This window comes from Flavobacterium macrobrachii (assembly GCF_014486675.1).
Taxonomy (GTDB): Bacteria; Bacteroidota; Bacteroidia; order Flavobacteriales; family Flavobacteriaceae; genus Flavobacterium; species Flavobacterium macrobrachii.
The window spans coordinates 1-54,605 of record NZ_JACTAC010000013.1; the positions used below are offsets into that span (position 1 = coordinate 1).

Here is a 54,605-nt window from a genome sequence, read left to right on the forward strand (position 1 = left end):
AAATATTTTATCTGTTTCTAATAAATCAAACTTTAATTGATTGATTTTTGTTGAACTTTTTTCCTGTAAAGCTTGTTTAATTTTGTTTCTATCTAATTCATTTTTTTCAAAAATTTCTTTTACTTCCTCCAAAATTGCAATTTGTGATTTGAATTTTTTTCGCTCAGAAATTAATTCTTTCTCTAGATTAACCTTATTTATTAACATTTTAATTTTTTTTTAAAGTGTTGACAGTTTGATTGTTATATTTTCAATTTACAAAATATTTTTAAATAAAAATCAAATATCTTCAATAGTTTTAGTGTTTACATTTGTTAAATTTTTCTCAAAAATAAGATATGAAAAAACCAATGAGTTGTTTACAGCGTAAATGATGTTATAACTTTTAAAAATAACTATTATGAAAACTAAAAATTTAATTTTTGCCTCCTTTTTTGCCCTTATGATTTCTGTAACTTCTTTTTCTCAGGAAAAAACAGTAAATGTTGGCGGTGCGCCAATGTATCCTTCAAAAAACATTGTTGAAAATGCTGTAAACTCAAAGGATCACACAACTTTAGTTGCCGCAGTAAAAGCAGCAGACTTAGTTGAAACATTAAAATCAAAAGGTCCATTTACGGTATTTGCTCCAACTAACAATGCTTTTGATAATTTACCAAAAGGAACGGTTGAAACATTATTGAAACCAGAAAATAAAAAATTACTTCAAACAGTTTTAACGTATCATGTATTAGCTGGTAAATTTAGTGCTGCTGATATTGCTCAAGCAATAAAGAAGGGAAATGGTAAAGCAACTTTTAAAACGGTAAGTGGCGGAACTTTGACTGCTTGGTCAAAAGGGAAAGATATTTACTTGACTGACGAAAATGGTAATAGTGCAAAAGTAACTATTGCAGATGTTAATCAATCAAATGGAGTTATTCATGTCATAGATGCAGTTGTTACTCCTAAATCTTAAATAGTCTTTTAAAAAAAAGTCCTGAATTTTCAGGACTTTTTTTTTATCTCAAACTTGCACCAAGTTCGTTTTCAAAATTCTTTTGTAGTTTATTCAAGATTTTATCAATTTGTTCATCGGTCAAAGTTTTTGAATTGTCTTGTAAAATGAAACTCACTGCGTATGATTTTTTTCCTTCTGGAAGATTTTTTCCTTGGTAAACATCAAATAGATTTACTTCTTTCAATAACGATTTCTCCGTTTGACGAGCAATGGTGTAAATAGCATCAAAAGCAACGTTTTCATCAACTAACAAGGCTAAATCGCGACGAACTTCAGGATATTTTGGAATATCAGTAAATTTAATTTTGGTTCCAATTAATTTTAAAACCACATTCCAATTGAAATCAGCATGGAAAACTTCTTGTTTAATATCAAAATGTTTCAGAATTGATTTTTTTACGGTTCCAAATTCAACCAAAGTATCATTTCCGTATGCTATAGCAATTCCTTCTGCAAAAACATCTGAACTAACAGGTTTGTTTTGAATTTTGGTAATTCCTAATCGTTCCAAAATGGCGTTTACATAACCTTTAAACAAAAAGAAATCAGATGGTTTTTGTGCATTTGTCCAACTTTCTTCGTTTCTGTTTCCCGAAACAAATAATGTTAAATGTTTTGGTTCATCATATCCTGATGACAATTTATGGTAAGTTTTTCCAAACTCGAATAATTTTAAATCTCCATTTCTACGATTAATATTGTATGAAACAGCTTCTAAACCTGAAAACAGCAACGATTGACGCATTGCCGATAAATCATTGCTCAACGGATTTAGCATCATTACATTGTATTCTTCTTTCAACATTTCAGATAAATTCACATAATCTGGAGTTGTTAATGAATTTGCCATCATTTCGTGGAAACCATTAGCATTTAGTTGTGAAGCAATAATGTTTTGCACTTTATAATCTTCCGTTCTAGCCGAATTGAAAACGGTTGCGTTCAATTTTTTGGTAAAATTAATATTGTTGTAACCATAAACACGAAGAATTTCTTCAATTACATCAACTTCACGTTGTACATCAACACGATACGACGGAATAATTAATCCAAGTCCAGCGTCAGAAACGGTTGTCACTTTAATATCTAGCGAAGCCAAAATTTTCTTGATGGTTTCTTTTGGTAATTCTTGACCGATGAGTTTTGCTGTTTTTTCAAAATTCAAGAAAACAGGGAAATCTTCAATCTTTTTTGGATAAATATCTATAATATCCGAAGTGATTTCGCCACCAGCAACTTCTTTTATCAAAAGAGCAGCACGTTTTAAAGCAAATTCAGTAATGGTTGGATCAATTCCTCTTTCAAAACGGAAAGAAGCATCGGTATTTAAACCATGACGTTTTGCTGATTTTCTTACGGAAACTGGGTTGAAATAAGCACTTTCTAAAAATATTGTAGTAGTAGTTTCGGAAACACTAGAGTTTTTTCCACCAAAAACACCAGCAATGCAAAGTGGGGTTTTTTCGTCACAAATCATCAAATCATCTTCATGTAATGTTCTTTCAACATCGTCAAGAGTTGTAAATTTTGTTCCAGCTTCTGCCGTTTTTACAATGATTTTTCCATTGATTTTTGATGCATCAAAAGCATGTAATGGTTGTCCTAAATCATGAAGAATATAATTTGTAATATCTACAATGTTGTTTTTTGGTGTTAAACCAATGGCTTTCAAACGGTTTTTTAACCATTCAGGCGATTCTTTTACCGTAATTCCAGAAATAGTTACGCCACAATATCTTGGTGCCAATTTACTGTCTTTTACATCAACATCAATTTTTAGAGTTCGTTTGTCAATTCTAAATGTACTAACTGATGGCGTGATTAATTCGACAGTACTATTTTTTTGAAGTAAACTCGCGCGCAAATCACGTGCAACACCATAATGCGACATGGCATCAGCACGATTTGGAGTTAAACCAATTTCAAAAACTTCGTCGTTTTCTATATTAAAAACTTTGGCACAAGGCGTTCCAGGTTTTAGTTTTTCGTCTAAAATCATGATGCCATCATGGCTTGTTCCAAGTCCAAGTTCGTCTTCGGCACAAATCATTCCGTGACTTTCCTGACCGCGAATTTTTCCTTTTTTGATTTCAAATTCGTTTCCGTCTTTATCAAATAATTTTGTACCAATGGTTGCAACTGGTACTTTTTGTCCTGCTGCAACATTGCTTGCGCCACAAACGATTTGAACTGGATTTCCATCGCCAAGATCAACTTTTGTAATACTTAATCGATCGGCATCAGGATGTTTTTCGCATGTTAATACATGACCAACAACTATACCTTCTAATCCACCACGAACGGATTGGTATTTTTCAACAACTTCAACCTCAAGTCCTAAATCGGTAAGGATTGTTGCTGTTTCTTCTGATTTTAAATCTATTTTAATAAATTGTCTAAGCCAATTGTAAGAAATCTTCATTTTGGTAATTTTAATAAGGTGGCAAAGATAGTTATAATAGGAAAATATACCAATCTGATTGCTTTAATTTCATCAATAAATTACAAAATTTCTTCTACGTGTTTTTTGATGTTTTCTGAGATTTTTTCGGTGGGTAAATCATTGGCATCATCGCCAAACGGATCTTCAATTTCTTCGGCAATCAATTCTAAACTTGCTAATACATAAAAAGTAAAAATTACCACAGGAATACTGTAATAACCTAAACTGAAAGCATATCCAAACGGCAATGTCATGATGTAAAAGAAAATAAATTTTTTGATAAATGCGCTGTAAGAATAAGGAATTGGCGTGTTTTTAATTCGTTCACATGCGCCACAAACATCAGTAAAGGTTTGTAGTTCGTTATTAATTGTAATCAGTTGATCACCAGTTATTTTTCCAGATTTGTATAATTCATTTATTTTATGAAAAATAGTTTTGGCAACTTGATTGGGTTTGTGCTTTTGATGGACAATTTCCAAATCGATGTTTTCAAAAAGCATTTTGCTCACTTCTTTATTTGAAAGATGTTTGGATAGAATGGAAACATACATTGGAATTACTTCACGCAAGAATTTTTTATCGCTTTCATCCGAAAGAATAACCGAAAGTTTCAATGCTAAATTCCGGCTGCTATTTACTAAACTTCCCCAAAGTTTTCGTCCTTCCCACCAGCGATCATAAGCAGTATTTGTTCGGTAAGAAAGTAGTAACGAAATTACAAAACCCAACATTCCGTGCATGATGGAAATGTTTTTTACATGACTTTTTTCAGAAAGTTTCCAGTGTTCAATTTCAAGAAAACAAACGCCATACGTATATAATCCAATAACAAACATCATTGGAATTAATTGACGAAACGTATCCGATTTGTGAAATATGAAGATGAAAGTAATCCAGTCTTTTGGGTTGTATTGTACCATTTTTGAGTTTATAAGTTTATCTGTTTAAAAAGTTTATTGAGGTTTAAATTGATTTTTTAACTAATATAATTCCAAATATTCTTTTTCTTGGTCAGTTCGATAAAAATTTGTCTTAACGTTTGATGTTCGGGCAATGACATCGAAGAGTCTTTTTTTAACAATTTTATAGCTTCATTTCGAGCAACGACTAATATGTCTTTGTCTTTTACCAAATCGGCTATTTGTAAATTTAAAACACCACTTTGTTGTTTTCCCATGATGTCACCTGGACCGCGAAGTTTTAAATCGACTTCGGCAATTTCAAAACCGTCATTGGTTTTACACATGGTTTCCAATCGGATTTTGCTTTCATTGGAAAGTTTGTGCGAAGTCATTAAAATACAATAACTCTGTTCAGCGCCACGACCAACGCGACCACGCAATTGATGCAATTGAGACAAACCAAATCGTTCCGCACTTTCAATAATCATCACACTCGCATTGGGAATATTTACACCAACTTCAATTACCGTCGTGGCAACCATGATACTGGTTTTTCCTTCGGCGAAGCGTTTCATTTCAGAATCTTTTTCGGCTGGTTTCATTTTCCCGTGAACTATGGAAATACTATAGTTTGGTAGTGGAAAATCTCTGGAAATGCTTTCATAACCATCCATTAAATCTTTATAATCCATCGTTTCACTTTCCTGAATTAACGGATAAACAATATAGATTTGTCTGCCTTTGGCAATTTCATCTTTTATAAATTTCCAAACTTTCAATCGGTTACTGTCATAGCGATGAACGGTTTGAATGGGTTTTCGTCCTGGTGGCAATTCATCAATAACTGAAACATCTAAATCACCATACAAACTCATGGCTAATGTCCGCGGAATAGGCGTTGCTGTCATGACAAGTACATGTGGAGGAATTTCATTCTTTTTCCAAAGTTTACTTCTTTGTTCTACACCAAAACGATGTTGCTCATCAATAATTGCTAATCCTAAATTTTGAAATTGCACTTTGTCTTCCAATAAAGCATGTGTTCCAATAAGAATGTGTAAACTGCCGTTTTCAAGTTCCTCGTGAATTATTTTCCGTTCTGAAGTTTTGGTTGAACCGGTTAGGATTTTGATGTTTATATTTAATGTACTTGCCAATTCGGTCAATCCGTTAAAATGTTGATTGGCTAAAATTTCGGTTGGCGCCATTAAGCAGCTTTGAAATCCGTTATCCAGAGCTATTAGCATTGCCATTAATGCCACAATAGTTTTTCCTGAACCAACATCGCCTTGAAGTAATCGGTTCATTTGTGCATTACTTCCTAAATCATTTCGAATTTCTTTCAATACTTTTTTCTGTGCATTGGTCAGTTCAAAAGGCAAATGATTTTTGTAGAAATTATTAAAATTTTCTCCAATTACGGTAAACGGATGACCTTTAATTTTATGTTTTCGGACTAAGTTTTTCGTTATCAATTGTAATTGAATGAAAAACAATTCTTCAAATTTCAATCGAAATTGCGCTTTCGCTAAAAGTTCCGGGCTTTTTGGAAAATGAATATTGAAAAGCGCTGCATTTTTCGGAATTAATTTTAATTCGTCCAAAAGATATTGTGGCAACGTTTCCGTGAATTTTGCTTGCGTTTCAAGGAATAATTGCTGCATCATTTTATTCACCACTCGATTGGAAATTCCTCGATTAGTCAAGGTTTCAGTCGATGGATAAACGGGTTGCAATGCCGAACGTAAACTTTGTTCATGTTCGCTAAGCAACTCCATTTCTGGATGTGCCATATTATATTGACCGTTGAACGACGTTACTTTTCCAAAAATAACATACGGAACATTGATTTTCAAACTTTCTCTAATCCATTTATGACCTTGAAACCAAACGAGTTCCATTTCGCCAGTTTCATCTACAAAAGTTGCCACCAAACGTTTTTTGGCTTTGCCAAATTCAACCGTTTTGATGTTGATGATTTTACCAATAATTTGAACTTCCGCAGGATTATTATTGAGTTCATTAATTTTATAATAACGAGTTCGATCAATATAGCGATTGGGATAAAAATTAATCAAATCTTCATAACGATGAATGCCTAATTCTTTGCGCAAAAGTTCGCCACGTTGCGGACCAACGCCTTTTAGGTATTCGATAGGTGTTTGAAGAAGTTGATATGACATTGCAAGAAATTGTTAAAGCGAAGATAAGTTTTTAATTTGAAAATTTTAAAATGATTATATTCGTAATCTATAAAATTTATCCAATGCGAATACTTTTTTTCCTTTTCCTTTCCTTCATTTCTTTTGCGCAACAAACTTCTAAAGTTGATTTTAAAACTGCCAAAGGAAATATTTCAATTAATGTTAATCAAAAGAAAGTTTTCGGAACAGTCAATTATGTTTTTGAAGTAAAAGAGAGTATCGATACGATTAAAATTGATGCTCAAAAAATGACTTTTTCTGATGTTAAAATCAATAAAAAAGCAGTTAAATTTTCCAATTCAGGAAAGACATTAAACTTGTTTGAAGGTTTCAAAAAAGGAAAAAATACCTTGACTTTTTACTACGAAGCCTTTCCAAAACAAACGATGTATTTTGTAGACAAGCGACAAGTTTGGACGCAAGGTCAAGGAAAATATACAAGTCATTGGTTTCCGAGTTTTGATGATGTAAATGAAAAAGTTATCTTTAATATGAACATCACTTTTGATGAAAAATATAATGTCATTGCAAATGGTTTTCTGAAAAATAGCTACGTAAAAGACAATCAAAAAAAATGGTATTATGAAATGAAAAAGCCAATGAGTTCCTATCTTTTTGCATTGGTTATTGGTGATTTTTATAATAAAATTATCGCTTCCAAATCGGGAATTCCGTTGCAGTTTTTTATTCAACCAAAAGATACATCGAAGTTTGAACCAACTTATCGTTATTCAAAACAAATATTCGATTATCTGGAGAAAGAAATTGGTTTTAACTATCCGTGGAAATTATACAAACAAGTTCCAGTGGAAGATTTTCTTTATGCTGGAATGGAAAATACAACTTGTACCATTTTTGCCCAAGATTTTGTAGTTGACGAAATTGGTTTTAATGATAGAAATTACATTAATGTCAATGCACACGAATTGGCACATCAATGGTTCGGCGATTTAGTTACAGCAAAATCTGGAAAACACCATTGGTTGCAAGAAGGTTTTGCGACATATTATGCTTTATTAGCAGAAAAAGAAATTTTTGGCGAGGATTATTTCAATCATCAATTGTATCGAAATTCATTGCAATTGCGAAATGCCGCCAAAACCGATACTATTCCGGTGATGAATGAAAAAGCGAGTTCATTGTCATTCTATCAAAAAGGTGCTTGGGCTTTGCATTTTATGAGAGAAAAAATAGGAGCGAAGCTGTTTCAAAAAGCGGTTCAGAATTATTTGAAAAAATACCAATTCAAAAACGTTGAAACCAGCGATTTTTTGTCAGAAGTTAAAAAAGTGGCACCTAATTTTGATACTGTTGCTTTTCAGAAAATGTGGCTTGAAGATTATCATTTTCCAACCGATGTTGCCAATGAAATCTTGCGAAAAAGTACGTTTATGCAAACGTTATTTGATGTACAACAATTGCGAAAAAAATCATTTGCTGAAAACAAAGATAAGTTTTCCGAATTGCTCAAGTCGGATTTGTTTTATCCAATAAAAACGGAAATTATCTATCAGTTAAAAGATGTCAATTTTGCAGATAAAAAAGAACTTTTAGAATTAGCAATGCAGACCAATGATGTAAAAGTTCGTCAATCGGTTGCTGAATTTATTGATGAAATTTCGTTGGAGTTTAAAACAAAATATGAAACTTTTTTAGATGATAAATCATATGAAACTAGAGAAATTGCGTTAATAAAATTATTCAATGCTTTTCCTGAAAGTCAAGCAATTTATTTGGAAAAAGCTAAAAATTGGTATGGAAATAATGATTTAGGATTGCGCACTACTTTTTTACTTTTAAGTCAAATGTCATCTACTTTTGATGAAAATCAGAAACAGAATTACTTTAATGAATTGGTTGATTATACATCGTCAAAGTATGAAAGTTCTATTAGACAAAACGCCTTCAGCTCCGCATTTCAAGCCAAACAACCTATCGATAATCAAGTTTTGAAAAATTTGGTCAATGCAACTTCGCATCACAAGTGGCAAATGACAAAATTTGCTCGTGATTACATTAGAAATTTATTGAAAACGCCTTTGTACAGAGAAAAATTTGAAATCTTACTTTCGGATTTGCCTGAAAATGATAAAAATCAATTGCAAAAACTGTTAAACGAAAAATGATGAGAGCTTTGGTAATTTCTGGTGGCGGAAGTAAAGGCGCATTTGCTGGAGGTGTTGCACAATATTTGATGCAAGAAAACGGTTGTAAATATGATATTCTAATTGGAAGTTCTACCGGAAGTTTACTCATTCCTCATTTGGCTTTGGGCGAAGTCAACAAGATTTACAACATTTATTCTAATGTGAATATGCGAAGTATTTTTGACATTAGTCCGTTTGTTGTAAAACATAAAAACACACCAAATGAAACTGTTACAATCAATCATATGAATGTTTTTAAACAGTTTTTAAAAGGCAAACGAACTTTTGGCGAAAGCCATAAATTATTAGAATATATTAGAGAAAATTTTACTTTAGCCGAATTTACTTTGCTCAAATCAACGGCTTGTGAAGTTGTCGTTACGGTTACTAATCTTACCACAAATAGCGTAGAATATAAATCGATAAAAGACTTTGACTATGATGATTTCTGCGAATGGATTTGGATTTCGTGTAATTATATTCCGTTTATGAGTTTGGTCACCAAAAATGGTTTTGAATATGGCGATGGCGGATTTTCAAGTTTGGTTCCTATTCGAGAAGCCATTAATCGTGGCGCAACCGAAGTTGATGTTATTATCCTTGAAACTGAAGTGCAAACCAAGCCCAGAAAAATTGGTAAAAATCCATTTTTGTTGATGATAGATTTGTTTCAAACATTGCTCACGCAAGTTGAAAAACATAATATTACCATTGGAAAATTGGCTGCCAAAAATAAAAATGTAAAGCTCAATTTATATTACACGCCAACACAATTAACGGACAATGCTTTGATTTTTAATCATGAAAAAATGAAAGATTGGTGGCACAAAGGTTATGAATATGCCAAAAACAAAAGTGAATTAATGAGTGATAATTTGCAGTAATTTGTAAAACTTTTGTTATTTTTAGCTTTCAAATATAAATGCCATGTTAGTAAAAGTTTTTGGAAGTGCAGTTTTTGGTGTTGAAGCAACAACAATAACCGTAGAAGTAAATATTGATAAAGGTGTTGGTTATCATTTAGTTGGATTGCCTGATAATGCTATTAAAGAAAGTAGCTATCGAATTGCGGCAGCTTTGAAAAATAACGGTTATTCACTTCCTGTAAAAAAGATTACCATAAATATGGCGCCAGCCGATTTACGGAAAGAAGGTTCGGCTTATGATTTAACACTTGCCATTGGAATTCTCGCAGCTTCAGGACAAATAAAAACAGATGAAGTTGATAAATATTTGATTATGGGCGAATTGTCGCTTGATGGAAGTTTACAACCTATAAAAGGTGCATTATCCATTGCAATCAAAGCTAAAGAAGAAGGTTTCAAAGGTTTTTTTCTCCCAATTCAGAATGTAAAAGAAGCAGCAATTGTTACTGGTTTGGACGTTTACGGTGTTGAAAATGTGCTTCAAGTGATTGACTTTTTTGATGGAAAAGGAACAATTGAACCAACAATAATCAATACACGAGATGAATTTTACAAGACATTAGATTTTCCTGAATTTGATTTTTCCGATGTAAAAGGTCAAGAAAGTATCAAACGATGTATGGAAATTGCCGCTGCTGGTGGTCATAACATTATTTTGATTGGTCCACCAGGTTCAGGAAAAACGATGTTAGCCAAACGATTGCCAAGTATTTTACCACCAATGACTTTGCACGAAGCACTAGAAACTACAAAAATTCACAGTGTAGCTGGAAAAATTAAAGATGCAGGATTGATGAATCAACGACCGTTTCGTTCACCACATCATACAGCTTCGAGTGTTTCATTAGTTGGTGGCGGAAGTTATCCACAACCTGGAGAAATTTCGTTGGCACATAATGGTGTTTTATTTTTGGACGAATTGCCAGAATTTAAACGAGAAGTTCTTGAAGTAATGCGTCAACCATTGGAAGATAGAGAAGTTACCATATCTAGAGCAAAATTTACAATTACTTATCCGTCGTCGTTTATGTTGGTTGCCAGTATGAATCCAAGTCCAGGTGGTTATTTTAACGACCCAGATGCGCCTGTAAGTTCGTCTCCAGCTGAAATGCAACGCTATATGAGCAAAATTTCTGGACCATTACTCGATAGGATTGATATTCATATTGAAGTTACTCCTGTTCCATTTGAAAAATTAACCGAAACTCGTCCAGCAGAAAGTAGCGTTTCGATTAGAGAAAGAGTTACTAAAGCTAGAGAGATTCAATCCATTCGATTTGAAAATTTTGAAGGTATTCATTACAATGCACAAATGGGAACAAAACAAATTCGAGAATTTTGCGCTTTGGACGAAACTTCGTTGCAGTTACTAAAAACAGCAATGGAACGATTGAATCTCTCCGCTCGTGCCTATGACCGAATTCTAAAAGTTTCCAGAACGATAGCTGATTTGGAACAATCAGAAAGTGTAAATTCTAATCACATTGCTGAAGCTATTCAATATCGAAGTTTGGATCGTGATGGTTGGTTGGGTTGATTTTAGTTTATAGTCGCAGTTAACAGTACTCAATCTGACAACTGATTACTGCGACTGATAACTATAATATCTAGCACCAACTAAAACTGGATTTTCTTTTTCAATTTTATCCAAATAGAATTCATTTTTTGGAGGAAAAACGGATTGTTTTAATTCTTTTTTGTGGAGTTTTTCATAGGTTGAAAAATCGATTGCTATTGTTTGTTCCAATGTTTCAAATAATTGAATTTTTTCAATTGCAGATTTCCAGTTTTCTTCTACAACCGCTTCAAAAACTTTTGATTTTGAACCACTTCCATAAGCGATAAATCCAAAAGTTGTATTGGTAAGATTAGTATCGTTTTTAAAATGATGGCAAAGTGTAGAAAGTAAGCCTAAAAAAATCGAACCGGTGTAAATATTACCAATTTGTCCCGAAGCTATTTCAGATGGTAAAATATATTGGTTTACTAAATCCAGATATTCAGGACTTTTAGCTAATGCTTTTAGTTTTTCTTTACTGTTTTCACCAATTTGATTTTCTACTAATTCAGGATTTTCATTGGCAAAAATTTCTATAAAAGTACGTCGACCTTGAAAACAATAAGGCAAATGCATCAAAATGGCTGACCATTTTTCGTAAAGTTTTCCTTTTTGATGACTTTCCTCTTTGTAATGTTCATAAGCTTCGGTAATTCTATTGATGTAACACTGATTAGAATATTGTCCGTCAAAAACGGGTTGTTCTTTGTAGATGTTGATTTCATTTTCTAAAACGCCATTCCATTCTGGATTGTTTTCAGTTTGAAAAATTTCTTCTTTGGAAAAATTTCTTCTAGGTTTGAAAAAATCAAAAACGCCTTCGGTTGCTACACCAACTTCTTTTGAAAAACTTAAAATTCTTGGATTAGCAGTAATCAGCATTGCAATTGAACCTGCGCCTTGAGTATATTCGCCAGAAGAATTTAAGTCATATTTGGCATTATCTGAGGCAATGACAATCGCTTTTTTGGTTGGATTTAATCGGATGTAATCTAAACAATTTTGCAATGCATCAACCGCACCAATGCAAGCAAATGTCAAATCGACTACATCACAGTTTTTAAAACTTCTTGCTCCGAAAATTTGTTCCAAGTTCGATAAAACATACGAACCAACTGGCTTTGAACTGTCGACACCACTTTCGGTTCCGATGTAAATTCGACTGATTTCATTTGGATTTAGATTTTCTTGTTGAATGAGTTTCAAAGCTGCATTAGAAGCTAAAGTCACCACATCTTGATGCACATCTAGAAAACTCATTTTGTGCAAACCTAAGCCTTTAATAAGTTTATCAGCTTCAATATTTCTTTTTTCGGCTAATGTTGTTATTGGAAGATAAATTTTGGGAATTTCAAAGGCTATACTATCGATACCAACTTTCATTTGATTGATTTTTTGAGAAAGACAAAATTAAAAAAGGTAACTTCAATTTTACTTGAAATTACCTTTAAAATTGAGCATTTAAACACGATTTATGATTTATGCAACAAATCTGTTTTTTATTTTTTGAATTGTGATTTTTGTTTAATTTTTCTAAGAATTTTAATTGATTAATGCAGAAAAAGTATCACCTTGTTTAATGTCGCCTGTTTTGTAACCTTTCATAAACCACTCCATTCGCTGTTCAGAAGTTCCATGGGTAAATGATTCTTGATTAACATGACCTTGCATTTTACTTTGAATAGCATCATCTCCAACAGCGTTGGCAGCACTCAGCGCTTCTTCAATATCACCTTCTACTAAAAGATTTTTGTTATAGTGTGCCCAAACTCCTGCGTAAAAATCAGCTTGAAGTTCTAAACAAACCGAGAGTTTATTGGCTTCGGCTTCGTTTTTATTGGCTTGAAGTTGACGGACTTTTCTCGATGTTCCAAGAATAGTTTGAAGATGATGTCCCATTTCGTGAGCAATTACATAAGCAATAGCAAAATCGCCTCCTTTGGCTCCAAAACGAGTTTTTAGTTCTTCAAAAAAGCGTAAATCCATATATACTTTTTTGTCGCCAGGACAATAAAACGGTCCAGAAGCTGAGGTTGCGCTTCCACATGCCGTATTCACACCATCATAAAAAATGACCATTCCTGGTTTTTCATAGTGCATTCCGTTTTCGCTAAAAACTTTTTCCCAAGTTTCGTTATTATATTCAAAACATGATTTTGAAAATTCGCCTAATTCTATTTCTTCTGCGGTAAGTTCACGCGTTTGGGTTTGTTCCGTTTGTTGTTGACCTTGCGTTTGTTGGAGTATATTTCCAATGGTTTGTCCTGTTTCACCTCCAAACATATTCAATAGAAGAATGATAATTCCTATTGCGCTACCACCAAGTATTGCTTTTCCTCCTCCAGACATTCCGCGTCTATCTTCAAAGGTGTCGCTCTTTTTTCTTTCCCATTTCATGTTTTTTTTATTGATATAAGGTTAATTAACTATGTTTTTGCTATCCATTTAGAAATAATTTTTTTTAAATTTTCTTTTTCTATTGGTTTTGGTATATAATCATTCATTCCTGCTTGTAGACATTTTTCCTTTTCACCAACAATCGTTCCAGCCGTTAATGCAATAATTGGAGTATCTTTTTGATTGTCTATTTTTCTAATTTCTTCGGTTGCTTCATATCCATTCATTTCTGGCATTTGTATGTCCATTAAAATTAAATCAGGTTTAATTTCAGAAGATATGAAAACTACTTCTTTACCATTTTCAAATTCATGAATTATTGAGTTTGGTAGTATTTGTAAAATTAGAGTTTTAGCCAATAACATATTTATTTTATTGTCTTCAACTATAAAAATCGTTAAATTATTGTTTGAAATTACATTTTCTGATGGTTTTTGTATTTCAGTTTTATTCTTTCTTTGTTCATATTTTTTAGTTTCATTTGAATATTTTACATCCAAATAAAATAAAAATTCACTACCAATTCCTATCTTGCTTTCTAACTCTAATTTACTGTTCATAAGAGATAAAAGCTGATTCGATATTGAAAGACCTAAACCAGTTCCGCCAAAACGTTTTGTTGTAGATGCATCTTCTTGTGAAAAAGCTTCAAATATTTTTGCTTGATTTTTTGCTTTTATTCCTATTCCTGTATCTTTTACTGAAAATTTAAGTTTTGCATTTTTCAAGTTTTTTGTTTCTTCATTTGTAATTTCTAAAGTTATATTTCCTTTTTCTGTAAATTTAACAGCATTACTAAGCAAGTTAATAAGTACTTGTTTTAATCTAATGTAATCTACCCAAATATAGATAGGAACATTATTATCAATTATCAAATTAACGTTTAGATTTTTTCTTTTAGCTTCGTGTTGGATAAGAGAAATTACTTGATTGGCTAAATCTGATGTATTATTTTTTTCAATAATTAATTCGATTTTTCCTGACTCAATTTTGGAGAAATCTAAAATATTATTGATAACTTCCATTAAAGAATTTGCAGATTGATTTACTGTGTCCATATATTTTTTTTGAATACTTTCTAATTCTGTATTCATCAAAAGTTCTGTAAATCCAATAATTCCATTTAGAGGAGTTCTAATTTCATGACTCATGTTAGCTAAAAATTCTGATTTAGCTCTATTAGCTGCTTCTGCATATTCTTTGTCTTTTATTGCGTTTTCAGCTAGTTTTCTTTCAGTAACATCAATGAATATTCCTTCTATCGAAGTTATTTCTCCATCTTTGTGTATTGCGTCTCCAAATTCCTCTATCCATGCTACTTCACCATTTTTTTTAATAATTCTATAGATAAAATGAAATGGTTTTCCTTGTTTAATAAACGCTCTTTGATTGACAACTATATTGTTTATTTCATCTGGATGTACTAAATCCAAGAAGGATTTTTTTCCATCAATAAAATCTGATTTTGGATATCCAGTTAGTTTTTCAATTTGGTCGTTTAAATAAATTTTTGAAAAAGTTTCGTCGTTGTTTGATAGGTAAACAACACCAGGAATATTATCTGCAAGCAACCTAAATTTTTCTTCACTTTCTTGAATTATGGTTTCATTAATATTCCTTTCTAGTGCAAATGAAATATTTTTGGATAAAATCTCAAGGGAAGAAATCTCATCAAAAGTCCATTCACGTTCTTTTGAAGTATCATCGAATATTAAAATTCCATAAAAAGTTTCCTTTATAAAAATAGGTGTAAATAGTATTGATTTTGAACCCAATCCTTCAAGTAATTTTCTAGTTTCAGTGTTTGGAATTTTTCTAACTATTGAATTGAATGAAATATTTTCTACCAATTTATCTCCAATTATGCCAAGAGATTTAAGAGGTAAATTTTGAAGGAATGGATTTGGTGATTGTATAGAATTGGTTTCAGATAACCATCTAATTTTTTGAGAGATAGAAATTTCTTTGCTGTCAAATTCAAAATAAGAAACTCTTGAGGCATTAATCACATTTCCAATTGTACTTACAATTCCTAGTAAGATTTCGTCTTGATTTTTTGAGAGTAAAAACTTTTCAGTATTTTTATTAATTTCAAATAAAATATCACTCTTGTATGTCAATTTTTTCTCGGCTTCATTTCTCATTTGGGCTTCAATAGCAATTGCGATTAAATCTGCAATTGAGCGAGCAAAATTGATATCTTCATTATCCCATTCTCTTTTAGTATCGACAGCTTCAAAACACAATATACCGACAATTTTTTTATTGATAAAAATTGGAGTATCTAGTAGCGATTTTATATTATGCTTAGGGAAATAGTTGTAGCAAAGTTCTTCAGTACCTTTATTTATGTATACATCTGAAGCTACAATTTGTTGACCTGTTTCAAGTGCTTTGAAATATATTGGATGTTGATTTATATCAACAAAGAAATGTTTTTCAAATCGATTACTATTTAGATAATATATACTTTCACATTTTAAACCTTCAGGAATGTAACTCCAATAGCTGGTTCTGTTTATGTTACAATTTGTAGCTACCTTTTGAAGGATGTTTTTTAATACACTTTTAAATCCTTCTTTGTTTGAATAACTTTTTGAGGTTAAATCTTTTATTACTTGATTGTGAATTTTTATTTTTGATGCTCTTTCAAAATGCTCGATTTCAAGATTTTTTATTAAAGTGATATCTCTTGCAATTACAGAAAAACCAGTTTTTTTATTAAATTTATCTCTCTTGATTGTCACTTTTTGTGTTACCCAAATTGTATCACCATTTTTCTTAATCATCGGGAATACTAAATCAGGATAATCTCCGTTATCCTCTGGAATGTATTCATAGAATTCTTTAACTACATCTATGTAGTCTGTTCTTATAAATGTGGTATAGTGATTACTAAATATTTCTTCTTTTGAATATCCAAGTGCTTTTTCAGTAAATGGATTTACATAAATTATTTTACCTTCAAAATTAATTTCAGTGATTAAATCATTAGCCGATTCAATTAAATCGCGATATTGATTTTGAATTTTTATTTGTTCAGTAACATCTTGACCAATTCCAATAAGAATGTCTTCTGAATATCTTTTGTCTTTCCACTGAATGTATTTATAATCTCCATTTTTACATTTTAATTTTCGTATATATAACCTATCATCAACATAATCTTCGTGATACGCTTCACCAATAAATTCAGGATCTTCTGTTAATCGCCAATATTCAAGACCAAGTACTTCACTTGCACTGTAACCTAAAATAGATTCAATAGATTCGCTACAAAATGATACTTCACCTTTTTTATTAGTTGTTAAAATCAAATAATTTCCTTTGTTGACAACAATATTTGTAAAAAGAAATTTGTTTTTTGTTTCTATGAGTGCTAAATGTCTAGATATGTGTATAGTAATAATTAAAACAAATGAGCATATCAAAATAATTGTTTGGTTCTTAGGAATTAATTCCAAATCATAAGTGAATATCAATAGTAGAATTACTGTTATTACAAATAACCAAAAGTGTAAAATATTTTTTAAAACAAAATAAGAAAGGAAAAGACAAACGATAAGGCTAATAAATGAAATTAACTCAAATTCTTTAAAAAAAACATTATGTATTATATATCCTAAGTACAAGTAGTAACATAAAAGAAAAATGCTACTTACATTTCTTTTAAAAAAACTAACTCTCGTACTTAAAAAATATAGTATTAATAATGTTCCACCAATGCTTAAGTTAATAAAAAAAAGACTTTCAGACCTTATTTTAAATATCTCCAATATTGTTTCTACTAATGGAATTGCTACACCAAAAAAAAGGAAGTACAACGTATATTGTTGCTCTCTTGATTCAAATTGATCAGCATTTGATAAATTTAATTTTTGACTAATAGTTTCTTTTGTAGCGAAATAAAAATAATAAAGAAAAAATAATAATAGTACTATTATTATTAAACTGTTTGTGTTTAAAAAAAATAAAATTGTTCTCAATTTTTGTTTTGGTTAGTTAGGTGTTGTTATTTGTAGTTTTTCAAAAATAGTTATAATCTAATGTAAACTCTTCAAGAAAAATTTGATTTTTTTTAATTTATCATTGTATGGTGCATATCGTATGGGAATATCTAACCATGTTGCCCTTTTAACAACTGATTTGTGATGAGAAAAAGTATCAAAACTTCCTTTGCCATGATAACTACCAATACCACTTTGACCAACACCTCCAAATGGTAAACGATGATTTATAAATTGAATCATTGTATCATTAATGCATCCTCCGCCAAATGAATATTTTAGGATCTGTTTTTTTGCAAATTTTTTATTTTCAGAAAAAACATAAAATCCAAGCGGTTTTTCATAATTGGAAATAATTTTTTCTAATTCATTTTCAGTATTATAGCCAATGATAGGAACTATTGGTCCAAATATTTCGCCAGCCATTATTTTACTATCCAATGAGGGTTCATCTACTAATGTTGGTTCAATATAAAAATCGTTTGGATTATTTTTCCCACCAAAAATAATTTTCTCGCCATCAAGTAAATCTAATAATCTTTTCCAGTTTTTTTCATTTATAATTCTTGGATAATCTTTTGAATTTTCTATTTTTTCACTGTAGGCTAAATGGATTTCTTCTTTAAGATAATCTATGAATTTTGATTTAATATTTTGTTGAACTAACAAATAATCTGGAGCAATACAAGTTTGTCCAGCATTTACAAATTTTCCCCAAACGATTCGTTTTGCAGCTAATTTTAAGTTGGCAGTTTCATCAATAATGCACGGATTTTTTCCTCCGAGTTCTAACGTTATTGGTGTTAAATTTTCTGCGGCAGCTTTGGCAATAATTTTACCAACAGAAACACTTCCAGTAAAAAAGATATAATCCCAGCGTTGTTGCCCAAGTAATAATTCTGTTTCTAAAATTCCACCTTCTACAACTTTTACATGATCTTCATCAAATGTTTCAGAAATAATTTTTGCAATAATCTTTGAGGTATTTTCAGTAAGTTCGGATGGTTTAATTGTAACTTGATTTCCAGCTGAAATTGCTGCTATTGCTGGGTTAAGGGCTAATTGAAAAGGGTAATTCCATGGAGAAATTATTAAAACTTTCCCAAACGGTTCTTTGTAGATATAATCGGTTGATGGAAAATTTAGAAAAGAAGGCAAAACCAATTTTGGTTTTGCCCATTTATGAATATTTTTTATGTTAAGTTTTAATTCAGAAATGACAAAATGGATCTCAGTTAAATACGTTTCAAACTCAGATTTTTTAAAATCATCATGTAAGGCTTTTACAATTTCTGTTTCATTGTTTTGAATACAAGCAAGAAGTTGTATAAGTTTTTGCTTTCTAAATTGAATGTTGTTTTTATAATCCATAACGTGAAATATTGTCTATGAAATATATGATTTTAATATAAATGTTCCAATTATATTTTTCTACAAAAATCCCCAACGGAAACCTAAGTAAATATCACCTTGTTTGCTATCAGCTAGTAAAGCAGTTACCATAGAACTTGAACCAAGGTAAAAACCTCCTAAACGAAATCCAAATCCAACATTGGTTCCTGAAATTTCATGAAAAGTTACAGGAATATAGGTTTCAAAATAGCGTAAACTTATTCTTGGTGTGATACTAAAAATGTTTGGAGCCGTAACTTGGTCATTGGCTGAATCGTCATTTAATTTTTGTTGTAAATAGGCTGTAACATATAATTTGTGAATTACTTTTAAATCAACATAAGTTGAAAAAACAGTTGGTAATTTAACTTTAAAATCTTTTTCGCCTTGTTCAACAGTTAAATAACCATTGCTTGATAAAATATCTTCAACATCACTTAAGCTATCTACATCTTCAAATAAACTTAAATCCAAAGGATCAGAATTAGGAATATTTAATGAGTAATTTGTAGAAGCATTATTATTATCTTTAAACGTCATGCTACCAATATTTCTGATAGATAATCCAGCATTTAATTTGTATTTTTTATCATCACCAAGCCATTGATAATTTGCTCCAACATCACCCGCAAAACCATTCAACCCACCAAAAATTGATTTGCTATAATCATCAAAATTAGTAAAGCTGTCAGCAAGATTTCCTGAATAAGCAATGTTTAGTGTAGCAGGAGAATTAGTAGTCAAAAATGCATCTCCACCAACTTCAGTTATCGTTCCATTTAGATTACTTAAACCAAAGTTAGAATACGAACCAGGAAATAATAACTTTAATGTCACACCTGCGCTAAATTTATGCTTTTCGGTTTCATATAAATTTCTAGCAAGAGACAAGCCAATTTCACCATACGAAGTACCATTCATACGTTGGTTTTTCTTATTGTCTAAAAGAGTTGTGTTTAAACCTATGTTATTATTAGTGATGGCATTTCCAATAGTTGGATCAATGTCGACTAAGTCAAATTTGGCGTAGGCTTTTGACGTAATTGCCAATCCCCATTTTTTCCAACGCATTGCAAATCCCAAACCATTAATTTCTGCATCAACACGAGCATTTACAGGACTTGTTCCACTAAAAAGCAGTTCTTCAAAATCTGTATCAGAATTAAAATCACTAAAAGCAAGCTTGTCATTAGCTACATTAACACTCAGTCCAAAAATATTAACTTCAAATTTTTTAGAAAGATTTGTTAATTCGGCAGGATTGATATTTACGTTTAAAATCCCAACACGATTGGACGTACTAATGCCCGAAAAATGTTCCTGAGCAAAAGTAAAATGACAGAAAAGCGATAGAGCAACAACGAAGATTTTTTTCATGGCAGTAGTATTTTATATAGTTAAAGTGGTAAAAAAAATATATGACTGTGGTAAATATATGAAATTTTACTTATAAAGCATTCCAAATCACATCATTTGGTGTAGCAGCAACTATTTCCATGTTTTCTTTAGAAACCGGATGAATAAAAACCAATTTTCGCGCATGAAGATGAATGCCACCATCAGGATTACTTCGGTCAAAACCATATTTTAAATCGCCTTTTATTGGACAACCAATCGCTTGAAGTTGCGCTCTAATTTGATGATGTCTTCCAGTATGAAGATTAATTTCCAAGGCAAAATAATTATTCAATTCTTTGATTATGGTATAATCTAAACTTGCTTTTTTGCTCTCGGGAACTTCTTTTAAATGTGCTTTTGAAGTATTATTTTTTTCGTTTCTTTTCAGAAAATGAACAAGCGTATCCGACGTTTTTGGTGGTTTATTTTTTACAACTGCCCAATACGTTTTCTGTGTTTCTCGGTTGCTGAACATCGCGTTTAGTCGTTCCAAAGCTTTGCTTGTTCGTGCAAAAACCACAATACCTGTTGTTGGTCTGTCCAATCGATGAACTACACCAAGAAAAACTTCTCCAGGTTTGTTGTATTTTGCTTTAATATATTCTTTTACAACTTCCGAAAGCGGTTTGTCACCCGTTTTATCACCTTGAACAATATCACCAACACGTTTATTGACCACTATAATGTGATTGTCTTCGTGAAGGATTTGGAGATTATCTTTGGTAGAAACTATTTTCATTTTAATTCGAACCATTAAGAAACTAAGAAAAATTAAGTCATTAAATAAATTGAAAAAATGCTTAATGAACCTTAATTTCTTAATGGTTTAATTTTTCGTTACTAATACTGTTCGCTAGAATTCGGAAAATCTTTCGATTTCACATCAGCAACATAATTTCCAATCGCTTTCGTCATTTGTTCATACAAATCTAAATAGCGACGCAAAAATCGTGGACTAAACTCATTATTCATTCCAAGCATATCGTGGATAACCAAAACTTGTCCGTCAACACCACCGCCAGCACCAATTCCAATAACAGGAATAGAAATAGTTTTCGCTACTTTTTCGGCCAAAGCCGCAGGGATTTTTTCTAAAACCAACGCAAAACAACCCAATTTTTCAAGCAATTTTGCATCTTCAATCAACTGTTCTGCTTCCGCATCTTCTTTAGCACGAACCGTGTAGGTTCCAAATTTATAAATCGATTGTGGAGTTAAACCCAAATGTCCCATTACCGGAATTCCAGCATTCAAAATACGCTTAATACTTTCTTTAATTTCGCTTCCGCCTTCCAGTTTTACAGCATGTCCGCCGCTTTCTTTCATAATTCTAATTGCCGAACGCAACGCTTCCTTTGGATCACTTTGATAACTTCCAAAAGGCAAATCCACCACAACCAAAGCTCGTTCAATAGCTCGAACCACACCCGAAGCGTGATAAATCATTTGATCCAACGTTATTGGCAACGTTGTTTCGTGTCCAGCCATAACATTACTCGCCGAATCACCAACCAAAATCACATCAACACCAGCCGAATCAACAATTTTAGCCATCGTAAAATCATACGCCGTAAGCATTGAAATCTTCTCGCCATTCACCTTCATGTCAATCAATGACTTGGTCGTAATCCTTTTATAATCTTTTTTTGCAGTAGACATAACATTTCGTTTATAAGTCGTAAAAGTATAAAATCTATTTTTGATGCAACAAAAATCAACCCAATAATGTGAATTTATACTACTTTTGTCAAAACTGATTAGGAGCGAATCGTTTGAGCTATTTAAAAGCCATTTTCCTGCTTTTCGCGCTACACGGTAGCTAGCTTCAATCAGGGCTAAAACCAAAACCATTTGAATTTCAGTGAACTTTGCGAATTAGCTTTGCGAACTTTGCGGTTAAAAATAAAAATATGCCAAAAATATTAATCATCGAAGACGAAGCAGCCATCAGAAGAGTTCTAACCAGAATCCTTTCTGAAGAAAGCAGCACATATCAAGTAGAAGAAGCCGAAGATGGCGTTCAAGCTTTAGAAAAGATAAAAAACAGCGACTACGATTTAGTGTTATGCGACATCAAAATGCCCAAAATGGATGGTGTCGAACTACTAGAAGAAGTCAAAAAAATAAAACCTGAAATCCCAATGGTGATGATTTCTGGTCACGGCGACATGGAAACCGCCATCCAAACCATGAGACTTGGTGCTTTTGATTACATTTCAAAACCACCCGATTTAAACCGATTGTTAAATACGGTTCGCAATGCGTTAGACAAAAAACAACTCGTAGTGGAAAACAAAATTCTAAAGAAAAAAGTTTCCAAAAACTACGAAATCATTGGCGAAAGCGAACCCATCAATCAAATTAAATTAATGATTGAAAAAGTAGCCCAAACCGATGCACGAGTTTTAATTACTGGACCAAACGGAACAGGAAAAGAATTAGTTGCCCATCAATTACATCAAAAAAGCGAACGAGCAAATTCGCCAATTGTTGAGGTAAACTGTGCTGCCATTCCATCAGAATTGATAGAAAGCGAACTGTTTGGTCACGTAAAAGGCGCATTTACATCAGCTGTAAAAGATAGAGCTGGAAAATTTGAAGCTGCTGATGGTGGAACTATTTTTTTAGACGAAATTGGCGATATGAGTTTAGCAGCGCAAGCTAAGGTTTTGCGTGCGTTACAAGAAAGTTTAATCCAACGTGTTGGAGCAGACAAAGACATTAAAGTGGATGTTCGTGTTATTGCGGCAACCAACAAAGATTTGAAAAAAGAAATCGCCGAAGGTCGTTTCCGTGAAGATTTATACCATCGTTTAGCAGTAATTTTAATTAAAGTTCCAGCGTTGAACGATAGACGTGATGATATTCCGTTATTGGTAGAACATTTTGCTGTAAAAATAGCCGAAGAACAAGGAAATGCCCAAAAATCATTCTCAAAGCAAGCTATTAAATTGTTACAAGAATACGATTGGACAGGAAACATCCGCGAGTTACGAAATGTAGTGGAACGATTGATAATTCTTGGTGGAAACGAAATTTCAGAAACCGACGTGAAGTTATTTGCATCAAAATAATTGGCGTTATGCATTAAGCTGTAAGCAATAAGCATTTTTGTTTTTTGCCTAAAGCTTAGTGCTTATTGCCTAAAGCTAAGAAAAAATGAATTTAAAAAAAATAAATCCAAACCTCCAAAAAGCACTCATTGAAAACGGATTAACCGAAGCCAATGAAATGCAACAAGAAACGTTTTCTACCATAAAAAGTGGTTCCGATGTTGTAATTCAATCACTTGAAGGAACAGGAAAAACGACAACGATAGTTATAAATGTTCTTCAAAAACTTGAGAAAACATTAGGCGAAAGCACCAGAGCTTTAATTATTGTTGAAAACAAAGAAAAAGTACTTGAAATGGAAGAACTTTTCTTAAAATATGGAACATATACTGATTTGAGTATTCTTGGTGTCTACGACAAAGGTGACATCGATTATGATAAAAACGTTATTTCCATGGGATTGGACGTGTTGATTGGAACACCAACTAGAATTAATGCCATGTTTTCTTCGGCAGGTTTTAATATCAATACCATAAAAATGCTAATTGTTGACGATGCTGATGTGTTATTCAGAAATCGAATGGATGCCGTTATACTACGTTTATCAAGCAGTGTTGAAAAAACACAACGTTTGTTCTTTTGTTCACAAATCACAGAAAGAGTGGAAGTGTTAGCCGAAAAAATAATGATTGAACCGCTTTTCTTCGAAATGGAAGAGGAATAGTTTTCAGTCGCAGTCTCAGTTTTCAGTTTGTCACACTTGTTTATGCTGAGCGAAGACGAAGTACAGTCGAAATGCTAATACAACAATACAATTTACAACAATACATAAAACAAAAAAATGGGATTAATAAAAATATTTTCAGGAAGCGAAATTTTAGCTTTAGGATTAAAACAAAAATTAGAAGCAATCGATTTGAATGTGGTTGTAAAAGACAACATTCAATCCGCTCGATTAGGCGGTTTTGGCAATGCCGATTTAGCCGTAGAATTGTTTATTCAAGAAAGAGATTATGGGAAAGCACATCCTATACTTGAGGAATTTAGGATGAGTTTGTGATAATAGAACATAAAAGCAAAAATCCCAAAAAAATAGTTTTTGGGATTTTTTATGAACTATTTTCTAATTACTAAAAACCTTCAATCTACTAACTAATATCGAAATAAACACTCCAAAAATCCCAATAAAAGCAAACGAATATTGAAGGCTTGTCATTTCGGCAATGAAACCAATTATTGGCGGACCAATTAAAAATCCTAGGAAACTAATACTAGTTACAATAGTTAAAGCAATTCCTGGTGGTACATTTTTGATGTTTCCGGCGGCGTTAAAAATAATCGGAACTACATTAGAAACGCCAAACCCAACCATCATAAAAGCAATCGTACACGGAATCAAATAAGGAAGAACTACTGCTAAATATAATCCACTTGAAATGACAATTCCACTGATGATTAAAACTTTTTTGGCACCATATTTATGTACAAGAATATCACTTAAAAATCGTCCTGATGCCATACTAACCATAAAAGTTGTATAACCTAAAACAACTAATCCGCCTGGAGCTTTTACAATTTCTTTAAAATAAACGCCACTCCAGTCAAACATAATTCCTTCGCTTGCCATACAGCAAAAACAGATTACACCAAGCCAAATCAAATTCATATTTGGATTTTTGAAAAAAGAATAGCTAGTTTGTTCTTCCAATTCTTTTGTTTTTGCTTTAATTAGAAAGGAATAATTTGCTAAAACCAATAGACAAACCATTGCGAAAGCAATGATAAAATGGTTAAAAACGCTAAGTTCTAATGATACCATAATCAATCCAACCAAAGCACCACAAAATCCAGCTAAACTCCAAGAACCGTGAAACGAACCCATAATTGGCTTTTCAAATAATTGTTGCGTATAAACACCTTGTGTATTGACAGCGATGTTGCAAAAGTTTCCAAAAAAACCAAAAAGTAATAACGCTAAACCCAATTCTACTTTACTCGTTGCTAATCCTAAAAGTGGCATACAAGCAGAGTAAAGTAGAAGTCCAAAGATGGTAATTTGTTTGCTACCATATTTTGTGACTATTTTTCCCGAAAATGGCATCGCAATTAATTGACCAACAGGCAAAGCAAATAAAAGCCCACCTAAATCGGCTTCGCTTAAATGTAACATCGATTTAATATCCGGAATTCTGCTTGCCCAAGTAGCAAAGCTAAAACCCATTCCGAAGAAAAATAATGCCGTTGCCCAACGAATTTTCATAAGATACGATTGCTTGGCTTTTCTGTATCCTTTTTTGATTTTTGCTTTAGGCAAAATTTTATTTAAAAAGCTGTAATTTATTAGAGGCATTATTATAGGATACTTATTAGAAAGTATAAAAATAAGTATTCCTTTGTAAACAGAAATTTAAGGAACAAAAAAAGTTTACTAAAACGTTTTTTCAAACTAAAATTAAAAAACACATTTAAGAAATATTCAGTAAAATACTATATTTTAAAATGGCTTTATGTATAGTTTTAAAATATGTTTTTTTTTTTTGAATTACATTCTATCCTGCAACGCTTTAATCTCATCACGATATTTTGCCGCTTGCATAAAGTCTAAATCTTTGGCAGCTTTTTCCATTGCTTTTCTGGCATCGCGAATTTTCTTTTCAATTTCGGGTTTTGATAAGTATTCGCTTTCGGGTTCTGCAGCTTTTAAAACTTGGTTTTCATAATATTGCGTTGAAACCGAATTTCCTGCTAATGCACTTCCCAAACTCTTGTTCAAGGCTTTTGGTTCAAAACCGTGTTTCGTATTATAATTGATTTGTTTTTCACGACGATAATTCGTTTCATCAATCGTTTTTTGCATCGAAGCTGTAATTTTATCACCATACATAATGGCTTTTCCGTTTACGTTTCTAGCGGCTCGACCAACTGTTTGTGTCAACGAACGATGACTTCGTAGAAATCCTTCTTTGTCAGCATCTAAAATAGCAACTAATGAAACTTCGGGTAAATCCAAACCTTCACGGAGTAAGTTCACGCCAATCAACACATCAAACAAACCTTTACGCAAATCTTGCATGATTTCTACACGTTCCAAAGTATCAACATCGGAATGAATGTATCGACAACGAATGGAAACTTTCGTCAAATATTTGGTCAGTTCTTCTGCCATTCTTTTGGTTAAAGTCGTGACCAAAACACGTTCGTCCACTTCACAACGTTGTTGAATTTCTTCAATTAAATCGTCAATTTGGTTTAAACTTGGTCGAACTTCTATAATTGGATCGAGCAATCCTGTTGGACGAATAACTTGCTCGACATAAATTCCTTCTGATTTTTGCAATTCATAATCGGCTGGCGTTGCTGAAACATAAATTACTTGGTTTTGCATCGATTCAAATTCTTCAAACTTTAACGGACGATTGTCCATCGCTGCAGGAAGTCGGAAACCATATTCCACCAAATTCTCTTTTCGACTTCTATCGCCGCCATACATGGCATGAACTTGGGAAATGGTAACGTGACTTTCATCCACTACCATCAAGAAATCATCTGGAAAATAATCGAGTAAACAGAAAGGTCGTGTTCCCGGCAAACGTCGGTCTAGGTAACGAGAATAATTCTCAATTCCTGAGCAATAACCAAGTTCGCGTATCATTTCTAAATCGAAATTGGTGCGTTCTTCCAATCGTTTTGCTTCTAAATGTTTCCCGATTTCCTTAAAATAATCGACTTGTTTTACCAAATCTTGTTGAATGTCCCAAATGGCAGCTTGTAAAACATCGGGTGAAGTCACAAACATATTCGCCGGATAAATAGTCAGTTTTTCGTATTTTTCTAAAACTTTCGAACTTCTTGCATCAAAGGCTTCAATATCTTCAATTTCATCACCAAAAAAGTGAATTCGGAACGGTTCATCTCCATAACTTGGAAATATATCAACGGTATCACCTTTAATTCTAAATGTTCCTGGAGTGAATTCGGCTTCGGTTCGTGAATATAAACTTTGAACCAATCGATGTAATAATTTTGTTCTGGAAATTACTTGATTTTTCTCAACTGAAACCACATTTTTCTGAAATTCAACCGGATTTCCAATACCGTAAAGACAAGAAACAGAAGAAATCACAATAATATCACGACGACCAGAAAGTAGGGCAGAAGTTGTACTTAGACGAAGTTTTTCAAGTTCTTCATTAATAGATAAATCTTTTTCAATATACGTTCCCGTTACAGGAATAAACGCTTCTGGTTGGTAATAATCGTAGTAAGAAACGAAATATTGCACCGAATTATTTGGAAAAAATTGCTTGAATTCGGAGTATAATTGAGCAGCTAATGTTTTGTTGTGTGCTAAAACTAGCGTCGGTTTTTCTACATTCTGAATTACATTGGCAACGGTAAATGTCTTTCCTGAACCTGTAACTCCTAAGAGTGTTTGGTATTTTTCGCCATTGAGAATGCCGTTTGAAAGTTTTTCAATGGCTTGTGGCTGATCGCCTGTAGGTTTGTAATCGGATACGACTTGGAATTTCATTTGAATTTTTTGCGAATTACAAAGTTACATAATTTTATATGCCACAAATTGCACAAATTTTCACAAATTGATATAAAATTTTCTTGTTTAATCAATCGAAAACTTCCATTCTTTCTGTTGGTTTTCGCTTAAGAAAGTCCATGCAACAAAACGGCTTATTTTCTGTCCTTGAGCCATCTCAATTGTTTTAATTTCTACAGCGCCAACTTTATTTAATGTTTTGTAAATGCTTCGTAAATTATCTTTTTTGGAGACTAAAGTGGTAAACCAAAACACTTGCAACGGATATTTTACGCTTTCGTAAATCATTTGAGTTATGAAACCAATTTCGCCACCAGTACACCAAAGTTCGGCATTTTGACCACCAAAATTTAGAATTGGTTTAGAAGATTTAACGTCTTCCAAATTGTTTACTTTTCTCAAAGCTGCCTTAGTTGCTTCGTCTTGCGATGAGTGAAATGGTGGATTGCAAATGGTGAAAGCAAATTTATCTTCGGGTAAAATGATATTTTTGAAAATAAATCGGGGTTCCACTTGCAATTGCAGACTAATGGCTTCTATCAAATGCGGATTTTTAGCAATAATTTTTTTGCAGTTTTGAAGTGCATTTTCATCAATATCAGTTCCAACAAAACTCCATTGGTATTCGTGATTTCCTATAATCGGATAGACACAATTAGCACCAATACCGACATCTAGACCGATTACATTTTCACCTTCGGGAATAGTTCCGTTATTAGAATTGGCTAATAAATCGGCTAAATGGTGAATATAATCAGCTCTTCCGGGAATTGGCGGACACAAATAGTTTTTAGGAATATCCCAATATTCAATGCCATAATTAGAAATTAAAATAGCTTTGTTTAAAGCTTTTACGGCTTCTGGATTGGCAAAATCAATAGTTTGCTTCGCCTGTTCGCTTTTGCTCATGTCAACATCGAGTTCATTGACGAAAATATAATTTTTTAAAATAGGATAATTGTAAATTAATTTTTCAAAATCGTATCTAAAACTATGAGGATTTCTAGGATGTAGAGTTGTTTTTTCGGGAATTATTTTGTTCTTCATTTTGTCATTTCTCAATACCAAATATAAGAAAAGAGAATGGTTTGGACAAAATAAAAAGCCATTGCGATTTTGAATGTCGCAATGACTTATAATGAATTAAAATAATTTGTTAACTATTTGAACTGCAAGGCTAAAGTGATAATATGAGAATTCAAACCGTTATTTCTGGTATAATAACCATAACGTAAATCTATGCTATGAATTCGTTTTATGTGAAAAATACCTTTGTCACTATCCGTAAGATGATAACCCAAACCAATCATGTGACTAGTAAATTTTGACAAATCATAATCGCTGGTGTAATATTCATCGCCAATCAAGTGTTGATTAATAGCTTTGAAATATTTTGCCTCACTTTGCTGATAAAAACGATATGGCAAAGACAAAGCGGAAAATGCCGTTAATTTATAGGTTGGTTCAAAACTTACAGTATGCGAATTAATTCCCCAATTATCAAAGTAATAACGATAAAAACTGCGTAAAACAATTTTATCACCAAGGAAATAATTGGCTCGAACTCCAACAGGAATTTTAAATCGCGTATTCGGCAATTTTTCAGAAACAGCATTAGACGAACCCAGAAAATAAACACGATTGAATTTTGTTGCCAATACCCCTTCTTGATAACCAATATCAGCCAAAAATGCCACTTGGAAATTTTTATTGACGACTTGCGAAAAAGTTAATCCCAAATTATAGGAATTTCGAGGTTTAGAATCATTGTGTTTGGCATCATTATCCGATGGATTATCTCTCAGCTCGATGGGTAAAATGACTTTCCATGTATCGAAAAATACCATTCCTTTAACTGAAAATTCTCGATTATTGTCTTTGGAAGTTTTAGTATAACCAACATTGGCTCCAATTGAAAAGTAATCATATTCAGCCGAAAAAGAAAGTCCTCCGTTTAACACGGTTTTGGTTTCTTCGTTGGTATAAGAATAATTTGCTGAAGGATAAATTCTAATGTCTTGATAGGAAGCAGATGTAACCGTATTCGGATCAATTTTATCAGATGAAGCTGAAGTATAACTGTCAATTCCCAAATTGAAATCAAGTGAATGTAGATTGTTTCTTGAATCTCTTTTGGATAAAATTACTTCAAAATTAGTAGCAATGTCAGTCAGTTTTTCGGTTCCTTCGCCACCGGTAACCGCAGAATTATTTCCATTTTGGGTATAATAACTCGAAATAAAATTTACTTCTTCAATTTTAAGTTTTTGTTTTTTGTATCCCGAAGTAACACTATCATTTTGAGCTTTCCCTTGGTGAGAAAATAGAAAAGCTAAACAAGCGGCAGTAATCAGTCTTTTTTTCATGATTTAAAGATTAATTACAACCACAACCTCCGCCAGTTTTACCACCATTGGCACCAGAACTGGCTTCGCGATACAACTGAAAGGTGTTTTCAAACTTTTCAGTTTTTTTAGCTGTCAATGCCATTTCGGCATCATTGATTTTTGACTTTTGATATTCCTTTACCGACTCGCAGGAATTCAATGCGAACCCAAGAAATAAAGCCATCGCAAGTTTTTTCATAATTGTTTTAATGGTTTTTAGTTATTGTAATATTGTTAGAAAAATAGGTTTTGTTGTTATCATCAACGATGATACAACCAATGTTTTTCAGCTGATTGATAAAATCTAATCCAATGTCAATTCCCATAACAGTAACAGGAGTTGCTAAGGCATCGGCGATTTCGGCATTTTCGGCTAAAATGGTAACGCTTTTTATTCCAGAAACAGGATAACCAGTTTTTGGGTCAATAGTATGTGAATATTTTTTATTGTTGATAATGACAAATTTTTCATAATTACCCGAAGTGGCAACAGCGCGATTGGTAATTTTAAAAGCCGAAAAGATGGCGTTTTTCTGGTTTGGATCAGCAATACCAATCGTCCAAGGTTCACCATTTTCTTGAAAACCCCAAGCAGTTAAATCGCCCGAAGCATTTACAATTCCGCTTTCTACATTGGCTTCTATGAGTTTCTTTTTTGCCATTTCGGCGGCATAACCTTTTCCAATTCCACCAAAACCAATTCGCATGCCTTTGTTTTTTAAGAAAACAGTTTGATTGCTTTCATCCAGAATAATATTTTCATAATTGATTAAGGCAACCGATTTTTTAGCTTCATTCGGATTAGGTAGTGATGTCATTTGTAAATCAAAATTCCAAAACTTTTTATCCAAACTTCCATAACTGATATCAAATGCACCCTGCGTTATTTTTGAAATAAACTGCGCTCGTTTAATTAATTGAAATACTTCTTCGTCAACTTCAACAGCTTGAATTCCTGCCATTTCATTTATTTTTGCCGTAATACTATCGTTAGAAAATGTAGTCAGTAACTTTTCAATCCGCTGAATTTCGGTAATAGCAACTTCAAATAGTTTTTCTGCTTCATTTTCGCTTGCGGTAATTACCGTAAACTCAAATTGGTTTGCCATTAATCGAGTTGTTTTTTTAAACGAAGGCATCTCTATAAGCTATTTAAGTTGTGCTAAAAAGGTATCGATGGTTTCGTCGGGTATTTTTTCCCATTTCTTTAGGATTTTTCCATTTTCATCCAAAACAAGTACTAACGGAAAAATCCCGTTTGCATTGTATTTATCGGCTAGTTTTTCATTTTCGGTTGTTTGTTCTGCTGATAATGCATTTTTTTTCAAACGAGGAAAATCAGCATTGACAACGATTAAATTTTCAGAAGCAAAGGATTGAAAAGCTTCGTTTTGAATGAATGTTTTTTTGAATTTGATACAAGGTGCGCACCAATCGGAACCAGAAAAATAGAGTAAAACTTTTTTGTGTTCTTGTTTGGCTTTTACAAGTGAATTTTGGAGCGTTTTTGTTTCTTGAGCGTTCATATAAACACTAAAAAACATAACTATAAATAAGGTGAATTTTTTCATATATCTTAATTTTTAAATAAAGGTATATGAAATTGAAAAGCAACAATAAAAAATAATCTTAAGGATTGATTAAGAGCGATTATTTATTTTTAGTCTGCATAAACATATGTTAAAAAATTAATTGTCCCAACATTCCATGAGTAATAAATCACCGTCGGTATGTTCGATTTTTACAATTCCATCTTTGATTACATGATTGCTACTTCCGGTTCGATAGCCAATGGTAAGTTCTTCATTATATAATGGATAAAACAAGTTTTGAGTGGTAATTCCGCTTACTTTTCCAATAGGAATTAATGAGATTGGCGTATTTTTAGTGTACCATTTTTCAAATTTATTTGGTAATAAAAAAACTTTGGAATGGTCGTCAAGAATAACAATTTTGAGTTTATTGCGATAGCTCACAATATTAGTAATATTCGTTATAGTATGGTCTGCACGTTTTCCTGTTGCCCAAATCACATTTACTGCTTTGTGTCCTTTTTCGATTAAATAATCAAATGCTTTTTCTAAATCAGTTTTGTCTTGGTTTGGCGCATGAACAATTTCTAGTGGAAACTGTTTTTCTTTATAAATTTCGGGATTGAAATCGCCATCAAAATCGCCAAGCAAAACGTCAACTTTTATATCTAACTGTAAAACCCGTTCGATAGCGTTATCTAAAACAACTACAATAGGTGACCATTCTAAAAGTTGTCCTAAAAGCTCGTTGCTGCATTCGGCACCATTAGCAATGATTAATGCTGGTTCTTGGTCGTCTCGAACAATGTGGTGTGATGACATTTTTAAATATTAGATTTTAAATAGTATATATAATCTAAAATCGTTTGAATTTATTGAATAACATATTCTTTAACTTCGGTTTTACTTAAACGGAAATAACCTAAAGCAAAGTTATCAAAATTAGTTTGGTTTACAATATTTCCTCTAACGGTTGCTGTTGGTGTAGAAAATGGTCCCATCGAATTGGTTCCTGTTTGTGCCAAAAGGATATTCATGTAATTGTAATAATTCAACGTAACACCATTCATAGTAAATTTTAAAGTATCGCCAGCTTTTAAATCTTCACTAAAATACAAACCAAACATTTCGTTGTTTTCAAAGAATTTATCTTCAAGAACACCATATTCTGGAATGACTTTATATGGATCATTTATTTTTAAAAAATAATGGTTGGTTTCGTTTACTAAATCATTGAAAAAGAATTTCACTTCTACATCTTGACCTAGAATTCCGCCATCATCTTTTTGTTCAACTCTTGTTACAACTGGTGTATTCAAAAGTTTTTCGGTAGAAGTATAGGTTTCGCCTTCGTAAATTACTGTCAATGTGTAGGTTTCGTTTACAACTGGAACAAAATCATAACATTTGTAAATTCCAGCGGTTTCTTCTTCAACAAAAGTAAAAACTTGAGATGAACTATTGGATATAAAAACGGTTGCACCACTAACTGGCGGAATAGTATTCGAAAAATAATCGGTTGTCGTAGAAAGTTTTATGCGTTGTTCACTTCCGTCAGTTTCAGCAAACCAATTGATGGAAGCTTCGATAACCAATCGTGGTTCGCCATTTTCTAAATTAATGTCAATTACTTTTTCACACGAAGTGAAAGTAATCAAAATTAAAAGGAAACTTATATATGATAACTTTTTCATAACTTAAAATTTGATATTGTAGGTTGCACTTGGTACAAATCCAAAAATTGATAGTCGAATGGCTTCATTTGAAGCGGTTTCTTGATTTTGTCTGAACGTAATCGATGCGGCATTCATGCGGTTGTAAATATTATAAATTCCAAAAACCCATTCTGCTTGCCATTTTCTGCCTTTATTTTTTCTTGGTGTTAAGGTCGCTGAAACATCTAATCGATGATAAGAAGGTAAGTTGTTTTCGTTTCTAGAACTGAAATTCGGAACAGTTATTCCTTCGTATTCATATTGTCCGTCAGGAAAAGTTACAGGTTGACCTGTTTGAAAAATGAAATTAGCACCAAAACGCCATTTTTCATTCAATTTATAATTTCCAACTAATGATAAATTATGCGTTTTATCAAAACCTGTTTTATACCAATCGCCGTTATTAATTCCGGTTTCAAGTGGCGTTCTGCCTTCAACTTGTTGTTCGGTTCTGGAAAGTGTATAAGAAAGCCAACCTTTAAATTGACCTGTATTTTTTCGGAACAAAACTTCTAAACCATACGCTCGTGAATTTCCATTTAAAACTACTCTTTCGATAGCTTCGTTCGCAATTAAATTTGCACCATCAATGTAATCTACACGGTTTTTGATGGTTTTGTAAAACGTTTCGGTTTCCAATGAATATTCATCGTCTTTGAAATTTTGGAAATAACCAACAGCAACTTGGTCGAGTAGTTGAGGTTTTAAATATTGATCGCTTGGTGCCCAAACATCCAATGGCGTTGGCGATTGCGTATTGGAAATCAAATGCAAATATTGTGTCATTCTGTTGTAGCTCGCTTTTATGGATTGGTCGTCGTTTAAAGCATAAGAAACCGCTAAACGTGGTTCTAGATTGTCAAATTTGGCAATAGTTTGATTTTTTCCATAACTGACTGTTCCAATAGGATCGGCACTTTCATAGATTTGGAAATTTTCGTTAAAAGTAACTGGTTGATTATTAGCATACGTATTCAATGTTTGCTGACCTAATCGAAGAAACGAACTTCCGCGAAGTCCGTAGGATAAGGTTAAGTTTTTTGTAATTTGGTGTTCCGCATCGATGTAAATCGAATTTTCTAAAGCATATTTTTTGTCTAGTTGGTCAGCATTAATTCCAGAATCGGGACGAGTTGGTTCAATTCTCCCTGGATTGAAATCATAATAATGCGATTGAATTCCGTAGGTTAATTTGAATTTATCAGAAATATAATGTTTTAAATCATATTTGATGTTGTAGTTTTTGATGCCGCTATCCCAATTGAAACCGATGATGTCTAATTTTAATCCATAATAATAATCAGAATAAATCATTGATAAATTGGAGAATAATTTGTCCGAAAATAAATGATTCCAACGGAAATTTAACACCGAATTTCCATACGTATTGACAAAACTATCGTTCAACTGAAAAACATCTCTTCCAAAATATCCCGAAAGATAAATGTTGTTTTTTTCGTTTAACGAATAACTCAATTTGGTATTCAAATCATAAAAATACGCCAAGTTTGGATTGTCAACTAATTTTAAAAAAAGATGTGCATACGAAGCTCTTCCGGCAACAACAAAAGAACCTTTGTCTTTTACAATTGGACCTTCGGCAAGAATTCTACTGGAAATTAAACCAATTCCGCCATTCATGTGAAAGTCGTTTTTGTTTCCTTCTTTTTGATAAATATCCAAAATAGAAGACAATCTTCCACCATAACGCGCTGGAATTCCGCCTTTATATAATTTTAAATCTTTGATAGCATCTGGATTAAAAACCGAAAATAATCCAAAAAGGTGAGAAGAATTATATATCGTAGCTTCGTCTAGTAAAACCAAATTTTGATCCGCGCCACCGCCACGAACGTTAAAACCCGACTGTCCTTCGCCAGCATTGGTAACGCCTGGTAATGTTAAAATGGATTTTATGATATCAACTTCTCCAAAAATAACAGGCATTTCTTTGATTTCCTGAATGGTCAGTTTGTTGACACTCATTTCGGGTTTTCTGATGTCGATGCGTTTTTTGTTGTCAATAATTACGACTTCATCAAGAACTTTACTGCTTTCAGAAAGAAGAAAATTCTTTTTTATATTTTGGGTTAGACTTATTTTTTCGGATGAATTTTGATAACCAACATAGCTTATCGAAACGGTATAATCGCCTTTAGGCAAAGTTATCGAGTAAAAACCATATTCGTTCGTTACAGTTCCAGTTTTGGTTTCTTCAATGAAAACGGAAACACCAATCAAGGTTTCTTTATTGGAACCATCCGAAATAATTCCGCTGAGCGTAAATTTCTCTTGTGAAAATGCAGTTATCGATAAAAATAGTGACAAAAAAAGCGTGAGAATATTTTTTGGCATAAAAATGGTTGTTAATATTACAAAATTCTTAATAAAAAAGGTTACTTGGTCATAATCTTTTGTTAATATTTGGTTAATAAAAACGACTAGTTTTCTTTTAATTAGGTAATTTTACAAATCAAAAATTTATATTTGGGATATGAAGGTACGATTATTAATTTTAATTTTTGTTTCAGCCGTTTTTAATGGATATTCTCAATTTGAGTTACCTAAAAAAACGCTAAAAATTGCGCCTATTTCAAATCCGAGCGGTCAAACTTCGCCAACAACATCTACATCGAGTGCTTTAAAATATCCAAGTATTTTTGACAAAAAAGACAATTTGGCTGGAAAGATTTCTTTGTTAAATCAAAAACCTGAAGAAACAAAAAGTGTCATGGAAACTGAAAAGTTTGAAAGTCAATCAAAAGAATATACGGATAGATTGAACAAGAAAAGCGATGGAAAAATTCTTGAAAAGTTTAAAAGTGATAGTTTTTTAGGACAATTTAAAGTTGGAACAAAAATTATAAGTATTGCTTGTCGTGATCATGAAGCACCCGATGGTGATTTGGTTCGAATTTGGTTAAATGATAAAATGGCGGTTGATGCCATTCTTTTGGATGTTGATTTTAAAGAAGTTTACCTTGAATTAAACGAAGGAATTAACAAAATAGAAATTGAAGCTCTAAATCAAGGAGAATCAGGACCAAATACTGCTCAGTTTGTTATTTATGATCAAAAGAAAGGAACGGTTACTACCAATAAATGGAATTTAACAACTGGAGTTCGAGCTAAAATAATTATTCTAAAAGAAGATGGAGTTTTAGAAGAAAAGAAATAAAAAAAGTCCTGAAATTTTCAGGACTTTTTGTTTTAAGATATATAAAGTTTTAGTTTAACTGAGCTAAAATACCATTGAGTTTTTCACTAGGTTTCATGGCTTTGTTTAACAAACTTTCAACTGGTTTGTAATAACCATCAATGTTTTGAGGTTTTCCTTGTGCATCAATAAGTTCTTGATTTATCGATGCTTCGTTTGCGCTTAAATCATTGGCAATAGGAGTGAAGATAGCTTTTAATTCGGCATCATTATTTTGGTTAACCAAAGCTTGCGCCCAATATAGAGCCAAATAAAAATGCGAACCTCTGTTGTCTAATTGTCCAACTTTTCTAGCCGGAGATTTATCATTGTCTAAGAATTTAGCATTCGCTTCATCTAATGTATCTGCTAAAACTTGTGCTTTAGAATTATTTAAGGTTTGAGCCAAATGTTCTAAAGAAGCTTGTAATGCTAAAAATTCTCCTAAAGAATCCCAACGCAAATATCCTTCTTCTATAAATTGTTCTACGTGTTTTGGAGCAGAACCACCAGCACCAGTTTCGAATAATCCACCGCCATTCATCAATGGAACGATTGAAAGCATCTTTGCTGATGTTCCTAATTCTAAAATCGGAAATAAATCAGTTAGATAATCACGCAATACATTTCCTGAAACTGAAATTACATCTTTGCCAGTTCTAATAATTCGTAACGTTTCTGTCATTGCATCTTTTACATCCATGATGCGAATATCCAGTCCATTTGTATCAAAATCTTTTAAGTATTTTTCAACTTTTTTGATAATTTCTCTATCGTGAGCTCTATCTTTATCTAACCAAAAAATAGCAGTTGTATCGGATAATTTCGCTCTGTTTACGGCTAGTTTTACCCAATCTTGAATTGGCGCATCTTTAGTTTGACACATTCTAAATATATCGCCAACAGAAACAGTTTGCGATAGTAAAACTGTACCGTTTTCAGTTTCAATTGTTACTAATCCATCTTCAGAAAGTTGAAATGTTTTATCGTGCGAACCATATTCTTCTGCTTTTTGTGCCATCAAGCCTACATTTGGAACAGAACCAATTGTTTTTGGATCCAAGGCACCATTTTTCTTCATTTCTTCAATGCAAGCGCTATAAAATCCAGCATAAGAACGATCCGGAATCATGGCAATTGTGTCTTCTTCTTTTCCTTCTGCATTCCACATTTTCCCTCCATTTCTTGCTAATGCAGCCATTGATGCATCAACAATAACATCTGAAGAAACATGGAAATTTGTAATTCCTTTATCGCTATTTACCATAGCAATTCTTGGTCCATTGGTAATAGCATCTGAAATTGCTTGTTTAATTTCAGTTTCTAGAGAATGTCCTGCAATTTTATTGTACAAATCTTGCAAACCATAATCGGGAGTTATATCTAATGCTTTAAAAGTTTCTGAATATTTAGTGTAAACTTCTTCAAAATACGCTTCTACAATTGCACCAAAAATAATTGGATCAGAAACCTTCATCATCGTTGATTTCAGATGAACGGACAGCATTACATCTTTAGCTTTTGCCTCAGAAATTGTTTTTTTTGCATAAACTTTCAAAGCATTCATATTCATTACTGAACTATCAATTACTTCGCCGGCTTTTAGGTTAGCTAAATCTTTTAAAACTTTAGTTTGTCCTGCTTTGCTTGTGAAAACAATTTTATATTTAGTATCGTTATCAATCGTAGTAGAATTTTCAGTTCCAAAAAAATCACCTGTTTCCATGTGAGCTACTTCGGTTTTACTATCGGGACTCCAAACACCCATTTTGTGTGGATTTTTCTTGGCATAGTTTTTAACCGCTTTTGGTGCACGTCTATCTGAATTTCCTTCACGAAGAACTGGATTTACTGCCGAACCTAAAACTTTTGCATATTTTACTTTAACTATTTTTTCTTCATCGGTTTGAGCATCTTCTGGAAAATCAGGAATTTTATAACCTTTGGATTGTAATTCTTTTATCGCATCTTTAAGTTGAGGAACCGAAGCTGAGATATTTGGTAATTTTATAATTTTTGCTTCTGGAGTTGTTGCCAAAAGTCCTAACTCAGCTAAATCATCCGATTGTTTTTGATTGTCGTTTAAATATTCTGGAAAATTCGCCAAAATTCTTCCTGCTAATGAAATATCTCTTGTTTCAACTGAAATTCCTGCAGGTTTTGTGAAGGCTTGAATAATTGGAAGTAGCGAATGTGTTGCAAGCATTGGCGCTTCATCCGTAATGGTATAAATAATTTTAGAATCTGACATTATTTTTGTTTATAAGTTTCTGAAAAAATGTGTAGTACGCAAATATATGAAATTGAGGTATATTTAGTTGTAAAATTGCTATACAAATCATTAAAATTGATGATTTATCAAAAATTGAAGTTTAAATTATGATTTTCGTAAAATGCTAGTGCTTTTTTGTCAAAAAAAAAATCTTCTTGTGTTGAACAAGAAGATTTTTATAAGAAATAAAGAAAGAATTAATTTTTGTATCTTCTTTCTTTGATTTTTGCTTTTTTACCAGTAAGTTCTCTGAAGTAGTAAATTCTAGCTCTACGAACTTTACCTCTTTGGTTCACTTCAACCTTTTGTAAAGCTGGCATATTAACTGGGAAGATACGCTCTACACCAACAGCACCAGACATTTTACGGATTGTAAAAGTTTCAGTAGCTCCAGTTCCTTTTCTTTGGATTACAACTCCTTTGAAAAACTGAGTTCTTGTTTTTTCACCCTCTTTAATTTCGTAGTAAACTGTGATTGTATCACCAGCTCCGAATTCAGGGAAATCTTTTCTTGTTGATAATTCGTTGTTAACGAAATCTACTAAATTTGCCATTTTTTTTGACTATTATGGTTTAAAATCTGAGCAACATTCACGGTTTTCGCCAGAGGTTGGTCAAATGTGGGTGCAAATTTATAACTTTTATTTGATATTACAACTTTTATTTTAGTTTTCAGTCGCAGTTTTGAGTTTTCACAATTTCATACTGCCAACTGCGACTGCCAACTGTGACTATTCCAACAAATCAGGCCTTCTATTTTTTGTGTGTTCATACGCCATATCTTCGCGCCATTTTTCTATTTTGGCAAAATGTCCGCTAGTCAAAATCTCAGGAACTTTCCAACCTTTATAATCTGCAGGTCTTGTATAAATTGGTCCAGAAAGCAATCCGTCTTGAAAACTATCCGTCAAAGCCGAAGTTTCATCTGATAAAACACCTGGAATTAGTCTAATGATAGCATCACAGAAAACAATGGCACCAATTTCGCCACCAGAAAGAACATAATCACCAATAGAGATTTCTTTGGTTATTAAATGGTCGCGAACACGTTGATCCACACCTTTGTAATGTCCACAAAGAATGATGATATTTTCATACATGGAAGCTGTGTTTGCCATTTTCTGGTTTAAAGTTTCACCGTCAGGTGACATGTAAATTACTTCATCGTAGTTTCTTTGAGATTTTAAATGCGCAATACAATCATCGATTGGTTGAATATTCATTACCATTCCAGCTCCACCACCAAACGGATAATCGTCAACCGATTTTTGTTTGTTGGTTGTGTAATCTCTTAAATTATGAAAATGAACTTCCACTAATCCTTTATCGATAGCACGTTTCATAATCGAACCTTCAAAAGGACTTCGTAATAAATCAGGTAATATGGTGATAATATCTATTCGCATTGGGCAAAGATAAGTTTTACTTTTTGGTTGCCAAAATAGAATATACCATTGGAATTTTATTTTCTAAATGTTTAATTCTGTATTTATTTGGTGCAAATTCTTCGGTTTCATTAAAACAATTATACGGAGAATAGTCATATTCATTGAATGAATTGATTTCTAAACCCGATTGTATCAAAGCATTTAAAATTTCACTTGTTGGATGGTTCCATGTAACTGTTTGTGATGAAATCTCGGAACTTCTATCAGCGTAAGTTCCAGATTCGTCTTCAATAATTGGTTCAACATTAAAATAATTATAAAACACTTCTTTGAAATCGTTGTCAAACATCCAAACTACAGGATGAAAATCAGCTATGATAAATTGACCTTTTGGGTGTAGAAAGTGTGAAACGATTTTTGCCCATTTATCTAGATCAGGAAACCAACCAATTGTTCCATAACTTGTAAAAACAATATCAAATTTTTCATTGATATAATCCATAGCATCATAGATGTTGCAACAGACAAAATTTGCATCGAGCTTTAATTTTGTTGCCATTTCAGTAGCTTTTTCAATAGCTTTATCCGATAAATCTAGTCCTGTAACGGTTGCTCCAAGTCGTGCTAATGACAAAGTATCTTGACCAAAATGACATTGCAAATGCAAAATCTTTTTACCAGAAACATCGCCAAGAAGTTCTAATTCAATATCGTTTAATGTTGATTTTCCCTTCAGAAAACTTTCGTTATCATAAAATTCAGAGGTAATGTGAACGTCTGTTTTATTGTTCCAAGTTTGTTTGTTTAGTTCAATATAATTATCCGTATTTTTCATTGTCTTCAAATTGATTATTTAGCCAAATGTACAGTTTTGGAAATAGTTTCTAATGAATTTTATTCGTAAATTTGCACCAAAATTTTTAAAAAAATACAATGGAAAACGGAATATACGCAAAATTCAACACCTCGAAAGGTTCAATTTTAGTAAAACTAACTCACGATTTAACTCCAGGAACAGTTGGTAATTTTGTTGGTTTAGCAGAAGGACAATTAGAAAATTCAGCTCGTCCGATGGGAAAACAATATTACGACGGATTAAAATTTCACAGAGTAATTCCTGATTTTATGATTCAAGGTGGTTGTCCTCAAGGTATTGGAACTGGCGGACCAGGTTATAGTTTTGATGATGAATTTCATCCTTCGTTAAAACACGATAGACCAGGAGTTTTATCAATGGCAAATTCTGGACCAGCAAGTAACGGTTCTCAGTTTTTTATAACGCATGTTCCAACCAATTGGCTGGATAATAAGCATACTGTTTTTGGTCATGTTGTTGAAGGACAAGAAGTTGTTGATGCTGTAGCTCAAGGTGATGTTTTAGAAACTCTTGAAATTGTTAGAGTTGGTGAAGAAGCTGAAAAATGGAATGCTATCGAAGCGTTTAGAACTTTTGAAGGTTCACGTTTAAGGAGAATTGAAGAGGCAAAAAAGCAAGCCGAAGAAGCCATGGAGAAGTTAGCTGCTGGTTTTGAAAAAACGGAAAGCGGATTGCGTTATAAATTAATCCAAAATGGTAACGGAAAACAAGCTGAAAAAGGAAAAACAGTTTCAGTTCATTACACAGGACAATTAGATAATGGTAAAACTTTCGATTCTTCTTATCCTAGAAAAAAACCAATCGAATTTCCATTAGGAAAAGGTCATGTTATTGAAGGTTGGGATGAAGGTATTGCTCTTTTAAAAGTAGGCGATAAAGCTCGTTTTGTTATACCATCTTATTTAGCCTATGGTTCAGCTGGTGCTGGAGGTGTAATTCCACCAAATGCTACATTAATTTTTGATGTAGAATTGATGGATGTGAAGTAATATTAAATATTCAAATATTAAATTTTAAATATCCCAAAGCTGAACGGTTTGGGATATTTTTTATATATTTAATACAAGTGAAAAATAGGATAGAAGATTAATAATTTACTTAATTTTTACTTAATAATTCTACCCGATAGAACTTCTGTCGGGTTTTTTTATAGTTTTACTTTAACTTAAAAACCAATAAATCATGAAATTAAAAATTACTTTACTCTCGATTTTATCTCTAATAATTTATTCCTGTGCTACAAAATCAAGTGTTCCAACAGAAGTGGCTAAAAAAGAAGAACCAAAAGTTATGGCTTTTGCGACAATTCTGGATACTGAATTAACCGAGGGTAAAATGTTATATGAAAATAATTGTAATAAATGTCACGAATTATTTGAACCTAATCGTTTCACCGCTTCTCAATGGTCACCAATAGTATATCGAATGCAAAAAGAGGCAGGTATTACAGATGTTGATAGAGAGAAAATTTATAAATATTTAACAGCTAATTCTCAATAAACAGCATAATTAGTTTTTAAACACTAAATCCATTCGGCAAAACAGCACCTTTTTTAACCACAATAATTCCGTCTTTTACAGTATATAAATCCGTATTTGTATCTTCTAGATGTTTTCCGCCGTTCAATCGAACATCATTACCAATTCTACAATTTTTATCTACGATAGTGTTGTTAATAAAACAACGTTCACCTATACCGATATTGATGATGTTATTCATATCATTAGTTCTGATTTCTTCAAGATTTTGATAATAATCATTACCCATAAGATAAGAATTAATTATGGTTGAACCATATCCAATTCGGCTTCTAATTCCGATAACCGAATGTTCTACCGTAACACCATTTATGATACAACCTTCGGCAATAACCGATTTGTCAATAGTTGAAGCACCCGTAATTTTTGATGGTGGCAAAACCCTTGCACGAGTATAAATTTTACTCGAATTATCAAATAAATTGAATTTCGGAATGTCATCTGTCAAACCTAAATTAGCTTCAAAAAACGAATCGATGTTCCCAATATCAGTCCAATAACCTTCATATTGATAGCTCAATATTTTTTGTTTTCCAATAGCTTGCGGAATAATTTCTTTACCAAAATCTTTCGTTTCTTGATTTTTCATCAATTCCACCAACAAATCCCTATTGAAGATATAAATTCCCATCGAGGCTAAATAGTGTTTGCCTTCCGCCTTGGATTCTTCACTAACTTCCGATGTCCATTGTGGCAATAAATCCGCTTTTGGTTTTTCAATAAACGACGTAATAAAATTTTCCGCATCGGTTTTCAAAATTCCAAATTCCGGAGCTTCTTTTGCCGTTACAGGCAATGTAGCAATAGAAATCGAAGCACCAGAATCATGATGCGCTTTAATCATTTCATTAAAATCCATTTGATATAATTGATCTCCCGAAAGTATCAAAGCATAATCAAAATCATGGTTTAAAAAATGTGTCATACATTGTCTAACAGCATCTGCAGTTCCTTGAAACCAAGTTGGATTATCTGGCGTTTGTTCGGCAGCTAGAATATCCACAAAAGCCGTACTGAAATGGCTAAAATGATACGTGTTTTTAATGTGTTGGTTTAATGAAGCCGAATTAAATTGCGTCAAAACAAACATTCGTTTAATATCGGAATTGATACAATTAGAAATCGGAATGTCAACCAAACGGTATTTTCCAGCAATGGGAACAGCTGGTTTTGAACGACTTTCTGTTAATGGTGCCAATCTTGAACCTTGTCCGCCACCAAGAATAATGGCTAATGTTGATTTATTTATCATTTTCTATGTCATTATGAGGAACTAAAAAAACCATCCTCTTTATTAATTTTTTATTTTTTGGGCAACTATTCCGCCTTCCACTCCCGCTTTTTTATCTTTTCAAAAAAAGAAAAGATAAAAAGAGCTCCGTTCAAGTCGGGTTGCGATCGGTAGTCTTAAATTGAAATGGTCATTCATCAATCAACAAACTTCCATAATAAATTGACACTAATTAATCATCAATTTGTAATCTTGAAACATAAATTCGATGAATTTACAATTGTATTCTTACTTTTTAATGTTATATTCTTAGTTTTTAATGTTGTATTCTTACTTTTTAACATTAAATTTTACTCCTTACTCCTCACTCTTCACTCTTCACTAATCACTCTTCACTAATCACTCTTTACGCCTTTTCTTTCTCAAATCTACCAATCACTTCCTCATAATAACTATAAGTTGTTTTTGCTATCGATTCCCAGCTGAATTTTTCTAAAACTCTATGTCTTCCGGCTTTTCCCATTGCGGTAGCTAAATCCTCATCAGCCAATAAACGATTTATTTTTTCGGCAAAATTTCTTTGAAATGCTTCTGGATTTTTTGGATTAAAATCGGTTCTTGAAATACTTTCCAACGGAATTAAATATCCCGTTTCATTCTCAACAATGATTTCAGGAATGCCGCCAACAGCACTTCCAACCACTGGCGTTTCACACGACATCGCTTCCAAATTGATAATGCCAAACGGTTCATACAGCGATGGACAAGCAAAAACTCGTGCATGACTATACAAAACCTTGATTTTTTCTCTTGGCAACATTTCCGAGATTAAAATAACTCCATCACGATTTGATTTCAGTTTCGAAATTAATGCTTCGGTTTCTGCTGCAATTTCTGGCGTGTCTGGCGCACCAGCACAAAGTACAATTTGACAGTTTTTGTCGAAATATTGTGCCGCTTCAATGAGTTGTGAAATTCCTTTTTGACGAGTAATTCTCCCAACGAAAAGTACAAACGGAACAGCTGGATTTATTCCTAATTCGACTAATAAATTGTTATCATACGTTGGTTTATAAAACTCAGGATCAATACCGTTATGAATTACCGTAACTTTTTCGGGAGAAACGCCATAGGCTTCAACCACATCGGTTTTCATTTGTTCGCTTACAGCAATAATTCCGTCGGCGGTATTGTATGCATGATTTTCAATCCATCGGGAAAGAAAATATCCGTTGCCGAGTTGTTCTACTTTCCATGGTCGATGCGTTTCTAAACTGTGCGTGGTTAAAATTAATGGCGATTGCACTAATTCTCTCGAAAAAATTCCGGCCAAATGCGTGTACCAAGTATGACAATGAATAACATCAGCTTCTAAGGTATGTTGCGCCATTTCTACATTGCGGCTCAAGTTTTGAAACATTTTAATGTGCGGATTATTTTCGTCATTCATTACGTTTAATGAAGGTTGAACTCCTAACACATTGAGTTGGTTTGTTTGTTCTTTTTGATTACCAAAACAGCGAACTTCTACTTGGGCAAGTTTCTTTAATTCGTGGCTTAAAAAATCGATGTGAACACCTGCGCCACCATAAATATTAGGCGGAAATTCATTGGTGAAAAGGGCTATTTTCATACTGAAAACATAAAAAGGTTTACTATATTGTATCAGAAAATCTAAATGTACAAAAAAGTATTGGGTTTTATGTTAAAAACTAATTAGAAAAAGATTATAAAATGAATGCAATTGAAACGCCATTGCAATGGTCAGAATTTGAACGAGTAGAAATGCGTATTGGAACCATTTTAGAAGTAAATGATTTCCCCGAAGCTAGAAAACCTGCTTTTCAATTGTTGATTGATTTTGGTTCGGCAATTGGAAAAAAAAAATCTTCAGCACAAATCACAAAACGATATACTAAAGAAGATTTGGTTGGAAAGCAAATTATAGCCGTTGTCAATTTTCCTAGAAAACAAATTGGAACATTTATGAGCGAATGCTTGGTTTTAGGTTCTGTTGGAGATAATAATGATATTGTTTTGTTGACTTCGGATATAAAAGTTGAAAATGGACTGAGAATAGGTTAGTTCTGTCTATTTTTTCTTTTTTGTGCCATATACATATTGAAAATGGATAATAGAATAAAAAGCACTGGAACTATAAAGTAACTTTTTCGTTCATCCATTGAGTTTTCGGCTTTGGCAACTTGGTAATTTTCATAAATGATGTAAATCCAAAAAGCAATACAAATCGAATTGATAATGATGCTGTGTTTGTTTAGAAACGCTAGAATTTTTTGCATAATGATATGTTGAAAAAAAAGCCCAAAAATTACTATTTTGGGCTTTTGCGGTTAAATTTATATTTTAAATATCGTCAAAATCGATATCGGTAAAACTTTTTTCAGAAGCGGTAGTTTCGCTTGTAGTTTCTTGATAATATTCTTTTTTGAAGTCTTTTTGGTGCCTTTCAGAAATTACTTCTTCGCCTTTTTGATTTAAAACATACGATGTCATTTCGCCTAATATTTCAGTAAATGCTGCAAAATCTTCTTTGTACAAATAGATTTTGTGTTTTTTGAAATGAAACGAACCATCTTCTTCTGTAAATTTTTTACTTTCGGTAATGGTTACATAATAATCGTCGGCTTTTGTGGCTCTTACATCAAAGAAATAAGTTCTTCTTCCTGCTCTTAAAACTTTAGAAAAAATTTCATCTTTTTCTAACATATCATTTTCTCTCATATTCTTTCGGTCAATTAATTGTGTTTCTGTATTGTTCAAAAATGGTAAATTTTTTGTTACCAAGCAACATTTAATTTAATTCTTTTTCCGAAAGTTGTTTCAAATAAAGCTCGGCATAATAACCTTCTTCGTTTATTAATTGATTATGAGAACCTTCTTGGATAATTTTTCCTTCGTCGAGAATAATGATTTTATCCGCATTTTTAGCAGATGAAACTCTGTGGCTAACAATAATTGTAGTTTTATCTTTAGAAATTTGAAGTAAGTTGTTCAAAATTTGTTCTTCGGTTTCAGTATCAACAGCCGATAGACAATCGTCAAAAAGGAGAATTTCAGGATTTTTGATAATTGCTCTGGCAATAGAAACACGCTGTTTTTGTCCGCCAGAAAGTGTAATTCCTCTTTCGCCAAGAACAGTTTCATATTGGTTGTTGAAATTCATGATATTATCGTGAACAACGGCTTGTTTTGCAGCAGTAAACACTTCTTCATCGGTAGCATTCTCTTTTCCAAATTTGATGTTATTCTTGATACTATCTGAAAATAAAAAAGCATCTTGAGGAACAATTCCAATGCTGTTCCGTAAATCATATAAATTGACTTGGTCGATATTTTTTTTGTCTATTAAAATGTTTCCATTTTTAATATCATACATTCTAGTTATTAACGAAAGTAATGTTGATTTTCCAGAACCCGTTTTGCCTAAAACGGCTAAAGTTTCTCCTTTTTTAATGGTAAACGAAATGTTATCCAATGCTGTAATTTCGGTATCTTCATAGGTAAAAGTCACGTTTTTAAATTGAATTTCACCATTAATGATTGAGTTTTCGGTGGTTTTATTCTTTATTTCAGGTTGCACTTTTAGAAATTCGTTAATTCTTTTTTGTGATGCTTCAGCTTCTTGAACTAATGATGAAACCCAACCGATAGAAGCAACTGGCCAAGTTAACATGTTTACGTAGAGAATAAATTCGGCAATGGTTCCAATGCTTTTTATCGTTCCATCAATGTACATCATTCCACCAAAATAGATAACCACTAAATTACTAACACCAATCAATGCAATCATCAACGGACCAAAAAGCGATTGTACTTTAGCTAAATCCATGCTTTTGGTTTTACTTTCGTTAGCCAAATCGACCATGTTTTTTTGGTATTGATTTTCTAATGCATAGGCTTTAACTACTCGAACTCCAGAGAAAATTTCTTGGGTAAAACTCGATATTTTGGATAAATATTGTTGGAAAGTTGTACTTCTAACGTTGATTTCAGTACTAAGTTTGAATATAATATACGATAATAGTGGCAAAGGCAAAATAGTATATAATGTTAATCTTGGCGAAACATTATACATATAAATTATCACGATGGCAAAACGAATTACAGTGTTAATCGTGTACATCACCGCTGGTCCAACATACATTCTAACTTTCCCAACATCTTCACTAATTCTACTCATTAAATCGCCAGTTCTATTGCGTTTATAGAAGTTTTGGTCTAACTCTTCATAATGTTTGAAGACTTCGTTTTTTAGGTCAAATTCTACGTGACGCGACATTACAATTAAGGTTTGGCGCATCAAAAAAGTCAAAACTCCAGCAACCAAAGTTGTGCCAACTATTAAAAGAATGTTGTTGATTAATTCTACTTTAATTACATCGGTCCCAACATTATTTTTATTGAAATCTTCAATTGCTTTAAAAGAGCTACTGATAAGCTTTGGTGTAAACAGCGAAAAAATTTGTGCTACTATTGTAATAAAAATACCTAAAAGGAAGTGGTATTTGTATTTGATAAAATATTTATTTAGATATTGAAGTTCTTTCATCTTTTTATGGCGAAAATCTAATAAAATTAATTAAAAACAGTTAAAATTATATTAAAAATATAAATATTAAATTCGTATTTATTGTTGATTTTACTAACAAATTCATAATTATTATCGATATGAATGCATTTTATTGAATAAAATGCTAAATTTGCCTATTGTTTTTAGGAAATGCTAAAAATACCAATTTAATTAAATTTTTATGACTTCAGAAATTACAACCCCAGTCGAGTTAAAAAAAATGGATCCAGTATTTGGACAATTATCATTTGATAATCACGAGCAAATTGTTTTTTGTCATGACAAAGATACGGGTTTAAAGGCAATAATTGGTATTCATAATACAGTTATGGGACCAGCTTTGGGCGGAACAAGAATGTGGAAATATGCAAATGAATGGGAAGCTTTGAATGATGTATTACGACTTTCTCGTGGAATGACTTATAAATCAGCAATTACAGGTTTAAATCTTGGTGGTGGAAAGGCCGTTATCATTGGCGACTCTAAACTAGATAAAACTCCAGAAATGATTACAAAGTTTGGTGAATTTGTGAATTCATTAAGCGGAAAATACATCACTGCAGAAGACGTTGGAACAACTACCGAAGATATGGACAGAATTAGCTTGGTTACTAATCATGTAACAGGTATTTCGGTTGAAAAAGGCGGTTCAGGAAATCCTTCTCCAGTAACAGCTTATGGTGTTTATATGGGAATGAAAGCTGCAGCTAAATACCAATTTGGTTCTGATAACCTTGGAGGAAAAAAAGTTTTAGTTCAAGGAACAGGACATGTTGGTGAAACTTTGATTAGCTATTTAAGAAAAGAAGGAGCAGAGGTTTTTGTTTCGGATATTCACCAAGATAAAATGGAAAACATGGTTTCTAACTATGGTGCCAAAATATTTACAGGTGCTGATTTGTACAGTGCTGATGTTGATATTTATTCGCCATGTGCTTTAGGAGCAACAATTAATGACGATACCGTATATAAAATCAATGCAAAAGTAATTGCTGGTGCTGCAAACAATCAGTTGGCTGTAGAATCAGTTCACGGAAAAATCCTTAGAGAAAGAGGAATTGCTTATGCACCAGATTTCTTGATTAACGCTGGAGGAATTATCAATGTGTATGGTGAAATCGTGAAATACCAAGAAGGTGAAGCGATTAGAAGAACTGAAAACATCTATAATACAACTTTAGAAATTTTCAATTTTGCAGATGTAAACAATATGACTACGCAACAAGCTGCTATGCAAATTGCTGAAAACAGAATTGAACAAAGAAGAAAAGAAAACGCTACTAAATAACGGTAGTTTTTTAAAATAATACTATTTTTGCAACGCGAAAGATTTTCTTTCGCGTTGTTAATTTTTAAAAGTTCTTACAGGTGTTAAACAGAAGACATATTCGTGTAAAAGTGATGCAATCTATTTATGCAATGCATCAAAAAAATTCAGATGAAATAGAAAAAGAAGAGAAATTCTTGTATCATAGCATTGATAACATTCTCGATTTATATCTTATAATGGTTTCTTCATTGATTGAAATTAAAAAAAAGGAAGTTGTTTTTCTTGAAACTTCAAGTAAAAAACACCTTGCAACACCCGAAGAAAAAAATCCTAATAAAAAGTTTATCAATAATGCTGTTCTTCAAATTTTAGAAGAAAGCAACTCCATTAGTATTTCACTTGAAACTAGAAAAATCAATAACTGGTCGATGAACGATGACTATATTTTGATTTTATTAAATGAAGTTAAAAAAAGTGAATTGTATCAAAATTATATGCAAACCAAAACTTCAACTTTTGAAGAAGACAAGCAGTTTGTAGTTGACTTATTTACTGAAGTTATTGCGCCAAATGATAAATTATACGAATATTTGGAAGACAATAAACTAACTTGGATTGATGATATACCAATGGTAAATACTCAAATTCAAAAACAATTGCGTCAAATTAAAGAAGGCGACGAATTTAGAGTGCCAAAATTGTATAAAGACCAAGAAGACAAAGAGTTTGTTAGTCTTTTATTCCGAAAAACAGTGCTAAACGAAATAGAATTAGCAAAGGAATATATCGATAAAACACCAAATTGGGATTCGGAACGAATTGCTGAAATCGATACCATTATTTTGAAGATGGCAATTTGTGAGTTTTTGAAGTTTCCATCCATTCCTGTAAAAGTTACCATTAATGAATATCTTGAATTAGCTAAAGAATATTCAACACCAAAAAGTAGTATTTTCATCAACGGAATTTTGGATAATTTAGTAAAAGATTTTACCAATGACGGTAAAATGAAAAAATCAGGAAGAGGTTTATTATAAATAAATATTATTATGTTAAGAAAAATTAGAATAATTGCTGTTTTTAGTTTAGCAATTTTAGGAGCATCATGTAAAAATGAAAATAAAGCTGATGAAGCTAATTCAAATGTTCAACAAGAACAGCCTGTAGTCAATGGAAGTGGTAAAACAACTTCTGAAGATTTTCAAAATCAGAGTATAAAATTTCCAAAACCAGTAGATGGTAAATATCCCGTAATTACGTTTAAAGAAACCGAATTTGATTTTGGAGATATTGAGCAAGGTGATAAAGTAGAGCATACTTTTGAATTCACTAATACAGGCGAAGCCAATTTGATTATTGCTGATGCAAAGGCTTCATGCGGTTGTACAGTTCCAGAATATCCTAAAAATGAATATATTAAACCAGGCGATACAGGGAAAATTAAAGTTACCTTTGATTCAGCAAGAAAAGTTGGTAAAACTTCGAAAACAATTACAATAATTTGTAATACAGAAAAAGGTACAGAATTATTAACAATAAAAACAACTATTAAAGTAGCTGGTTAATAAGCTATTTATTAAAACAAACAATTATGGAAAATTTACAACAATTTTTGCCTTTTTTATTAATCATCGTGGTGATGTACTTCTTTATGATTAGACCACAACAAAAGAAAATAAAACAAGAAAAAGAATTTGAATCGTCTTTAAAAGTAGGTGATAAAATCATCACTAAAAGCGGACTTCACGGAAAAGTTTCCGAATTAGCAGAAACAACTGTAGTTATTGAAACCATGTCTGGAAAATTAAAAATGGAACGTTCAGCTATTTCATTAGAATTAACTGCTGCTTTGAATAAGAAAGCATAAGTATATAAATTCAAAATTTAAAATCCCAAATTCCAAGTAAAGATATGGAATTTGGGATTTTTTTATTTTAAAATAAACGAAAGATTTATTTTTTCTTTTTACTCTTCTTCTTTTTAGAAAAATCAGTTGTTGCGGTTAGTTGCGCAATTTTCACAATTACTTCTACTGCTTTTTGCATACTTTCTACCGGAACATATTCGTATTTTCCGTGGAAATTATGTCCGCCAGCAAAAATGTTTGGACAAGGTAATCCCATATAAGATAATCGACAACCGTCAGTTCCGCCACGGATTGGTTTTATTAATGGTTTTATGCCTAAGCTTTTCATAGCTTTTTCAGCTAAATCAACTATGAACATTACAGGTTCAACTTTTTCTTTCATGTTGTAATACTGATCTTTGATTTCGCAGATTGCAATGTCTTCGCCAAATTGTTTTTTGTATTCTTTGTTGATTTTCTTGACAATTTTATGAACCAATTCTTTTCGCTTAGTGAACTTTTTCATGTCGTGGTCACGAATGATTAATTCCAATTTTGTTTCTTCAATGCTTCCTGTTAGTCCAGTAACGTGGAAAAAACCATCATAACCTTTGGTTTCTTGTGGTGTTTCGCCTTTTGGTAATTCGTTGATAAAATCATTGGCAATTAGCATCGAATTAATCATTTTTCCTTTGGCATAACCAGGATGAACCGATTTTCCTTTGAAAGTTATTTTCACTCCAGCGGCATTGAAATTTTCATATTCCAATTCGCCAATTTGGCTTCCGTCCATGGTGTAAGCCCATTCGGCACCAAATTTTTCTACGTCAAATAAATCGGCACCGCGACCAATTTCTTCATCAGGAGTGAAGCAAATTCTGATTTTTCCGTGTTTGATTTCAGGATTGTTGATTAGGAATTCCATTGCGGTAACAATTTCGGTAATTCCGGCTTTGTCATCGGCGCCTAGAAGTGTTAAACCATTGGTGGTGATTAGCGTTTGTCCTTTGTATTGTAGTAAATCTTTAAAGTAGTTTGGCGAAAGCACGATGTTGTTTTCTTTGTTTAAAAGAATATCGCCACCATCATAGTTTTCAATGACTTGGGGTTGAACATTGGCACCCGTAAAATCGGGAGTTGTGTCAAAATGAGCCACGAAACCAATCGTTGGAACTTCGTGTTCAACATTAGAAGGTAAAGTTGCCATAACATAGGAATGTTTGTCAATGGTAACGTCTTCCAAGCCGATGACTTTTAGTTCTTCGACTAGTTTATGGGCTAAATTCCATTGTTTTTCTGTGCTTGGTGTTGTTGTTGAATTTGGATCCGATTCAGTATCGATGGTTACATAACTGATGAAGCGATTGATAATATCTTGCATTGTAAATTGTTTTTAGCAAAGATAATTAAAATCACTTTAGACTGCATTTAAAATGGGGTTGGTTTTACTTCTTTTGTATTGATAGCGGATACTTTGTTTTGGGCATTTACAACTACATATAGTTCTCGTTTGTAAAGTTTTTTTTCATAGTTTATATCATAGCGAAAGGTATATTCGTCGAGGATTTTGTTGTGTTTTATGTCGAGAAGCTTTAATCCAAGGAATTTACCGTTGCGTTGGTTTATTTTTTTGCAGGTAGTGGCTATTTTTTGTGGTGTAGCGTTTGCAATGACTTTATCTGTAGCTTCGGATTTAGAAAAGGCTTTGAAGGTTGAGGTATTGCAGGTTTCGAGTAGGCGAGTGCCCAGGTTGTAGGCTCTATCGCTCTTTATTTTGTCCACTTCGTTTGGTGCAATTGTACTGATGGTTTCTGTGGTGGTAGTTTCTGTGGGGTTGTTGCTGTTGTCTAGGGTTGTTTTTTTTGATTTGCAGGCAGCAAGGGTTATTATGGTTAGGAATAAAAGGACTTTTTTCATGCTTTTTTGTTTTAAAAATTTAAAGTTCTTTAAATTTTATAGAAAAAGGAAGTGGTTTAACATTTAGTAAACGTTTTTTATTGCTGGTTTTTGGTCTGTTTTTATAGTTTGATGTGTTGATGAAAGAAGTAAGAGGTAAGAAGCAAGAAGCAAGAGGAAAGAAGCAAGAAGCAAGAGGTAAGAAGATAAGGCGGAAAGGCTGTCGGAGGATGCGAATGGTTGGAGAACGAGGCGTAAAGGTTGTCGGACAAGGCGGAGAGTTCGTCGGAGGAAGCTGAATGGTTGTCGGAGGATGCGGAATGGTTGGAGAACGATGCGGAATGGTTGGAGAACGAGGCGTAAAGGTTGTCGGACAAGGCGGAGAGTTCGTCGGAGGAAGCTGAATGGTTGTCGGAGGAAGCTGAATGGTTGGAGAACAAGGCGGAGAGGTTGTCGAACGAGGTGGAATGGTTGGAGAACGATGCGGAGAGGTTGTCGAACGAGGTGGAATGGTTGGAGAACGAGGCGGAGAGGTTGTCGGAGGAGTCGTGTGTGATGGAAATGGAGTTGAGTAAGACGGAAATGGAGTTGAGAATGGTGGAAATGGAATTGAGAATGATGGAAATGGAGTTGAGTAAGACGGAAATGGAATTGAGAATGATGGAAATGGAGTTGAGAATGATGGAAATGGGGTTGAGTAAGACGGAAATGGAATTGAGAATGATGGAAATGGAGTTGAGTAAGACGGAAATGGAGTTGAGAATGATGGAAATGGAGTTGAGTAAGACGAAAATGGAGTTGTGGTGGTTGAATTTAGAAAATAGAGAAAAGAGAAAAGGGATAGGAACTGATGGTGGTTTTTTTGTTGCACGAAGTTGCGCTA

47 protein-coding genes and 1 pseudogene are annotated in these 54,605 nt (G+C 32.7%); 16 read left to right on the forward strand and 32 right to left on the reverse strand.

Annotated elements, in window-relative coordinates; genetic code table 11:
* Nucleotides 1-207, reverse strand: a pseudogene (locus IAI56_RS04750) (hypothetical protein); the annotation flags it as partial.
* Between the two features lie 193 nt (nucleotides 208-400).
* Between IAI56_RS04750 and IAI56_RS04755 the strand changes: the two are divergent.
* Entirely contained in the window at nucleotides 401-958 is a 558-nt protein-coding gene (locus IAI56_RS04755) for a fasciclin domain-containing protein (protein ID WP_187656780.1), read from the forward strand.
* A gap of 43 nt (nucleotides 959-1,001) precedes the next feature.
* Here IAI56_RS04755 and pheT read toward each other — a convergent pair whose 3' ends face one another.
* From pheT to recG, 3 genes are all read right to left on the reverse strand, one after another.
* Nucleotides 1,002-3,422 (reverse strand): phenylalanine--tRNA ligase subunit beta, encoded by a 2,421-nt coding sequence (gene pheT, locus IAI56_RS04760; RefSeq protein WP_187656781.1) that lies wholly within the window; start codon nucleotides 3,420-3,422, stop codon nucleotides 1,002-1,004.
* A gap of 80 nt (nucleotides 3,423-3,502) precedes the next feature.
* Complete coding sequence (locus tag IAI56_RS04765; RefSeq protein ID WP_187656782.1) at nucleotides 3,503-4,366, reverse strand: bestrophin family protein; 864 nt, start codon at nucleotides 4,364-4,366, stop codon at nucleotides 3,503-3,505.
* 56 nt (nucleotides 4,367-4,422) lie between these two features.
* Entirely contained in the window at nucleotides 4,423-6,531 is a 2,109-nt protein-coding gene (gene recG, locus IAI56_RS04770) for an ATP-dependent DNA helicase RecG (RefSeq protein WP_187656783.1), read from the reverse strand.
* A gap of 83 nt (nucleotides 6,532-6,614) precedes the next feature.
* Between recG and IAI56_RS04775 the strand changes: the two genes are divergently transcribed.
* From IAI56_RS04775 to IAI56_RS04785, 3 genes are read left to right on the forward strand one after another with little or no spacing between them, the layout of a single operon-like run.
* Complete coding sequence (locus IAI56_RS04775; RefSeq protein ID WP_187656784.1) at nucleotides 6,615-8,678, forward strand: M1 family metallopeptidase; 2,064 nt, start codon at nucleotides 6,615-6,617, stop codon at nucleotides 8,676-8,678.
* A complete protein-coding gene (locus IAI56_RS04780) occupies nucleotides 8,678-9,583 on the forward strand; it encodes a patatin-like phospholipase family protein (protein ID WP_187656821.1) in 906 nt (301 codons plus the stop codon). Before IAI56_RS04775 ends, IAI56_RS04780 begins: the two co-directional genes overlap by 1 nt.
* 43 nt (nucleotides 9,584-9,626) lie before the next feature.
* Entirely contained in the window at nucleotides 9,627-11,162 is a 1,536-nt protein-coding gene (locus IAI56_RS04785) for a YifB family Mg chelatase-like AAA ATPase (protein ID WP_187656785.1), read from the forward strand.
* A gap of 45 nt (nucleotides 11,163-11,207) precedes the next feature.
* Here IAI56_RS04785 and IAI56_RS04790 read toward each other — a convergent pair whose 3' ends face one another.
* The 7 genes from IAI56_RS04790 to panB form a co-directional block, all read right to left on the reverse strand.
* A complete protein-coding gene (locus IAI56_RS04790; protein WP_187656786.1) occupies nucleotides 11,208-12,566 on the reverse strand; it encodes a hydroxymethylglutaryl-CoA synthase family protein in 1,359 nt (452 codons plus the stop codon).
* 159 nt (nucleotides 12,567-12,725) lie between these two features.
* Nucleotides 12,726-13,580, reverse strand: a complete 855-nt coding sequence (ypfJ, locus tag IAI56_RS04795; protein WP_187656787.1) for a KPN_02809 family neutral zinc metallopeptidase — start codon at nucleotides 13,578-13,580, stop codon at nucleotides 12,726-12,728.
* 29 nt (nucleotides 13,581-13,609) lie between these two features.
* Complete coding sequence (locus IAI56_RS04800) at nucleotides 13,610-16,897, reverse strand: PAS domain S-box protein (RefSeq protein ID WP_187656788.1); 3,288 nt, start codon at nucleotides 16,895-16,897, stop codon at nucleotides 13,610-13,612.
* Between the two features lie 726 nt (nucleotides 16,898-17,623).
* Nucleotides 17,624-18,958, reverse strand: coding sequence for an aldehyde dehydrogenase (locus IAI56_RS04805; RefSeq protein WP_187656789.1), 1,335 nt, complete (start codon nucleotides 18,956-18,958; stop codon nucleotides 17,624-17,626).
* A 60-nt stretch (nucleotides 18,959-19,018) separates the two neighbouring features.
* A complete protein-coding gene (locus IAI56_RS04810; RefSeq protein ID WP_187656790.1) occupies nucleotides 19,019-20,356 on the reverse strand; it encodes a DUF5723 family protein in 1,338 nt (445 codons plus the stop codon).
* A gap of 70 nt (nucleotides 20,357-20,426) precedes the next feature.
* Complete coding sequence (locus tag IAI56_RS04815; RefSeq protein WP_187656791.1) at nucleotides 20,427-21,116, reverse strand: RluA family pseudouridine synthase; 690 nt, start codon at nucleotides 21,114-21,116, stop codon at nucleotides 20,427-20,429.
* Nucleotides 21,117-21,217: 101 nt separating this feature from the next.
* The gene (gene panB / locus IAI56_RS04820) at nucleotides 21,218-22,036 is read right to left on the reverse strand and encodes a 3-methyl-2-oxobutanoate hydroxymethyltransferase (RefSeq protein WP_133531666.1); all 819 of its coding nucleotides are present in this window, start codon (nucleotides 22,034-22,036) and stop codon (nucleotides 21,218-21,220) included.
* A gap of 251 nt (nucleotides 22,037-22,287) precedes the next feature.
* Here panB and IAI56_RS04825 point away from each other — a divergent pair, with 251 nt between their 5' ends.
* The 3 genes from IAI56_RS04825 to IAI56_RS04835 all read left to right on the forward strand — a co-directional run bounded on the left by IAI56_RS04825 (nucleotide 22,288) and on the right by IAI56_RS04835 (nucleotide 24,490).
* On the forward strand, nucleotides 22,288-23,451 hold the full coding sequence (locus IAI56_RS04825; RefSeq protein ID WP_187656792.1) for a sigma-54-dependent transcriptional regulator: 1,164 nt from the start codon (nucleotides 22,288-22,290) through the stop codon (nucleotides 23,449-23,451).
* Nucleotides 23,452-23,536: 85 nt separating this feature from the next.
* Nucleotides 23,537-24,154, forward strand: coding sequence for a DEAD/DEAH box helicase (locus IAI56_RS04830; protein WP_187656793.1), 618 nt, complete (start codon nucleotides 23,537-23,539; stop codon nucleotides 24,152-24,154).
* A 117-nt stretch (nucleotides 24,155-24,271) separates the two neighbouring features.
* Nucleotides 24,272-24,490, forward strand: coding sequence for a putative signal transducing protein (locus IAI56_RS04835; protein WP_187656794.1), 219 nt, complete (start codon nucleotides 24,272-24,274; stop codon nucleotides 24,488-24,490).
* Nucleotides 24,491-24,553: 63 nt separating this feature from the next.
* On the opposite strand, the gene IAI56_RS04840 is transcribed toward IAI56_RS04835, so the two are convergent.
* The 10 genes from IAI56_RS04840 to IAI56_RS04885 all read right to left on the reverse strand — a co-directional run bounded on the left by IAI56_RS04840 (nucleotide 24,554) and on the right by IAI56_RS04885 (nucleotide 35,971).
* Nucleotides 24,554-25,744 carry an MFS transporter gene (locus tag IAI56_RS04840; protein WP_239106985.1) on the reverse strand — a complete coding sequence of 397 codons (1,191 nt, stop codon included), beginning with the start codon at nucleotides 25,742-25,744 and terminating at the stop codon, nucleotides 24,554-24,556.
* Between the two features lie 228 nt (nucleotides 25,745-25,972).
* Nucleotides 25,973-27,961 (reverse strand): excinuclease ABC subunit UvrB, encoded by a 1,989-nt coding sequence (uvrB, locus tag IAI56_RS04845; protein ID WP_222940971.1) that lies wholly within the window; start codon nucleotides 27,959-27,961, stop codon nucleotides 25,973-25,975.
* 87 nt (nucleotides 27,962-28,048) lie between these two features.
* Complete coding sequence (rlmF, locus tag IAI56_RS04850; RefSeq protein WP_187656796.1) at nucleotides 28,049-29,029, reverse strand: 23S rRNA (adenine(1618)-N(6))-methyltransferase RlmF; 981 nt, start codon at nucleotides 29,027-29,029, stop codon at nucleotides 28,049-28,051.
* A gap of 113 nt (nucleotides 29,030-29,142) precedes the next feature.
* Entirely contained in the window at nucleotides 29,143-30,348 is a 1,206-nt protein-coding gene (locus IAI56_RS04855; RefSeq protein ID WP_187656797.1) for a DUF3570 domain-containing protein, read from the reverse strand.
* 10 nt (nucleotides 30,349-30,358) lie between these two features.
* A complete protein-coding gene (locus IAI56_RS04860; RefSeq protein ID WP_187656798.1) occupies nucleotides 30,359-30,568 on the reverse strand; it encodes a DUF4266 domain-containing protein in 210 nt (69 codons plus the stop codon).
* Between the two features lie 7 nt (nucleotides 30,569-30,575).
* Nucleotides 30,576-31,478, reverse strand: a complete 903-nt coding sequence (locus tag IAI56_RS04865; protein WP_239106986.1) for an FAD:protein FMN transferase — start codon at nucleotides 31,476-31,478, stop codon at nucleotides 30,576-30,578.
* A 39-nt stretch (nucleotides 31,479-31,517) separates the two neighbouring features.
* A complete protein-coding gene (locus tag IAI56_RS04870; RefSeq protein ID WP_187656800.1) occupies nucleotides 31,518-31,940 on the reverse strand; it encodes a thioredoxin family protein in 423 nt (140 codons plus the stop codon).
* A 117-nt stretch (nucleotides 31,941-32,057) separates the two neighbouring features.
* Nucleotides 32,058-32,723 (reverse strand): thiamine diphosphokinase, encoded by a 666-nt coding sequence (locus IAI56_RS04875; RefSeq protein WP_187656801.1) that lies wholly within the window; start codon nucleotides 32,721-32,723, stop codon nucleotides 32,058-32,060.
* A 50-nt stretch (nucleotides 32,724-32,773) separates the two neighbouring features.
* Nucleotides 32,774-33,595 carry a DUF4249 domain-containing protein gene (locus IAI56_RS04880; protein WP_187656802.1) on the reverse strand — a complete coding sequence of 274 codons (822 nt, stop codon included), beginning with the start codon at nucleotides 33,593-33,595 and terminating at the stop codon, nucleotides 32,774-32,776.
* A 3-nt stretch (nucleotides 33,596-33,598) separates the two neighbouring features.
* Nucleotides 33,599-35,971, reverse strand: coding sequence for a TonB-dependent receptor (locus IAI56_RS04885; protein ID WP_187656803.1), 2,373 nt, complete (start codon nucleotides 35,969-35,971; stop codon nucleotides 33,599-33,601).
* A 139-nt stretch (nucleotides 35,972-36,110) separates the two neighbouring features.
* Between IAI56_RS04885 and IAI56_RS04890 the strand changes: the two genes are divergently transcribed.
* On the forward strand, nucleotides 36,111-36,794 hold the full coding sequence (locus tag IAI56_RS04890) for a hypothetical protein (RefSeq protein WP_187656804.1): 684 nt from the start codon (nucleotides 36,111-36,113) through the stop codon (nucleotides 36,792-36,794).
* A gap of 49 nt (nucleotides 36,795-36,843) precedes the next feature.
* On the opposite strand, the gene IAI56_RS04895 is transcribed toward IAI56_RS04890, so the two are convergent.
* From IAI56_RS04895 to IAI56_RS04910, 4 genes are all read right to left on the reverse strand, one after another.
* A complete protein-coding gene (locus IAI56_RS04895) occupies nucleotides 36,844-39,063 on the reverse strand; it encodes an NADP-dependent isocitrate dehydrogenase (protein ID WP_187656805.1) in 2,220 nt (739 codons plus the stop codon).
* Nucleotides 39,064-39,281: 218 nt separating this feature from the next.
* A complete protein-coding gene (gene rplS, locus IAI56_RS04900; protein WP_187656806.1) occupies nucleotides 39,282-39,638 on the reverse strand; it encodes a 50S ribosomal protein L19 in 357 nt (118 codons plus the stop codon).
* Nucleotides 39,639-39,815: 177 nt separating this feature from the next.
* Nucleotides 39,816-40,490, reverse strand: coding sequence for a tRNA (guanosine(37)-N1)-methyltransferase TrmD (gene trmD, locus IAI56_RS04905; RefSeq protein ID WP_187656807.1), 675 nt, complete (start codon nucleotides 40,488-40,490; stop codon nucleotides 39,816-39,818).
* Nucleotides 40,491-40,506: 16 nt separating this feature from the next.
* Nucleotides 40,507-41,307 carry a class I SAM-dependent methyltransferase gene (locus tag IAI56_RS04910; protein WP_187656808.1) on the reverse strand — a complete coding sequence of 267 codons (801 nt, stop codon included), beginning with the start codon at nucleotides 41,305-41,307 and terminating at the stop codon, nucleotides 40,507-40,509.
* 98 nt (nucleotides 41,308-41,405) lie between these two features.
* Between IAI56_RS04910 and IAI56_RS04915 the strand changes: the two genes are divergently transcribed.
* Both IAI56_RS04915 and IAI56_RS04920 read left to right on the forward strand, forming a co-directional pair.
* Nucleotides 41,406-42,338, forward strand: a complete 933-nt coding sequence (locus tag IAI56_RS04915) for a peptidylprolyl isomerase (protein ID WP_187656809.1) — start codon at nucleotides 41,406-41,408, stop codon at nucleotides 42,336-42,338.
* A gap of 193 nt (nucleotides 42,339-42,531) precedes the next feature.
* Nucleotides 42,532-42,849 carry a c-type cytochrome gene (locus IAI56_RS04920; RefSeq protein ID WP_187656810.1) on the forward strand — a complete coding sequence of 106 codons (318 nt, stop codon included), beginning with the start codon at nucleotides 42,532-42,534 and terminating at the stop codon, nucleotides 42,847-42,849.
* Nucleotides 42,850-42,865: 16 nt separating this feature from the next.
* Here IAI56_RS04920 and IAI56_RS04925 read toward each other — a convergent pair whose 3' ends face one another.
* Nucleotides 42,866-44,140 (reverse strand): glucose-1-phosphate adenylyltransferase, encoded by a 1,275-nt coding sequence (locus IAI56_RS04925; RefSeq protein WP_187656811.1) that lies wholly within the window; start codon nucleotides 44,138-44,140, stop codon nucleotides 42,866-42,868.
* A 385-nt stretch (nucleotides 44,141-44,525) separates the two neighbouring features.
* A complete protein-coding gene (gene glgA / locus IAI56_RS04930; RefSeq protein ID WP_187656812.1) occupies nucleotides 44,526-45,752 on the reverse strand; it encodes a glycogen synthase in 1,227 nt (408 codons plus the stop codon).
* Nucleotides 45,753-45,853: 101 nt separating this feature from the next.
* On the opposite strand from glgA, the gene IAI56_RS04935 reads away from it, so the two are divergent.
* Nucleotides 45,854-46,204 carry a tRNA-binding protein gene (locus IAI56_RS04935; RefSeq protein WP_187656813.1) on the forward strand — a complete coding sequence of 117 codons (351 nt, stop codon included), beginning with the start codon at nucleotides 45,854-45,856 and terminating at the stop codon, nucleotides 46,202-46,204.
* Here the strand turns inward: IAI56_RS04935 and IAI56_RS04940 are convergent.
* The 3 genes from IAI56_RS04940 to IAI56_RS04950 all read right to left on the reverse strand — a co-directional run bounded on the left by IAI56_RS04940 (nucleotide 46,201) and on the right by IAI56_RS04950 (nucleotide 48,689).
* Nucleotides 46,201-46,419 (reverse strand): hypothetical protein, encoded by a 219-nt coding sequence (locus IAI56_RS04940; protein WP_187656814.1) that lies wholly within the window; start codon nucleotides 46,417-46,419, stop codon nucleotides 46,201-46,203. The genes IAI56_RS04935 and IAI56_RS04940 overlap by 4 nt on opposite strands.
* 64 nt (nucleotides 46,420-46,483) lie before the next feature.
* Nucleotides 46,484-46,861 carry a PUR family DNA/RNA-binding protein gene (locus IAI56_RS04945; RefSeq protein ID WP_169523297.1) on the reverse strand — a complete coding sequence of 126 codons (378 nt, stop codon included), beginning with the start codon at nucleotides 46,859-46,861 and terminating at the stop codon, nucleotides 46,484-46,486.
* 70 nt (nucleotides 46,862-46,931) lie between these two features.
* On the reverse strand, nucleotides 46,932-48,689 hold the full coding sequence (locus IAI56_RS04950; RefSeq protein WP_187656815.1) for an ABC transporter ATP-binding protein: 1,758 nt from the start codon (nucleotides 48,687-48,689) through the stop codon (nucleotides 46,932-46,934).
* Nucleotides 48,690-48,891: 202 nt separating this feature from the next.
* Here IAI56_RS04950 and IAI56_RS04955 point away from each other — a divergent pair, with 202 nt between their 5' ends.
* The 4 genes from IAI56_RS04955 to yajC all read left to right on the forward strand — a co-directional run bounded on the left by IAI56_RS04955 (nucleotide 48,892) and on the right by yajC (nucleotide 51,847).
* The gene (locus tag IAI56_RS04955) at nucleotides 48,892-49,998 is read left to right on the forward strand and encodes a Glu/Leu/Phe/Val dehydrogenase dimerization domain-containing protein (RefSeq protein WP_187656816.1); all 1,107 of its coding nucleotides are present in this window, start codon (nucleotides 48,892-48,894) and stop codon (nucleotides 49,996-49,998) included.
* 113 nt (nucleotides 49,999-50,111) lie between these two features.
* The gene (gene nusB, locus IAI56_RS04960) at nucleotides 50,112-51,017 is read left to right on the forward strand and encodes a transcription antitermination factor NusB (protein WP_187656823.1); all 906 of its coding nucleotides are present in this window, start codon (nucleotides 50,112-50,114) and stop codon (nucleotides 51,015-51,017) included.
* Between the two features lie 12 nt (nucleotides 51,018-51,029).
* Nucleotides 51,030-51,545, forward strand: coding sequence for a DUF1573 domain-containing protein (locus IAI56_RS04965; protein WP_187656817.1), 516 nt, complete (start codon nucleotides 51,030-51,032; stop codon nucleotides 51,543-51,545).
* Nucleotides 51,546-51,571: 26 nt separating this feature from the next.
* The gene (gene yajC / locus IAI56_RS04970) at nucleotides 51,572-51,847 is read left to right on the forward strand and encodes a preprotein translocase subunit YajC (RefSeq protein ID WP_187656818.1); all 276 of its coding nucleotides are present in this window, start codon (nucleotides 51,572-51,574) and stop codon (nucleotides 51,845-51,847) included.
* A gap of 85 nt (nucleotides 51,848-51,932) precedes the next feature.
* On the opposite strand, the gene pepT is transcribed toward yajC, so the two are convergent.
* Nucleotides 51,933-53,207, reverse strand: coding sequence for a peptidase T (gene pepT / locus IAI56_RS04975; RefSeq protein ID WP_187656819.1), 1,275 nt, complete (start codon nucleotides 53,205-53,207; stop codon nucleotides 51,933-51,935).
* A gap of 47 nt (nucleotides 53,208-53,254) precedes the next feature.
* Nucleotides 53,255-53,743 carry a hypothetical protein gene (locus tag IAI56_RS04980; protein WP_187656820.1) on the reverse strand — a complete coding sequence of 163 codons (489 nt, stop codon included), beginning with the start codon at nucleotides 53,741-53,743 and terminating at the stop codon, nucleotides 53,255-53,257.
* Nucleotides 53,744-54,130: 387 nt separating this feature from the next.
* Between IAI56_RS04980 and IAI56_RS04985 the strand changes: the two genes are divergently transcribed.
* Nucleotides 54,131-54,605 (forward strand): hypothetical protein (locus IAI56_RS04985; protein WP_222940972.1); only part of this gene is annotated, 475 nt, incomplete at its 3' end.

Bases quoted from the DNA above. Each gene is read 5' to 3' on its own strand.
- IAI56_RS04755 (WP_187656780.1), top strand. From the start codon at position 401: ATGAAAACTAAAAATTTAATTTTTGCCTCCTTTTTTGCCCTTATGATT.
- pheT (WP_187656781.1), bottom strand. From the start codon at position 3,422: ATGAAGATTTCTTACAATTGGCTTAGACAATTTATTAAAATAGATTTA.
- IAI56_RS04765 (WP_187656782.1), bottom strand. From the start codon at position 4,366: ATGGTACAATACAACCCAAAAGACTGGATTACTTTCATCTTCATATTT.
- recG (WP_187656783.1), bottom strand. From the start codon at position 6,531: ATGTCATATCAACTTCTTCAAACACCTATCGAATACCTAAAAGGCGTT.
- IAI56_RS04775 (WP_187656784.1), top strand. From the start codon at position 6,615: ATGCGAATACTTTTTTTCCTTTTCCTTTCCTTCATTTCTTTTGCGCAA.
- IAI56_RS04780 (WP_187656821.1), top strand. From the start codon at position 8,678: ATGAGAGCTTTGGTAATTTCTGGTGGCGGAAGTAAAGGCGCATTTGCT.
- IAI56_RS04785 (WP_187656785.1), top strand. From the start codon at position 9,627: ATGTTAGTAAAAGTTTTTGGAAGTGCAGTTTTTGGTGTTGAAGCAACA.
- IAI56_RS04790 (WP_187656786.1), bottom strand. From the start codon at position 12,566: ATGAAAGTTGGTATCGATAGTATAGCCTTTGAAATTCCCAAAATTTAT.
- ypfJ (WP_187656787.1), bottom strand. From the start codon at position 13,580: ATGAAATGGGAAAGAAAAAAGAGCGACACCTTTGAAGATAGACGCGGA.
- IAI56_RS04805 (WP_187656789.1), bottom strand. From the start codon at position 18,958: ATGGATTATAAAAACAACATTCAATTTAGAAAGCAAAAACTTATACAA.
- IAI56_RS04810 (WP_187656790.1), bottom strand. From the start codon at position 20,356: ATGAAAAAAATCTTCGTTGTTGCTCTATCGCTTTTCTGTCATTTTACT.
- IAI56_RS04815 (WP_187656791.1), bottom strand. From the start codon at position 21,116: ATGAAAATAGTTTCTACCAAAGATAATCTCCAAATCCTTCACGAAGAC.
- panB (WP_133531666.1), bottom strand. From the start codon at position 22,036: ATGTCTACTGCAAAAAAAGATTATAAAAGGATTACGACCAAGTCATTG.
- IAI56_RS04825 (WP_187656792.1), top strand. From the start codon at position 22,288: ATGCCAAAAATATTAATCATCGAAGACGAAGCAGCCATCAGAAGAGTT.
- IAI56_RS04830 (WP_187656793.1), top strand. From the start codon at position 23,537: ATGAATTTAAAAAAAATAAATCCAAACCTCCAAAAAGCACTCATTGAA.
- IAI56_RS04835 (WP_187656794.1), top strand. From the start codon at position 24,272: ATGGGATTAATAAAAATATTTTCAGGAAGCGAAATTTTAGCTTTAGGA.
- uvrB (WP_222940971.1), bottom strand. From the start codon at position 27,961: ATGAAATTCCAAGTCGTATCCGATTACAAACCTACAGGCGATCAGCCA.
- rlmF (WP_187656796.1), bottom strand. From the start codon at position 29,029: ATGAAGAACAAAATAATTCCCGAAAAAACAACTCTACATCCTAGAAAT.
- IAI56_RS04855 (WP_187656797.1), bottom strand. From the start codon at position 30,348: ATGAAAAAAAGACTGATTACTGCCGCTTGTTTAGCTTTTCTATTTTCT.
- IAI56_RS04860 (WP_187656798.1), bottom strand. From the start codon at position 30,568: ATGAAAAAACTTGCGATGGCTTTATTTCTTGGGTTCGCATTGAATTCC.
- IAI56_RS04865 (WP_239106986.1), bottom strand. From the start codon at position 31,478: ATGGCAAACCAATTTGAGTTTACGGTAATTACCGCAAGCGAAAATGAA.
- IAI56_RS04870 (WP_187656800.1), bottom strand. From the start codon at position 31,940: ATGAAAAAATTCACCTTATTTATAGTTATGTTTTTTAGTGTTTATATG.
- IAI56_RS04875 (WP_187656801.1), bottom strand. From the start codon at position 32,723: ATGTCATCACACCACATTGTTCGAGACGACCAAGAACCAGCATTAATC.
- IAI56_RS04880 (WP_187656802.1), bottom strand. From the start codon at position 33,595: ATGAAAAAGTTATCATATATAAGTTTCCTTTTAATTTTGATTACTTTC.
- IAI56_RS04885 (WP_187656803.1), bottom strand. From the start codon at position 35,971: ATGCCAAAAAATATTCTCACGCTTTTTTTGTCACTATTTTTATCGATA.
- IAI56_RS04890 (WP_187656804.1), top strand. From the start codon at position 36,111: ATGAAGGTACGATTATTAATTTTAATTTTTGTTTCAGCCGTTTTTAAT.
- IAI56_RS04895 (WP_187656805.1), bottom strand. From the start codon at position 39,063: ATGTCAGATTCTAAAATTATTTATACCATTACGGATGAAGCGCCAATG.
- rplS (WP_187656806.1), bottom strand. From the start codon at position 39,638: ATGGCAAATTTAGTAGATTTCGTTAACAACGAATTATCAACAAGAAAA.
- trmD (WP_187656807.1), bottom strand. From the start codon at position 40,490: ATGCGAATAGATATTATCACCATATTACCTGATTTATTACGAAGTCCT.
- IAI56_RS04910 (WP_187656808.1), bottom strand. From the start codon at position 41,307: ATGAAAAATACGGATAATTATATTGAACTAAACAAACAAACTTGGAAC.
- IAI56_RS04915 (WP_187656809.1), top strand. From the start codon at position 41,406: ATGGAAAACGGAATATACGCAAAATTCAACACCTCGAAAGGTTCAATT.
- IAI56_RS04920 (WP_187656810.1), top strand. From the start codon at position 42,532: ATGAAATTAAAAATTACTTTACTCTCGATTTTATCTCTAATAATTTAT.
- IAI56_RS04925 (WP_187656811.1), bottom strand. From the start codon at position 44,140: ATGATAAATAAATCAACATTAGCCATTATTCTTGGTGGCGGACAAGGT.
- glgA (WP_187656812.1), bottom strand. From the start codon at position 45,752: ATGAAAATAGCCCTTTTCACCAATGAATTTCCGCCTAATATTTATGGT.
- IAI56_RS04935 (WP_187656813.1), top strand. From the start codon at position 45,854: ATGAATGCAATTGAAACGCCATTGCAATGGTCAGAATTTGAACGAGTA.
- IAI56_RS04940 (WP_187656814.1), bottom strand. From the start codon at position 46,419: ATGCAAAAAATTCTAGCGTTTCTAAACAAACACAGCATCATTATCAAT.
- IAI56_RS04945 (WP_169523297.1), bottom strand. From the start codon at position 46,861: ATGAGAGAAAATGATATGTTAGAAAAAGATGAAATTTTTTCTAAAGTT.
- IAI56_RS04950 (WP_187656815.1), bottom strand. From the start codon at position 48,689: ATGAAAGAACTTCAATATCTAAATAAATATTTTATCAAATACAAATAC.
- IAI56_RS04955 (WP_187656816.1), top strand. From the start codon at position 48,892: ATGACTTCAGAAATTACAACCCCAGTCGAGTTAAAAAAAATGGATCCA.
- nusB (WP_187656823.1), top strand. From the start codon at position 50,112: ATGCAATCTATTTATGCAATGCATCAAAAAAATTCAGATGAAATAGAA.
- IAI56_RS04965 (WP_187656817.1), top strand. From the start codon at position 51,030: ATGTTAAGAAAAATTAGAATAATTGCTGTTTTTAGTTTAGCAATTTTA.
- yajC (WP_187656818.1), top strand. From the start codon at position 51,572: ATGGAAAATTTACAACAATTTTTGCCTTTTTTATTAATCATCGTGGTG.
- pepT (WP_187656819.1), bottom strand. From the start codon at position 53,207: ATGCAAGATATTATCAATCGCTTCATCAGTTATGTAACCATCGATACT.
- IAI56_RS04980 (WP_187656820.1), bottom strand. From the start codon at position 53,743: ATGAAAAAAGTCCTTTTATTCCTAACCATAATAACCCTTGCTGCCTGC.